Origin of the sequence: Parasedimentitalea huanghaiensis, assembly GCF_009753675.1 — a bacterium.
GTDB lineage: Bacteria > Pseudomonadota > Alphaproteobacteria > Rhodobacterales > Rhodobacteraceae > Parasedimentitalea > Parasedimentitalea huanghaiensis.
Genome location: NZ_WQLV01000020.1, coordinates 1 through 56,299, shown reverse-complemented (window position 1 = coordinate 56,299; position 56,299 = coordinate 1). Strand labels below are relative to the sequence as shown.

Sequence of the window (56,299 nt, the reverse complement as noted above, 5' to 3'; positions counted from 1 at the left end):
TCGGGCGGCAGCAAGGGCTCCGGTTCGGGCGGCAGCAAGGGCTCCGGTTCGGGCGGCAGCAAGGGCTCTGGCTCGGGGACCGGTGGCGAGATGCAGTGGAAAACAACCCCTGCGTTACCAGCCTTTACGGGCGAACCCGATGATGCTGAGGGTGGCGATGATGTTGTCTATGCCAGCGGGTCTGGTGGATCAGGGTCTGGTGGATCCGGTAGTGGATCTGGAGGTGACGGGTGGAAATCGCCCAATGCCAAGGACATCATGGCGCTGATGAACCAAGATCCTGAAGACAACGATCCGGCATCCAATGATCCGGACGATCCAGACGACGATCCGTTTGCCTACACGTAAACAATCGTCTGGTGAGGGGGCATTGGGGGAGGTGCCCTCTCACACAGTCAAATCGTCAGGGACGGCCCAACGCGGGCCGTCCCTTTTTGTGTTCCCAATAGGCCAGAGCGTGTCACGGAAAATGGCGCAGGCGGATGGTCCGCCGAGACCTATTTCCCGTCGGTGAATTTCATCTTGTTACGCTTTATGTTGCCGATTGCAGTTACGAGCGGCGACGTCGCCAAAGCAGAATTGGCCGGGGTTTTCATCCCCCGTGCGTAGATGCATCTCGATAGCGCCCCTTTCCAATGGAGGCCCTGTTCTAAGTGCCGGAATGTCAGCCCGGCAGGTATCGCGCGATTGGGGAAAACTAACCGGCAAAAACACATTTCAGGTGAACTGAGCGTGCGCTACCTGCGCAACACCCATTTGGTCGCGCAAACCCGTCCAGACCGGTTGCATTATGAGTATCCTCAGCAAACATGAGCAGCCAAGGAAAGCACCCTCAGGGAGTGTGCGCCCTTCAGGGTAATGGTGCAGTCTGAAACAGGCGGATTTTTATGCCACCGTGAGCAACAGCAGCGCCCGTTGGCAGGAACGGCAGGCCGGTGGCCTTGGCCAAGCCCGGCTCGCTGGTGATGATACCAACACGCCAGCCAGAAAACCGGGTGCTGAGCGTTTTGCCCAAAGCGCCGTACAGGGCATAGAGCAGTTTCTTATTGCCAATCCGGGCCCCATAAGGTGGGTTCACGATGACCAGACCCGGCTGACCTTCGGGTGGCATCAGATCACTGACGGCTTGATGGGTGAAGACTGTACAGCCATCGACGCCAGCGCGCTCGGCGTTGGTTATGGTGCTGTCGATCACGCCTGCGTTGCGGTCTGAACCGTAGAACCGGAGTTCCGTCTCAGCCCCCTGCCCTGCACTGCGCATCTGTTGCCACGCTGCTTCATCAAAATTGGCCAGTTGTTCAAAGGCAAAACTGCGGCTGCGGCCGGGGATCAGCCCCATGGCAATTTCCGCCGCTTCGATCACAAAGGTGCCGGATCCACACATTGGGTCAACCACCGGTTCTTTGCCATCATAATCGCATTGGCGCAGGAACATCGCCGCCAGATTTTCCCGCATGGGTGCCTTGCCAACAGCGGGCTTGTGGCCGCGCTTGTGCAGGGCCTCACCCGAGGTATCAATACTGATGATGCAGAGATTGTCGTCGATACGGACCTTGATACGGACCTCAGCCTCGTTGGAAATCGGCGCGCCCAACTCTTCGGTGATGGCCTTTTCAAACCGCTGGATGGCGGCCCCTGCATGATAAATCTTGGACTTTTTGTTGGTTGTCACTTCGACCTTAACCGGCACATCCGGGCGCAGCACATCCCCCCAGGGGAATTTGCGGGCACGTTTGTCCAGTTGGGCCAGGTGAAAGGCGCGGATTTCACCGATGCGCGCCAGTACGCGAGCCGCCCCGCGCAGGTGCAGATTAGCACGCCAAACCTCACCCCATGTGCCTTTAACAGTCACACCTCCGGGCAGGATTTGCGGCGATTTGAACCCCTTTTCGCGGGCTTCGTCCCGCAGGGCTGTTTCGGTTCCGGGCGCTGCCACGAGGAAAATATCGAATTCAGTGTCTGTCATCATGGGCCCTGCATAGAGGGAAACCAGAGGGGCAGCGACCTCTTTTTAGGAGGGCAGGACTTGCTTCGTCATCACAGAATCTGTGAATCACGTGTAAGATACCAGCCAAGTACCAATAATTGCTTTCGAAATTTTTCAAACAAAATCAAAGAAATACAACTTACTAAAAAATTAGTTTGACAAAAACGAAGATCAAATGAAAGCTATGTAACAGTCAGGTGCCGCAGAGCATTTCTGACATATTATACCTTAGGGAGGTGACAAGATGCGCAAGTATCTTCTCTCCGCTGTTGCAGCGTCTGCTGTAGTTGCGGGATCAATAGGGCATGCCGATGAGGCCGCTGCCAACAAATGGATTGACGAGGAATTCCAGCCCTCGGTTCTGACCAAGGACGAACAGCTGGCGGAAATGCAATGGTTCATCCAAGCCGCTGCGCCTTTTTCCGGCATGGAAATCAACGTGCTGTCCGAAGGCATTCCGACACACAGCTATGAATCCGAAGTTTTGACCAAAGCCTTTGAGGAAATCACTGGCATCAAGGTCAACCACCAGATTCTGGGTGAAGGCGAAGTTGTGCAGGCGGTTCAGACCCAAATGCAAACGCAACGGAACCTCTATGACGCTTACGTCAATGACTCGGATCTGATCGGCACCCACTCGCGTCTGCAACTGGCTTACAACCTGACCGACTTTATGGCAGGCGAAGGCGCTGACGTGACCAACCCCGGTCTGGATCTCGAAGATTTTATGGGCACCCAGTTCACCACTGGCCCCGATGGGGATCTGTACCAGCTGCCCGATCAGCAGTTCGCCAACCTGTACTGGTTCCGCAAGGACTGGTTCGACCGCGCCGATCTGCAGGAAGCGTTCAAAGCCAAGTACGGCTATGATCTGGGCGTTCCCGTCAACTGGTCAGCCTATGAGGACATCGCTGAGTTCTTCTCCAAGGACGTCAAGGAAATCGACGGCACAGCCATCTATGGTCACATGGACTATGGTAAGCGCGCGCCTGACCTTGGCTGGCGTATGACCGATGCCTGGCTTTCAATGGCCGGTGCTGGCTCAAAAGGTGAGCCAAACGGTGTGCCAATCGACGAATGGGGCATCCGCATGGAAGCCGGTTCCTGTAACCCATCGGGCGCAAGTGTCACCCGTGGTGGTGCTGCAAACGGTCCGGCTGCGGTTTATGCGATCCGCAAATGGGACGAATGGCTGCGGGCCTATGCGCCTCCAGGTGCGGCCTCCTTTGACTTCTACCAGTCCCTGCCAGCCCTGTCGCAAGGCAACGTTGCTCAGCAGATCTTCTGGTACACAGCATTCACCGCCGACATGGTGAAGCCACAGTCCGAAGGCAACAACACAGTTGACGCCGAAGGCACGCCACTATGGCGGATGGCCCCAAGCCCACACGGCCCATACTGGGAAGAAGGCCAGAAGGTTGGGTATCAGGACGTTGGTTCCTGGACAATCCTCAAGTCTACGCCTCTGGATCGTGCCAAGGCCGCATGGCTCTACTCGCAGTTCGTCGTGTCCAAGACTGTGGACGTGAAGAAAAGCCACGTTGGCCTGACCTTCATCCGCGACAGCTCGATCAACCACGAGAGCTTCTCGGAGCGGGCTGGTAAACTGGGTGGTCTGGTAGAATTCTACCGTTCGCCTGATCGTGTTGCCTGGTCGCCGACTGGTATCAACGTTCCTGACTATCCAAAGCTGGCCCAGATCTGGTGGCAGCAGATTGGTGACGTCAACTCGGGTGCGTTCACACCACAGGAAGCCATGGATCGTCTGGCCGAAGAAATGGACATCACCATGGGCCGCATGCAGCGCGCCGATGAGGCTGCCAATGTCTACGGTGGTTGTGGTCCACGTCTGAATGACGAAAAAGACGCAGACTGGTGGATGGCCAATGGTGGCGCCAAGCCAATGTTGGACAACGAAAAACCAGCTGGTCAGACAGTCAACTATGACGATCTGGTCGCGCGTTGGGCCACTAAGTAACAGGACCTCCCTGATGGGCTGAACCCAGCAATTGTTCAGCCCTGTTGCCCCAGAGATCCCCTCGGTCTCTGGGGCACATTATCCCAAGAACGCGCAACATCGCGCGCAACAGGCCACCTGCCGGAAAGCCCCACCAAGATGGCTCTCGAATTAAAATCCGTGACCAAGCGCGTCGGCGCCAATTTGCACGTCAAGGAAACTTCCCTGATCCTGCACCCCGGTCACTTCAATGTCCTGTTGGGCGCAACTGGATCTGGTAAGACCTCTCTGATCAAACTGATGGCAGGGCTTGACCCATTGGCCAGCGGTGAGATCTGGATGGATGGTCAGAACGTATCCAAGCTCAACACTCAGAAACGCAACATCTCTTTGGTGCACCAGTTTTTCATCAACTACCCGCACATGACTGTGTATGAAAACATCGCCTCGCCGCTCAAGGTTGCGGGCATGGCCAAGTCTGAAATCCAGGGCCGCGTCGAAGAGGCTGCCGATATTCTGCAGTTGCGGCCAATGCTGCAGCGGATGCCACATGAATTGTCCGGTGGCCAGCAGCAGCGCACCGCGCTGGCCCGTGCCATCGCCAAAGAAAGCAAGGCCGTCTTCCTCGACGAGCCGCTGGCCAACCTTGACTACAAGTTGCGCGAAGAGCTGCGCGATCAGTTGCCCGAGCTGTTTGCTGGCCGTGGCGCCGTGGTAGTCTATGCCACATCAGAGCCGGAAGAGGCTCTATTGCTGGGCGGTCAAACCGCATTGATGGAAGATGGCCATGTAACCCAGTTTGGCGTCACCGCCGACATTTACCGCAATCCGGCGAATGTGTCTGCCGCCGCCGTCTTCTCGGACCCGCCAATCAATACGGCCGCTATTGTCAAACAAGGTTCAACAGCCACCCTGAACGCAGGGGTAAGCTGGGAACTGACCGGTGAGGCAGCAGGCCTGTCGGATGGTGATTACACCATTGCAATTCGTCCGCACCACATTGTGCCAATTGCAAACGACAAAGCCAAAGTTCGCATGTCTGGTCGCGTCCAGGTGACGGAATTGTCTGGCTCCGAAAGCAGCGCCCACTTTGAGATGGGCACTGGCAGCTGGGTGTCGCTGGCCCCCGGTGTTCACCCCTATCAGGTGGGCGAAATGCATGAATTCTTTATGGACCCCACGGCGGCATATGTCTTTGCCCCCGATGGCTCCCGCGTGGCGTGAGGCGCAATAATGGCTAAAATTACACTCTCCAAGCTGCGTCACAGCTACTACCCCACCCCCAAACAACCGTCGGACTATGCGCTGAAGGAAATCGATCTCGACTGGAACGATGGCGGGGCCTATGCACTGCTGGGGCCTTCTGGCTGTGGCAAATCCACCCTGCTCAACATCATTTCCGGCTTGCTTGTCCCCTCCGAAGGACAAATCCTGTTTGATGGTAAGGACGTAACAGAACTCGCACCGGACAAACGCAACATCGCGCAGGTGTTCCAGTTCCCGGTAATCTACGACACCATGACGGTTTACGATAACCTCGCCTTCCCGCTGCGTAACCGTGGCCGTGACGAAGAAACGGTCAACAAGCGTGTTATGGCAATTGCCGAGATGCTGGAAGTCACCGACATGCTGGACACCAAGGCCGCAGGCCTAAGTCCGGACAACAAGCAGAAAATCTCGATGGGGCGCGGTTTGGTCCGCGAAGACGTCAACGTTGTGATGTTCGATGAGCCGCTCACAGTGATCGACCCACATCTAAAGTGGAAATTGCGATCCAAGTTGAAAGAACTGCATCAGCGCATCAAAGCGACGATGATCTACGTCACCCACGACCAGACCGAGGCACTGACCTTTGCCGATCAGGTGGTGGTGATGCAGGACGGCGAAGTTGTTCAGATCGGCACCCCGGTTGAACTGTTCGAGCGCCCCGCACATACCTTTGTTGGTCATTTCATCGGCTCGCCCGGTATGAACGTGCTGCCCTGTACATTGTCAGACGGGCAGGCCTATTTCGGTGATCAACTGGTTGCTCTGGAAGGCGCCATTATCGGCGAGCCCAGCGGCCGCACAGAAATCGGCATTCGCCCCGAATTTGTGACGCTCGCCGCCAGCGGCTTGGCCGCCACGGTCAGCAAGGTTTCAGACGTTGGCCGCCATACAGTGGTGGAATGTGACGCAAACGGCAGCAAGATCAGCGCCATCATTGACGGTGCAGGCCCCGAAAAAGGTTCGCCTGTGTTTCTCAGTTTCCAACAAAACCAGACCCGACTGTATGTCGACGGCTGGATTGCCACCCAATCGCAAGAGGCACAGTCATGAAAACCGTAAACCAGAAGGCCTGGTTCTTTGTGCTGCCGGTGTTGGTGCTGGTCGCCTTTAACGCACTGATCCCGATGATGACGGTGGTCAACTATTCGGTGCAGGAAACTTTTGGCAACAACGTGTTCCTGTGGCAGGGGCTGGACTGGTTCCAGCAATTGCTGACCGAAGAGCGGTTCTATAAGGCGCTGGGGCGTCAGTTCATGTTCACTGGCTTGATCCTGATAATCGAAATTCCACTGGGTATTGCCATTGCCCTGGCGATGCCACGGCAAGGCATCTGGGTGCCGGTCTGTCTGGTGCTGATGGCGCTGCCGATGTTGATCCCATGGAACGTGGTTGGGGCAATGTGGAACATCTTCACCCTGCCCGACATTGGCTTGCTGGGGTATTTCCTGAACAATGTGCTGGGTATTCAGTACGATATGACACAGGATCCGATTGCCGCCTGGATCACCATCATTACGATGGATGTCTGGCACTGGACCTCGCTTGTGGTGCTGCTGGCCTACGCCGGTCTGGTCTCGATCCCGGATGCCTACTATCAGGCTGCCAAGATCGACGGAGCCTCCAACTGGTCCGTGTTCCGGTTCATCCAACTGCCCAAGATGAAACCGGTGCTGACCATCGCTATCCTGCTGCGGTTCATGGACAGTTTCAACATCTACACCGAGCCCTTTGTGCTGACCGGTGGCGGCCCTGGCAACTCGACCACGCTGCTGTCCATCGACTTGGTCAAACGCGCCCTTGGCCAGTTTGACCTCGGCCCGGCGGCGGCGATGTCGCTGATCTACTTTGCAATCACTCTCTTGGTTTCTTGGCTGTTCTACACGCTGATGACCAAAGACGACCTGAACTAAAGGAGACCGTGGAGATGAAAAAACGATCCATCGTCCCAATCATTTACATCTTGTTCCTGCTGCTGCCGATCTACTGGCTGGTCGCGATGAGCTTTAAGACCACAAACGAGATCCTGGGTGGGTTCTCTCTGTTCCCACAGACTTTCACGCTGGAAAACTACAAGGTGATTTTCACCGATCCGACCTGGTATTGGGGCTATATCAATTCGATCTCTTATGTGACCCTGAACACGGTCATTTCGATCACCGTGGCGCTGCCAGCTGCCTATGCGTTCAGCCGCTACCGCTTCTTAGGCGACAAGCAGCTGTTCTTCTGGCTGCTGACCAACCGCATGGCGCCGGCGGCGGTGTTCGCCCTGCCCTTCTTCCAGCTCTACTCGGCGTTTGAAATGTTCGACACCTATCTGGCGGTTGCACTGGCCCACTGCCTGTTCAACATCCCACTGTCAGTCTGGATCCTCGAAGGGTTTATGGGCGGCGTCCCAAAAGAGCTGGACGAAACGGCCTATGTGGACGGCTATTCCTTTCCACGCTTCTTTGCCACCATCTTCATCCCCTCGATCAAGGCCGGCGTCGGCGTTGCCGCCTTTTTCTGCTTCATGTTCTCCTGGGTGGAATTGCTACTGGCCAAGACGTTGACCGCAGTCGCAGCCAAGCCCATCGCGGCCATTATGACCAAGACCGCGTCAAGTGCGGGCTATGAGCTGGGCCTGCTGGCGGCGGCGGGTACACTGACAATCATTCCGGGCGCGATCGTGATCTACTTTGTCCGTAACTATATCGCGAAGGGTTTCGCGATGGGGAGAGTATAATGCTTTCATGGATGGCCTGGACCTGGCCCACAGCACTGGTCTTTATCGGTATATTCTCTGCGATCGGCGTGCTGATCCTTCTTGAAATCCGCAATCCCGGCGGCGACGAACGCAAAGGTGTGCTGGGGCTCACCACCACCCGCGGCGACCGGCTATTCATCAGTCTGCTCGGCACCAGCTATATATTCCTGGCCTGGCTGGGACTGTTCGGAATGCCATTGTGGGGACCCTTGGTTCTGTCCATTGGGTGGGGGGTCTTCTGCTTTCGCAAGGTATAACCCAACCTGTACGCAACGCTGGATCAGAGGGCAAAACTGCCCTCTGATCCAGCTCAACAAACTATCCTCTAATAATTTAGTTTTCAAACACCCCTCCCCTGCCTAAGATGGCGAAACCACAAAAAAACGGACCGGACACCAGACCCAATGCGAAAAAAGCAGGACAATTCGCTACTGACCGAGGTTGAACTCGAATTCATGACCGTGGTCTGGGCAACAGGTGGTGGTACTGTGCGTGACATCTTGGCTGAACTGAACAAAGTCCAGGAGCGCGCCTATACCTCTGTGGCGACAGTGCTCAAAATCATGGAGCAAAAAGGGTTTCTGGCCAGTGAACGCCTTGACCGCTCGCTGATCTACCGAGCTGCGGTCCCCAAGGCAGACTATCAAAAAACAACACTCAAAAACCTTTCGAGCAAACTCTTCAATGACACCCCTGCTGCGCTGGTGGCGCGTCTGGTCGACGATGAAGAGGTGACCGACGATATGCTCGTGGAGATGCGGGCGCTCTTGAATGAAAGGTTGGGGGACAATGCTAGCTGAGGCTCTTTTAAACGCCTATATCGACCTGAATTTACTTCTGCTTGGCGGTGCAGCGATCTGGCTTGGATTGCGGCGATTGCTGATGCGCAGAGGGCTGGGCAATGCGTTTCTTCCTCAGTTAAAACTGCTCAATCGCCTGACGGTGTTGCTAATCGCCTCCCCTTTGCTGGCATTGGCTTTCACCACTTGGGTTGTACCGCATCCGCCAAATATTTCCGATCTGTTGGTATCGCAATATTTGCAGGGCCATGTCAGCATGAGCGCCAGCCATTTTGAAGCCATCCTGGGCCTGCGTGAAGATCTGGTGCGTAACCTGCTCACCCAGCAGCTCCCTTGGAGCCAAGCACTGGCCCTGGTCTTTTTCTTTGGTGCCGGGCTTTGTACTTTGCATGTCATTACCTCCGTTTGGCGTCTGCAGCGCAGCCTGCGTAGGGCTTTCTTATGGAAACAGATCGGGCGGGTTCAGCTTTGCTTCAGTGACACCGCCTCGGTGGCCTATTCCACACGCGGGGTGTTCAATCTGTATGTGGTCTTGCCTTCCTCTCTATTGAACGACAGCCGCGACTTGCGGCTGACCGTGGCCCACGAACTCCAACATTTCCGCCAACGCGACATTGAATGTGAGTTTCTACTGGAAACCCTGCGGCCCATCCTGTTTTGGAACCCCGCCTTTTACCTGTGGCGCAGTGAAGTGCGTACCCTGCGTGAACACGCCTGTGACCAAGCGCTGATGGCGCGGCCTCATTTTGACGCCCGCGCTTACTGTGAATGTCTGATCCGCGCCTGTGCAATGGCCGCCCAAGATCGCGTCTTTTTCACACGGCAAAGCCCAGCCGTAGCACTCGTGGATCGTCGTGAAACCCGCCGCAGCGCCACTCTGGAGCAGCGCATTTTGGCGGTGACGGCAAAGCAGTTTCAAGGTGAACACAGCAACAGCTGGGCGATGCTTTCAGTGCTTCTGGTCGGTGCTGTGCTGGCGACAACCCTGCTAATGCAGCGCCCCCGTGACTGGAGCCATGACCGTTTGATGTTGTCGACCATCGTTAACCTTGAACGCATGAACAGTCGCAGTTCTAATGGCATTAGCGCCTTTCAGGGTGGGTTTGTGGTAACCCTCGATTGATCAGCTCTTAGCTGGCCAATTCGACTTCATTGAGACCCGGCGTCCACACCCACGACAGCAACTGACTGGCCACAGGTGGTAAGGCCACGGCAGCGCCGCCCGTAAACTCTTCGAACGCTGCCCTGTTCATCGCGTTGGTCCCCACCAGCACAGGAATACCCAAGGCCAGTGCCTCGGCAATCAAATCGCGAAACCCGCGCCCTTCAGCTTCATGTTTGCCAAATTTATTGACGATCAGAACCTCAGCGCCGTTGTCCAGCCCGGTGCTTGCCATAGCGATGGCGGTTTCCAGTGCGCTTGGGTCCAGACGACACCCGCGCGCCTCTTTGCCCAGCGACTGCGAAATGCGGATTATCGGACCATCCGGTAGTACCTGCACATCCATGTCGCAGCGGTGGCTGTCGGCGCGGTCTGTGTTGATCTGCACAGTGCCACAGGTTTTGATCCCCTGCGCCTGCAGGTCTTTCGCCACCTCAGCCAGCAGTAAATCAGTGTCACCGCGCCCCGAGGCCATAGTATAGGCGATCTTCATCATCAGGTTTTCCTTAGTACTTGAAGGGCATAAATTCGACCAACCCGCCCTCTGGGATGGTGTCAGTGTCAGCAGGAATAAAAACCAGCCCATCTGCCCCAGTTAGGCGCGACACACGGGCCGATTGGGTATCCGCCGGACAACTCACCACTTCACGTCCCAAACCGTCAAAGCCAGATAGGGTGGCTAATCGCAACTCGCAACGCCCGGTTCGGTGGTTAAGTGGAGCAGCGGTTACCACATGGCGTCGTTTCGATTGTCCTGTCGTGCGCTTGCTCAATCCGTTCATCAACCGGCTGCCAAACAGCGTCCAGGTCACAAATGCCGAGACCGGATTGCCCGGCAACCCCAACCAATAGGCGGACCCGATTTTGCCAAAAGACACGGGCTTACCGGGTTTGACCGCTACGCCGGAAAACGCCATCTTGCCACTCAGCTGTTCAATTGCTGGCTTCACGAAATCTGCAGCGCCAACAGAGATGCCACCGGTCGTGACAATCATATCCACCTGGTGTGCCAGCGTGGCCAGTGTATCGCGCAGCGCAAATAAGCTATCCCCAGCTTGAACAACCTGCATAACCTCCCCGCCAGAAGAACGGATGGCGGCGGTCAACATCGGCGCGTTTACATCCCAGATTGCGGATACGTCCAGATCAGTACCCGGTGCGCGCACCTCGTCTCCGGTCGTCAGGATCGCCACCCGTGGTCGCCGCTGGACCACAACGGTACTGCACCCAGCAGCCGCCAACACCGCAATTTCAGCTGCGCCCAACCTTTGACCGGATGTTATGATTTGTTGGCCCGGCGCCATATCTTCACCGGCATACCGAATGTTGGCCTTGGGTTTAGGACGGTTGGTGAGGGTGATGTGATCCCCAATGCGGGTCACATGTTCCTGCATCACCACCGCATCTACGCCCAGCGGCAGTGGCGCACCGGTGAACAGCTGAACTGCCTCTCCCGGTATCACAGACGTCACCATCGGACTGCCAGCCCGGACACAGGTTGTAACCTTAAGCCGCCAAGGTGCTGGCCCGCTAAAATCAGTCGATCTCACTGCGTAGCCATCCATCGCTGAATTGTCGAAGGGGGGTGTCAGCGTCTGTGCCGTAACAGCCTGCGCAAGAATGCGCCCCTGCGCCTGATCCAGAGCAACACAATCCATATCTGGAAGAGGCGCAACCCAGTCCGAAATCAGGTCAAGAGCTTCGGCGATAGAAGTCAGACCCTGCGGTAAATCAAGTGCATCACAGCCGCATCCAGCGGTCTCTAAGGGTTGCATGACGGTCATTGGCTTTGATGTTCCTTTGCTGTCGGGTTGATGTCAGCTGGCCGCTAAAGCGTCCAATATGATGAAACTGGCACGACCCTCTTTGCCAGTATTTAACCGGCGCACTGCTTCAGCCTGCATGTCGTCAGACTGTTTCACTGCCCATGCAAGGGTATCTACGCGCCCAGCAGCAAAGACCTGAGCAATGGCCTGTGCCGACAGTTTTTTATCGCCACTGTCCAAGGCTGCGGACAAGGCTGCGTGGCGCACGGAGACCGCCGTATCTGATATGAATGGGAGCAAGCGTTCATCGCTGAGCTGTGCCACCGCATCCGCCCGCACCAAAGCATCTTGATCGTCCAGCGCCTGAAGCAAGTACCTATCCAACTGATCGGTCAAAATCAGTACCTTCAAGGCCTCGCGACGCACCTCGGGCGAAGCATCACACAATGCCATCGGAGCAGCCTGCGCCGCCTCGAAACAACTTGGGAAGCTCGTGGCCAATGCCCGCCACGAGGCTATGCGAATACGATCTGATGATGCAGTGATCTGTGTCGCCACCGCCGCGGCAACCCGCACAGATCCCAACGTTCGCGCGGCCTCGATTGCAGCGCAGCTCAGGTCTTCACCAACAGCATCTGGTCCTTCAATTGCGACTCTATTTTTCTTTCCCTTAGGCTTGGATTTTGCGGCCTGCGCCTCTGCCTCGGGGGTAACAAGTTGTAATGCGGCCAGAGTTGATCCGGTAGCAGGAACATCACTCTCAGAAGGATCCTCTTGCAGGATCTCACCCTCTTCGCTGATACGAAGGTTTGAGGGTGCGTCCTCTTTAGGCATGCCAACATCCGGTGCCGCCCCGAGATTCAGAACCTGCACTTTGTCCTCTTCATCCAATTGGGTGCCACCGATTGCGTGCAGCAGAATGTCCAGAGCGGTGCGGTCACCGGCTTGTGCCAGCGCTTTGATCTCGTGCAGAGCCACCAGCCGCACCTGCTGACTGCGATCTGCAAGCAATGCGCCCAAAATCTCGGACATTGCTGGACCACCTATGCCGCCAAGACCACGAATAGCCGCCAATCGAGCTTCGATCGGACGGTCCGCATCACTCGCCAGCGCATTTAACGGGCCCGCCGCGCGCTGGGGAGCGACTTTGGGGAGCAAGGTTGCCGCCGCTGGGGTCAAAATCGCACCACCATTCAGCAGCCAAGCCAGAATATTATCCACCAGCATATCGTGCAGGTAGTCGGGCAGTGGCAATTCCAACTGTTCCAACGCCGTCGCCTGTACCTTCTCGGACGGGTCCGCCAGAGCAGCGATCACCCATTCAGGGCGAGATTTGGAAAATTTGACCAGCCCTGCAAGACGCAAATCTTGTGAAGCATCTTGCAGCGTTAGTTGTTCGGCCTTTGGATCGTCTGCAGTTAACAGCGACAAGCCCAACAACCGCAGTGCCACATCGTCGGCTCCGGTCAATCGATCAAGATAGGGGCGCAACAGATCCGGGTCCACATCAGCCAATGCGTCCGCCGCACGTTTTCGCGCCAAACCTTTGCCAGCCTCAACCGTGGCCAGCAGCCAGACCAGACCTTGTTGCCCCAGCTGCGCCAATGCCCGGAACACCGGGATGTCCAGCGTCTGGCCCATTTCGTCATTCAACGCCGCCAGCAAATCATCAATGCTATCGCTTGCCCCCAATGAACCCAGAGCGTTGATCGCAGCGATCTGGATATCCATCCAGTCGTCCCAATCAGCGATCTCATCCTCCCAGACCACACTGTCTTCACATTTACTAAGCGCCAGCGCCCGCAATTGCGGGACACATTTGGTGTCCTTCAGTGCCACCAAAATCTGGATCGCAACCAGCTTGACCTCGCGCACGGGATCAGCTTGCAGCGACTCCAGGATCATGTCGACATCTTCGGCCTGTGCCAACGGGGCCAGCGCCTCGATAGCGTCACTGCGAATGTCCGGATCCCCATCGCGGATCAGTTCCAAAAGCACTTCGCGGCTGCGTGGGTCATCTTGACCATTGCGCCCCAAAGCCCGCACTGCGGCACATCGGATCACCTCATTTTCGCTGTGAACATGAGGCAGGATTGCGGACGTGATTTCTGTGGTTCGGATCGGATCGGCCAGCATGGGGTGCCTCATATCTTTCGTCAGGAATTAGGGATCTCCGGCGACGGGGTGTCGCCGGAGATCAGCTATTTAGGCGATGTCGCGCCGGGCAAAAGACATGGATCGGAACTGGTGCTTGTAGGGGCTTTCACCCATTTTACGCACTTTGCCGACACCCATCTTGAAGTTGTAGTTGCCGCTGATCCAATCCACGACCCGCCCCGACAGCGCGTTGGCTGGCTGAGAGGTGTGCAGGAAGTCCATATAGCCAAGGTTTTCCTTAACCGCAGGGGTGACAATCGCCACCGCAGTGATCGAGGCATTTGTCAGCTCGATATGACCATTCTTAAGCAGGGAGGCAAAATCGAAATCATCCCCTTCGACCCCCACGATGGTATCAGTCTGCACTGGGATCCGGTCTGAGTAGACCTGCACATAGTCGCCATTTTCAATGCCTCGTGCTTCGGCCACTTTTGGGTGGATCTCGATCCAGTTTTCAGGCCAACGCTGTACAATGTACGGACGCCGACGGTCATCATATCCAGACTGCCAACGCTCGTTGATACGGCCAGAAGAAATCCAGATTTCACCTTCACGCGGTTTCAGCCATTCCCAATAAGACGAGAATAGATCCCATGGAGCTTTCTGGATGTTGCACTTGCCGGTCTGGCTGTTGAAGTGGGTCAACTTCTTGTTGAAGACATTGCTGCCCACCGGTCCCTCGGCCGGAAGCTCACGGTTCACATCGTGCAGACGTTTGGTGCCTTCCAGAGTGCCATCGGCCCGCATGAGCACTGGCCCCTGAATACCATTGGTTCCAAATTCGCCCAGCTTCTGATGCAGAGTTTTGCCTTCACGATGAGCCGCAACTTTGACCATGTTAAAGTCTTTGCGCGATCCACGGCTGTGGCGGGCCCCTTCTTCCAGAACGTCATTGGAGTTTTTCCAGTCGAAACCTTCAAAGCCCATTTTCTGCGACAGTTGCGCAATGATCCACCAGTCTGGCTTGGCCTCACCCGGTGCATCGTAGAATTTGGGATACAGACGGATCCGGCGTTCACCATTGGCACGGGTAAAGTCCTCTTCACCCCAACCAGAGGCCGGGAAGACAATATCCGCATACCGGGCACCAATTGGATCAACCAGATAGATATCCTGGTTCACCACCACGGTGCCGCCACTGTCGGCGCGCTTGATCAGCGTGTCGATGATGTCCTGCTTGTCAAAGCTGGTCACCTGATGCGGATTACGAACTGTCAGCTCTTCGAACTTGGCTTGCAGCGACTGGGTTCCGCACATCGCCTGCACCCAGGTGGTGCCGATGACATGGGCAAACCGGGTGTGACCCGACATGAAATACCGGTCGGTGTCCATCGCGCGACGGCGACGACCCGGCAATTTTTCGGGCGACTTGTTGCGGGGATAGCCACCGCCACGCAGACCACCACGCTGGTGACCACCTGCCCGGCCGATCACCTGACCCGGACGACCGCCACAGCCACAGGCAATGCCCAGCGCAGAAATCGCTTGGGTGTTGCCGGTGTTGTTAGACCAATAGAATCCCTTTTCGATCATGATCGAAGTCTTTGGACGGGAACCATCAGCTTTGGGTTTGGCCATCCATTCGGCGGCAGTATAGATTTTCTGCACGTCGATCTGGGCAATCTCAGCAGCTTTTTCAGGCACTGAATAGTCCTGTGCCAGCAGCCATTCTTTCCAGTCGTCAAAGCCCTTGGTCTGGAACTTGCCCCAAGTTGTGCGCCACTGCCACGGGGTATTCCGTGTTCCCTGGCCAAACCCCGAGGAGCTTTCCCATTTGTTGTTGACCCAGTTCTTGATCCACTCGTCATCCTGCCAGCCGTTTTCGACGATGACACGAGCAATCGCCAGAACCACCGGCAAATCGGTACCGGGCTGAATGTCCAACAACATACCGCCGTGCTTTTCAGCAAAAGCAACACCACCAGTGCTGCGTGGCAGCATAAAGATGGCCTTTTGACCGTTCTGAATGGCCGGCATGATGTAGTCGGTATACAGGATAGTTTTCGACTCGTAGGGGTCGGTGCCACACATCAGCAGAGTGTCGGCCTCGGCCCAGTCATCGTAGCTGGGGCCAAAGTTATCAAACCCAGCATCCCGGAAACCAGGGGTCGAAGACACATCCGACGGGGTATCGTGGAAGGTGAAGTTTGCGGTCCGGATATTGCCCAGCGCATATTTGGTGATCGCGTAGGTGTTCTCCATGAACCCATACGAGAAGGTTTTGACGCCGTAAGCATTGGTACCGTGTTTCTTTTGAACATCCAACCCAACAGCAGCCGCGATATCCAGCGCAAAATCCCAGGTTACCGGCATCAGGACGCCAAACATCCGAACCATTGGTGACTTTAACCGGTCACGGGTTGGGGTCTGCGGATTATAGACTTTTTTCGCCAGCGCACCGCCACGGATGGACGAGTTACCGCTGTAATTGACGAACTCGGTGTCTTTATCCGGGATAATCACGACGTGGTGCGGCTCGCCGTTGTGCAACACAATGTTGTGCTGGTTCGGGGCGACCCAAGGACCCAGAGGGGCCACCGGGAAATCCTCGCCAAAGGCGTTCTGGTCTGCCAGCGGGCCACCCATGTGGCCGCCACGAACGGGCCAGCGATAGACTTTGTAGCCACAAGCAACCACGCAATAATCACACGCAGTCGAAATGACTTCGGCGTCTGGCGGCGGCAGTGGGATGGATTCTTCTGGTACATAATATGGTGTGGACATTGGTGTACCTCCTTACGCCTGAAGATTGTCAAAGCGGCCATAGATCAGGCCAAACATGCCGACGGCGTAAATGTCGTCGCCATCCACTTCCAAAAGCACCTGCGGCAGCGATTGATAGGCTTGGCCGGAGATAAAGATCCCGTGCCGTGTCAGATCAAAGGTTGTCAGGTGAAGTGGGCATGGCCCCAGCGCCTTGTCGGCCGCTTTATAGGTGCCCTGCAGGGGCCCACCCTGGTGGGTGCAAGTATAGTTGAAGGCCACGACATCTTTGTCCGAACCGATACCGCCTCCGGCTTCTTTGCCCAGTTTGACAAGGATGGACTCTGCGTATTGCCCTTCGTCCGGGTATTCAAAGTCGAAAGGTTCATCGGTCTTCAACTCGCTCAGCTTTGCGATGAACTTGCGGGGGTAAGTCGAGATCACCGCCGGGGTCTGGGCCTCTGGGGCTCCAGGAATACCAACCATAACCATAGAGGTTGCAATGCCACCGGACAGCAGGACCTGACGCCGGTTCATCAGACATTTACGGGTGCCTGCCTTGGCAGCTTCACCGTTTTCACCGTTGATTGCGGCAGCGATTTTGGGATCGAGTACAGTCATTCTCAGATCTCCTTTCAGTTCGAGGCCGCAGGAAGCGGCTGCATCTCAGGGATTTCGGGCTCTGGCGGCAGAAGTTCTTCGCCCGACAGGCTCTCGAGGAAGGCTACGAGGTCGTCCATTTCACCGTTTGACAGGCCCAAGGGCTGGATCAGTTCGGATTTGTTTTTGGAAAACTCGTTCTCGCCACCACCATCGTTGTAGAACTCCACAACATCGCGCAGCGTCTCCAGCATCCCATTGTGCATGTAGGGATAGGTGTATTGCGTGTAACGCAGCGACGGCACACGGAACTTACCCTTGTCGGTGCTTTGCTTGGTACGGAAATACAGACCCGGATCATCCTTGGTGGTCCGGTACATGTCTTCAGTCGAGCCTTTGGCATAGAGCTCAAAGCGGTAAGTGATCTGCGCGATTGGATCGTCTTCCCAACCGTCGAATGGCGGCACGCCAAGGTTATAATAGGCCTCGTTGGTCAGCATTGGACCGCTGTGACACGAGACACAATTTCCTTTACCGGTGAAGACATCCAAACCGCGCAACTGCTGCTCGGTCAGCGCCGTATCGTCACCGCGCATATAGTTGTCGAACGGTGTGTCGGTCTGCACGATAGTCCGCTGATAAGCGGCAATCGCATCATAGGCGTGACGGATGTTGGGCCAATCATCACCAAACACCTCGGCAAAGGCTTCGCGATATTCTGGCACAAAGGCCAAGCGGGCCTCCATCATGTCGTCTTCGCCGTTGCCAGCAACGCCACCACGGGCAGCCGAGCGGGCCTGATGTTCCAGCGAGCCGGAGGCTCCGGCCCAAAACAGTTTGCCATAATAGGCCGAGTTGACGATGGTCTGGCTGTTACGCCAGTGTGTGGTGCCCGGATATCCAAAGCTGATTTTGTCCTGAATGGCCCAACCTGCGTCTGGCAGGTGGCATGCCGAACAGGGCATCGAATAATTACCCGACAGGATCGGGTCAAAGAACAGCTTTTCGCCCAGCGCGATCTTTTCCGGGGTCATGGGGTTATCTGCTGGGATTGGTGGTGGACCCAGTGCTTCGAGTTCTGCGGGGCGGTCACTTGCCAGCGCAGTGGACGCGCTCAGCACGGCAAGGCCTGCAATAAGTGGGGTAATGCGTTTCATATCCTTGCCTCCTTAGTTGTTAACGTTGCGCCAGTCACGGATCAGCTGGTACCCATAGTCGTCGGCTGACCAGACATAGGCATCGACATCAAAGCTCTCGCCGCTCAGCGATTGGAGGAAGGCAAGCAGATCCGCCTTTTCGCTGGGCTTCAGCCCCAGCGGTTTCAGGATTGGGTCCTTGTTGACGTCATCGCCGCCACCGGCGTCGTAGAAATCCACCACCTCTTCCAATGTCGTGATCATGCCGTTGTGCATGTAGGGCGCGGTATAGGTCAGCTCGCGCAGGCTCGGTGTCAGGAAGGTCCGTTTGGTGCTTTCTTCGTGGGTCCGAACATAGGCACCCAGATCTTCGCGGATGTTCATGTAGTTTTCGACACCCATGAACTTGGCATAAGAGACAAAAACCGAATGCCGTGCTGGGTCATTCCAGATGTCAGGATTGTTAGGCACACCAGTGTTATGTGGCTGATCGTCTGTGAACCGCTCGCCCGCGTGGCAGGTTGAACATTGACCTTTGCCCTCAAAGATACCCTGCCCCCTTTGTGCGGCAGCGGACATCTCGCCGGTATCCACGGGTGCGTTACGCGACACGATGGTTTTCAGAAATGCCTGCAGAGCATTCCGCGCCCCACCGTTGGAGGGTTCTCCGTAACCGGCTGCCTCGAACATTTCGACATAGACTACATCTTGCTTCAACCGCTCCTGCATGATGCGCATATCCATGTTCATCATGTGGGTTTCAGTGATCATCTCACGGGCAACATCGTTCAGGTTGGTGCCCAGCTTTCCGTCATGCAGCCAAGCCGCGCGATAGCCGGTGTTGGCCAGAGTAGGCGCATTCCTGAAATGGGCACCACCGGTATAGGCCTGTGATAGGGCCTCGCCATCGGTAAAGGCCTTATCGGCCTGGTGACAGCTGGAACAGGACAGGCTGGTATCGCCAGACAGGCGGGTATCATAGAACAGCCGTTTGCCCAGCTCCGCCTGCGCCGGGTTCACATCCAGTGGATCTAGGGGGGTTACGGCCTCTTGTGCCGTTGCGGCGCTACCCATGACAAGCGCGCCTGCAAGAAGGGATCGTAGGAACATCGGCATCTCCTCTCCTGTTGTATCGCTAGCAAAGGTCTGCGGTCCCTCTGCCGGCATCTGCAGTTGGTCAACAGGGATAGAGAAACGCCTCAGCCCTGCCGTTGAGACAGATCAATGCACTAGAGAAACGTCAGGATCAGGAGTGGCTATTGGGCTGCTCGCGCAAAGGATAGCGAGCGAGAAACCACCATTTGTTGTGGTCTGTGTTACGAGATGTTCGGAGTTGTGACGAAATGTGACGAGGCTATTTTGTTTGCCGGTTTTCAAGTTGTTGGCGCAAGCCGTTGGCCAGATCTACCGGGTCAACAGGTTTATCCAACACGACCGGCTGCTCACCGGGCACCACAATCGAGTCTGGCTTGTATCCCGAACAAAACAGCACAGGTATTTCGGGGCGTAGCTCACGGATGGCGGTGATCAACCCTTCGCCACTTAACTCGGGCATCATTAGATCGGATAAGATAATGTCAAAGCGGTCCGGCTGTTTTCGAAACCTTTCCAAAGCTACCACAGACGACGTAAAGGCCTCGACCCGGTAGCCCAGCCGCAACAACAACCGGCGGAATGTACCTGAGATTTCAATATCATCGTCCACCAGCATAATCGTTTCGGTACCGCGTGGCATGTCCTGCCTTTGCCGCCCCTCGCTCAGGGCCTGCTCAGAGCTGGCAGGCAGGTAGATCGAAAAACAGGTTCCTTCGCCAAGCGCACTGTCGACCGTGATCAGCCCGCCCATTTCCTCGACCAGTCCATAGACAACCGCCAGCCCAAGGCCTGCGCCCTTGCCCATTGGTTTGGTGGTGAAAAAGGGTTCGAACAGTCGGGTCCGGGTGTCTTCGCTCATCCCCGGACCATTGTCTCGAACAGTCAACAAGACCCAACCGTCGGCGCGTTGTATCAAACCTTGGGGCGGCTTGACCGGGGCAAAGCCCACCGAAATCAGACCTTCATCAGAGCCAATCGCCTCACCTGCATTTTTGCACAGGTTCATGACGATCTGGTGCAGGTGGGTTGGGTCGCCCAGTACCACCATTGGCCCGGAACTGTCACAGTTGGACTGCACCGTTGGCGGCATCGAGGCCCGCAGCAATCGCGTTACCTCATCAGTGATTTCGCTAAGATCCACCGGCTGTGGTTGGCCAGGTTCGCGACGGGCAAAACTCAGCAACTCACGCACCAAATCCTGCGCACGGTGCGCTGCGATGTCAATTTGCTCGATTTCACCCGCCAAATCGCTCCCCTCGTCGGCATCAAGCGAGGCAAGGTGTGAAGCGCCGATGATTGTGGTCAGGATGTTGTTGAAATCATGTGCGATACCGCCGGATAGTTGCCCCACTGCCTCGAGTTTTTGAGCCCGCACCACCTGATCGCGGGCATGACGTTTTTCGGTAATGTCTTCGCCCACTGCTATAAAATTCTGGATGCTGCCATTATCGGCAATCAAAGGCAGGATGGTGGTTTCAACCCAGTACTCTGAACCATCTTTCTTGCGGTTTAGAAACACCCCGGTCCAGCTTTGACCATCCATCAGCTTCTGGCGCAAAAGAGTGTAGGTTTCATTTGAAGTTCGCCCCGACTGCAAAAACGATGGGGTCTCTCCGATCACCTCATCTCTGCTCCACCCAGACAAGGCCTCGAACTTCTTGTTCACGTATTGAATGCGGGCATCGGTTCCAGTGATGGCGATTGTCGCCGGGCTTTGTTCGACCGCAGCAGCAAGCCGGGCCTCGGACCGTTGCAACCTGCGCCGCTTGGTCAGTTCCAGAGCCAATTCGGACACGGCCCCGCGCAAGTGTTGCACCAGGAAATAGATCATCCCGGCAATGATAAGCGCGGCAAGGCTGAGCGCGGCAACAGACATGAACCCGATCAGGATCAGCTGCTGCCCCTGATCAACCGCCGATACGATGCGGCGGCTTGAGACGGCTTGGATGTCATTCCAAATCTGTTCCAGCGTGAGCAAGGCACCAATAGCAGCGGTGTCATCGACACGCACCAATCCGTCAATATGTTCTACGCTTGCGCCCTCGGCTATGGCGGTTTCAACCATATCCAATCGGGACTGATACAACCGGATGGTCCCCAACACAGTCGCCAGTGCTGCACGTTCCTGATTGCTGAGCTCTAGTTGTTTAAACTCTTCCACCACCGCAATCGTTTGAGAGATCTGTACCCGTGTTTCTGTCAGGTAAGCCGGATCACGGCGCAGGACGTAGTTTTTGAAATTGTGAATGATCCCACCAAAGCCGAGATGTTCACGAAGAGAACTTATGAGGATACCTTTATGTTCAGCCCCACCGGAATAAGCCTCCCAACTGGAATCAATTTCGCGGAACTGCTGGCGGGTTTTGACACCCAGCACCACACCCAAAGAAACGGTAACCACCAGCAGGATCAGGGCTGCAGCAGCAATCAGGCGCGGCCACAACAGCCGCTCGGAAAAGGTCGAAGTGTCCATGTTGTAGTCATGATCCTCATTGTCAGCGGGCACAAGTCCCGCTATCAAACAGTGCAGATTTGGAGGCGAACGTGACAGAACATGTTCTGGTCGTAGATGACGATAGTCAGCTGACCGCGTTCTTGGAACGCTTTTTCAAGAAGCACGGGTATCGTGCGTCCACCGCCAGCACCGCCGAGCGCGTTTTTCGTGAATTCCAAAAACATACATTTGATTTGATTGTTTTGGACCTTAACCTGCCCGATGATGACGGGCTGGAAGTCGCGCGCAAGATCCGCAAAACCTCGGACGTTCCCATTATTATGCTGACTGGTCGGGATGATGTCTTTGACAAGATCATCGGGCTGGAAATTGGCGCTGATGACTATATGACCAAACCCTATGAACCGCGGGAGTTACTGGCGCGTGTCCGTTCGGTTCTACGTCGTAAGGTCGACCCAACCACAGAAACTGACACCAGCGAAGCAGCAGTCCGTTGGTTACGGTTTGATGACATTGAACTGGACACCCTGAAGTCCACAGCACGGCGGATGTCAGATAGCACAGATCTGGGCCTGACCAGCACCGAGTTTGCCCTGGCCAAAGCCTTGGCTGAAGCCGCCGGAGATGTCCTGACACGAGATCGGATCATGGATTTGGTCTATGGCAACGCGGTGACTGCGACAGACCGGGCTATTGATGCTCACATTGCACGCCTTCGACGCAAGTTGTTAGCACAGAACAACGAGACCAGTGTTATTCTGACGGTTCACGGGGCTGGCTATAAGCTGGCCGAAGCCGTCGTCAAAATTGCACCATAGTTGCTTTGGTGCGTTTCTTCGCCCAATCAGATTAATCCAACTGCAAGTCTTTCAACAGGCCTCTGACAAGTTGAATGTCGGCCTTTCGTGACAATGTAGGCGCATGGCCACAACCTGCGAACTCCGTTGCGCCGGGTTTGGGGCCTTCTTGCTGCATTCTGGCAAGAATGTCTGGGGTCAGCAGGTCCGAGTTCTCGCCTCGAATAACATGGCATGGCAGTTTGATTTTCTTGTAGTTGTCCCAAGTGGACAGGTCGTCCAAATACGCAGCAAACTGCTGGATAATTTCAGGGTCATAGTGCAGCGTAAACCTGCCCTGACCAGTACGTCGCACAGACGACCGGGTCATCCGCCGCCAGAATGCATCATCTGCAGGCCCAAACGGTGCGTAGGTATTACGCAGCCATGCCTCCGCCTCAGAAAGTTGATCGAACTCAGGCAAATCAGCGGCATAGCGAATAATCCGGTCAACGGCCGCTTGGGGAACTTCAGGACCGATGTCATTGATGACAAGGCAAGACAATCGGTCTGCAGAGGCCCCCGCAGCCAGATGCATTCCAATCAAACCGCCCATTGATGTCCCAACCCATGCGGCACGGTCCATTTGATAGTGGTCCAATAAAGCCACCGCATGATCTGCATAGGTATTTATGCGATAGGCCGTTTCAGACTTCGGCGCCCAGCTGGACAACCCACGGCCAATCGTATCCGGGCAAATTACAAAATACTCATCAGACAGGGCTGCGGCCAGCTCGTCAAAATCGCGCCCCGTCCGTGCCAGGCCATGCCACATCACCAAAGGTGAGTTTTCAGGATCGCCCCATTCGGTAACATGCAGTTCATGGTTCGCAGTTTTGACCAGGGAAAATAGTGGGGCCGTCATTTGGCAATCCCTTTCTGCATGATCGTTCCGGCAATTCCACGTGGAAAGAAGTAAACCAACAGAATGAAAATAATCCCCAGCCAGAGCAGCCAGCGATCTGGGTTCAGCAGCTCCGGTAGGATGGGAAGGTTAGATGTGGCTTCAGCCGCCGCGCCCATCAGGTCACGCAGATAGTACTGAGCAAGCACCATCAAAACCGCCCCAATCACCGCCCCCCACATGGTGCCCATGCCACCAATCACCACCATCAGCAGGATATCGATCATGATCGAAAAGCTGAGCATGGTATCCGGCCCGGTATATTTCAGCCAAATGGCGTAGATTGTGCCCGCCAGCGACGCCGCAAGAGCTGCGATGCAGAACACAAAGGTCCGGTATGATACGACCCGATACCCGATGGCTTCGGCGCGCGCTTCATTTTCCCGGATCGCTTTGAGCACAGTCCCCAGTGGCGATCCAACCAGTCGGAACATCAGTACAAACAACGCCAAAGACGTTGCGAAGACAAAGTAATAGGCCGCCAGCTTGCCGTTCAGTTTGACCCCAAACAACCGCAACACCTTGCCATCCTCATCCACTGCCAGCTTGGTGGCGGTCTTGAACAGCTGTGGGGCGCGATAGGTAATGCCATCTTCCCCGCCCGTGAAGTCAGAGAGCTGCGAGGCCAGGACCAACACTACCGAGGCAACAGCCAGCGTGATCATCGCGAAAAAGATTGCTTTGACCCGCAAGGATAACAAACCGATAGCGACAGCTACGATGAGCGAGACCAGCATTCCAGCCAGACCACCAACCATCACCGCATCCCAGCCCGGTCCCATCTGTTTCAACGCAATTGCAGCGCCATAAGCCCCAAAGCCAAAGAACATCGTATGAGCAAATGACACGATGCCGGTATAGCCGATCAACAGATCATAGCTGGCAACCAGCACCACAAACACGCAGATCCGCGCTGCAACTTCTAGCGAGCGCACGTCCTGAAACAGGAACGGAGCAAACAACAATGCAGCGCCAATGGTCAGTACAGTGATCTTCACAATCAGGGCACCGGTGGAGTTTTGTTCAGTCATAGCACTCTCACTTCACAGCAGGGCGCAGACCACTGGGGCGCCACATAAGAATTGCCATCATCAGGATCATGTTCGAGGCCAGCGCCATTTTGGGCATCAGAAACCCGACATAGTTTCCCACCAGCCCAACCATGATGGCGCCCAGCAAAGTGCCTTCGATTGACCCTAGCCCGCCGATGATCACCACGATGAACACCACGATCATCATCTCGGCCCCAAGGGACGGCGAGATCAGTGTTTCGTAGCCAGCCCACATGGCGCCACCGAGAGTTGCCAATGCCGATCCCAGCATAAAAACGCCAATGAACAGTCGGTCGATGCGAAAGCCCAATGCTTCAACCATCTCGCGATTTTCGACTCCAGCGCGGATCAACAGCCCTATGCGGGTGCGGTTCAGGGTGAGGTAAAGCGCGACATAAACTGCCAGTCCCAACAGGAAGGCAAAGATCCGGTAAATCTCAATCGACACGTCACCAAGGATGATTGCGCTTTCAAGGAATTGAGGACGAGGTACGGCCATTGGAGTGCCGCCCCAGACCGCAAGGATCAACTGCTCAGCCACGATTAGCGCACCCATGGTAATCAGGATTTGCCGTAAGTGATCCTTGTAAACCGGGCGGATGATGACTGTTTCAAAAAACCACCCCCCGGCCAGCCCGACGATCAGTGCGGCAGTGAGAGCCAAAAACAGCGCCATAACATTCAGGAATATACTATCGGCGCCCAGCCAACCGGCCAGCCATGTCAAAACGCTGGCAGCAACAAAAGCACCAAGACTAACAAAAGCCGAATGACCAAAGTTCAGCACATCCATCAGGCCAAACACCAGCGACAAGCCAGAGGCCATCAAGAAGATCATCATCCCCATGGCCAATCCAGCAACGGTCAGCGTCACCCAGGATGATGGGACGCCAATCAAAACAAAAGCCACGGCTGCGACAGCTACCGGCAACAGGTTGACCCCGCCCATCCTGGCTAAAATCTGTGTCAGGTTTTTCATTTTAAGTCCTTATGCCGACAGGCTCAGCAGTTGATCCTGCAGCGCCTTGTCTGCTGCAAAATCAGCCATGGATCCGGTATGCGCGATACGTCCGTCATCGATGACGGCCATGTCCCGGCCCAGGGATTTGGCAAAGTGAAAGTTTTGCTCGACCAGCAGAATTGTTGTGGTTTCGGAGATCTCGCGAAAGGCATCCGCCATAGCGTCAATTATGGAAGGGGCCAGCCCCTTGGTTGGCTCGTCGATCAAAATCAGATCGCGGGGTTCAATGATGGCACGGGCCACGGCCAGCATCTGCTTTTGCCCACCGGACAAGGACCAGGCTTGTTTGCCCCAGAATGTTTTCAGGGCAGGGAAAAGGCCGTAAATGCGATTTAGCCGGGCTGTGTCGAATTTGCCGGTTTTGGTGGCCAGTATCAGATTTTCTTCGATCGTCAGGCCGCCAAAAACCCCCATGTTTTCCGGTACGTAGGCGATCCCTTTGCGGGCAACCTCGGCGGTGTGCAAGGCGGATATATCTTCGCCACGAAACGTGACTGAACCGGGGGATGGCCTCCACAGCCCCATGATTGAGCGCAGCGTGGTGGTCTTGCCTGCGCCGTTGCGCCCCAACAGCACAAACACGCCCCCTTCGGGTACGGTTAAGGTGACATCATGCAAAACAGCATATTGTTCGATATTGGTTTGCATCGCGTTCAAAGTCAGAAGGGTCACGCTGCGGCCTCCCCTGATTTGCCCAAATAGACATCACGAACAATCTGGCTGCTCATGACCTCATCCGGTGCACCGTCGGCCAGCAGCTCGCCATTGTGAAGCACGATAATTCGATCTGCCAAGGCACGCACAACGTCCATTTTGTGTTCAACCAGCAGAACGGTTTTGCTCTTGTCGTGCTTGATCTCGGCAATCAGTTCCAGCACATCAGGCGTGTGATCCAGTGACATGCCCGCAGTGGGTTCATCAAACATATAGATGTCCGGCTCCATCGCCATCAGCAAGGCGACCTCCAGCTTTCGTTGATCACCGTGCGGCAGTGCTGAAGCCGGTAATAAGGCGACGTCGGTTAGCTTGGTGGCTTCGAGGTAGCGTTCAGCCTTGGCCGCCAGCTCTTTGTAACTGGAGACAGGTTTGAACAGTCGCCACCCATCCCCCGAATGCGCCTGCACCGCCAATCGGATGTTTTCCAGCACACTAAGCTGAGGAAAAAGATTGGTCAGCTGAAAAGCCCGGCCTATGCCGTGACGGGCACGGGTCGAAGGCGACATCTTTGTTATCTCAACCCCATCTTTCACAACCTTCCCGCTGCTGGCTGCCAGCTGGCCTGAGATAAGGTTGAAAAAGGTGGTCTTGCCAGCGCCGTTTGGCCCGACAATGACGGTCAATTCACCGGGGCGAAATTCACAGTTCACCTGATTTACCGCTACGTGGCCGCCAAATCGGATGGTCAGGTCTTTTGTGACAAGCGAAGGCTGAGTCATGAAAATAGTCCAAGCAGGAAACGTCCCCGGCACATTTTAAGGGCCGGGGAAAATGGTGGATTAATTGGTGCGACCCAATGGGATTTTCAATTCGTCTGCGCTGATTTCGCGGACGAGATCAGGGATTGCCCAGTCTACCTCGTCATCCACGCGGATTTTGAAGTGGTACATGTCCTGCAGGGCCTGGTGATCTTCGGGACGGAAGGTCATCGTTCCCTTGGGCGTTTCCCAAGACATACCTTCCATCGCCGCAATCAGGCTTTCGGTGTCGATGCTTTCAGCTGTTTCCAACCCTTTCACGATAGCCAAAGCCGCTGTCATACCGCCCGCAGTGAAGAAATCGGGGGGGCTGTCAAAACGGGCTTGGTGCTCTTTGACCAACCAATCATTGATCTCGTTGCGGGGAATTTCATAGTAGTAATAAATCGCGCCTTCCATACCAGGCACCCGCTTGTAGGTCGGTAGGACCGGCAGGATGTGACCACCAGTGGAAATGCTGATGTCATAGCGCGCAGGCTCCATTGCCTGAATTTTGCCCATCGGATCACCACCACCGGCAACATAAATCAGAATGACTTTGCGGCCTGGCTTGTCCTTGAGCGCATTAAACATCCGCTCGGTTGCTGCGGTGAAGTCCGTGGTTTTCTGCGGCACATATTCTTCGGTGACAATTGTGGCACCAGAGCCATCAAGTGCTGCTTTGAATGCACTGATCCCGTCACGGCCAAAGGCGTAATCTTCTGCCAGAGTTGCAACAAACAGGTTCTCATCCGGCGCCAAGGCCAGCGCCTGTGCCTGCATGTCCATCGAGCTGTTGCGCGAGGTTTTAAACACATACCGGTTGCTGTCTTCGCCGGTCAGACTGTCTGCAACCGCGGGTTCAATGAGCAAGATACGCTCATATTCCTCAGCAATGGGCAACATGCCCTTGGTAACGCCAGAAGACGTGCCACCAACCGCAATCAGGACCTCATCATCACCGTAAGCCTCGGCCAACGCTGCGCGGGCCACGTCGGGTTTGAACTGCGTGTCCTTGATGATGATCTCTAGCGGACGACCGGCAACTTCCATCGTTCCACCGGTGGCGTATTCCAACCCCATTTGAAACCCGGTGTGTGTCTGCTTCGAGAACACCTCGTAGGTCGAGCCTGAGATGCCGTGTACGAGGGCAATTTTGATCGGGTCCTCTGCATAAGCCGCGCCGCTGATGGCAATAGCTGCAATGGTCGATCCGATCATTCGGAACACCGGTTTCATGATGGTTTCTCCCTAAATGAACAGGCTGTTAGGGCATTGCGCCTGTCAGTCCTGCCGTCATATTGTTCTCTAATATTGCTGACTGCATGGTTCAGTGTCTTGGGGGACAAATCAACATCGTGGAACTACGTATAGATGATTGCTTTGGCAGCGGAGACCTTGCCGAGCTGGCCTTTCAGTTTGCGCCAGTTGGTCTTGTTGTGACTGAAAACCGTACGATCCGAACTTATAACAACGCCTTCGCCGAGATGTTTGACTACGACACAGATGAACTGAAAAACAAATTATTTTCAGTCCTTTACCCAAGCGAAACCGAGTTCCTGAACATTCGCGACCGTGGTGTCGAGGAACTGCAGGCATCAAATACTTATTGGGATGAACGGGTCATGGCCCGAAAGGACGGCACCCTGTTCTGGTGTCGTGTTCGTGGTCACTCCTTTACCCCGGATGAACCTTTAATGCGTGCAGTCTGGAGCTTTGCCGACCTATCAGACGTCCGCCCCTATGTGGCGCTGACACGCCGTGAGCGGGAAATTGTTTCTTTTCTGATGGACGGCATGACCAGCAAGGAAATTGCCCGGAAACTCGAGCTGTCATATCGGACAGTTGAAGTCTACCGGGCCAACTTGCTGAAGAAGTTTGGTGTCGGCAATACCAGCGCCTTATTTCAGGCGCTGGGTGGGCTTAGCGGTAGTGACGTGGTCACGCGAAGTAACATCAAATAACGGCTTGTGATCTAGCCAAGCATTGCCAGCAGCTCGCGCGATGGTGCACCCGTTACCGGGAGGCCACGGCTGGTCTGATAGGACCGGATTGCAGCTTCGCTTTTAGGGCCAATAACCCCATCGGTGCCCCCAGTATCAAATCCTGCAGCGGTCAACTGTTTCTGCAATCGGCGGCGGTCGTCAATCGTCAACCCGTAGCGATCTGGAGGGAAACTGGCGGACAATGGTCCCGCCCCGGCAATACGATCCGACAAATAGCCAACGCCGATGCCGTAGTTCTCGGAATTGTTATAACGCAAAATGACATTGAAGTTGCGAAAGGCCAGAAATGCCGGGCCACTGGGGCCAGAGGGCAGCAACAAGGCCGCAGCACCATGATCTGGCACAGATCCACCGGTGACAGTTTTGATGCCCAGCGCTGACCATTCTGAAATGGCACGACGTTTGTCGCGCCCTGCTAGGGCGGTATTAAATCCTGATGGCAGGCGCACCTCCTGGCCCCAGGGCTTGCCACGTTGCCATCCTGACGCCTTCAGGTATGCAGCAGCCGATGCCAGCCCATCAGTAGGATCGTCAGACCAGATATCCCGGCGTCCGTCACCACGAAAATCAACAGCATAGGCCGCATAGGTTGTGGGGATGAACTGGGTATGCCCCATCGCGCCAGCCCAGCTGCCAACCAATCCAGACGCAGCAACATCACCCTTCTGCAAGATCCGCAGCGATTCAATCAGTTGCTTTTCAAAGAAGGCGCCGCGCCGACCGTCATAGGCTAAGGTTGACGTTGCTGAGATTACCGAAATGTCACCGCGACGGGTTCCGTAATTGCTTTCCATTCCCCAGATCGCAGCAATCACCGATGTTGGTACACCATAGCGCGTTTCGATCTCCCCCAGCAGCGCCGCGCGTTGGCGGTAATTTGACCGCCCTGCAGCCACCTTTTCCGGCGATGCGACAATGGCAAGATAATCCTCAAGCGTACGCGAGAATTCAGTCTGGTTGCGATCGCGCTTGACCACTCCGGGCAGAAATCCGGCATTGCGAAACGCTGCATTCAGGGTCGCCTGCGAAATGCCCTGTTGCATGGCCCGGTTGCGAAAGGAGGCAACCCATGTGTCATAGCCAGAATTTGGCTGTGGGCGTAGATCAGGATCGGTTGTGCGAGCGTTGCTTGGCCCGGTTACAGATCCTGCCGTGCACCCGGCCATTACTGCTGCCAGCCCTGTGGCGGCAACCCATCTCCGTGTGACGCGCATACCAAAATTCCTTTCTGCAAATCCTAGTGTTCAAGATGTTCATTTCGCCCACAGGGTGCAAGGGCTCGATATCAAATGAACTGGAACAATCCCAATGTAGAGACGGACCAGACCCAGAGGCTACTTGTCGTAGTGCACACGTACGGTGACTTTGCCCGGCAACACCGAGGCCTGGCTAAAGTTCGGGTCATCCTCGCGGTTTGGCGCACCTGACCCACCTACCCCCTCTAACAAATGGCTGCCACGTATGTTCAGATCCTCATCCTCGTTTTCATCATGAAACAGAAAAACAGCATAGGGACCTTCATTCAACGCAGAGAAATTGTGACGCACTATACCCGTCTGCGCCGATATTTCAGCATAGTCCACGACATTCCAATAGTTGAGTGTCTCGTAGTCTTTGGCGTTATCGAACACGAGGATCAAAACGTTTCCAGCGCTGTTGCGCACGCCTTCGATGGTCAATTGGATGCCCTCAGAAAACGCTGGTGCAGATAAAGTCAAAAAGGCCGCTAAAGGAAATGGGAGCAAACGAGTTTTCATATTGATTGCCTTCCAACCTTTGAGGAGGAAGTGTTGGGGCGAAACAAGGCAAACAGGTCTTCGGTTATTGCAATCAACACCGGTACAAGGATCAACATCAACGCGGTTCCGAACAACTCGCCGAAGACCAGCGAAACTGCTGCTGGAATAAGGTATTGCGCCTGTTCAGAGGTTTCCATGAGCAATGGCATTAGTCCGATCACGGTTGTGGCTGTGGTCAGAAAAATGGCCTGAAACCGCCCCAAGCCGGCATCTTTCAATGCATCGGGCACGGTTTTCCCGTCTTCGCGCGCCTGATTGTAACGGGTAATCATGACCAGACTGTCGTTCACCACAACACCTGTCAGCGCCAGCATCCCAAAGAAGGAAAACAAGGATAAAGTCACACCTGTGATCAAGTGCCCAACCGCAGCCGCAATAAAACCAAAGGGCACGATCGCCAGAATAATAATGGGCTGCCAATAGCTCTTTAATGGGACTGCCATAAGAATATAGATCAGAACTGCGGCCAAGATCAGCGCATCAATCAGATTGCCCTTTATTTCCCCGATTTCCTCCAGCTCCCCCGCTCCCACAACTTTGACGCTTGGGTATTTTGAGGAAAGCTGCGGCAGCAGCTGTTCAAATACGGCCTGTCCAACTTCTTCCGGGGCCACCACCCCACGGTCAACGGAGGCGGCCACAGTGTTCACACGCTGCCCGTCACGGCGAAAGATCATCCCAGCGACATAACTGCCTTCAATGTCCGCAACGGTCTGCAACGGCACCCATGCACCGGTTGAGCTTCGCAGATGGGTTTGCATCAGGTCGTCAATTGTATCGCGCGCAACGCGCGCGTTCTGCACAACAACACGCACCTCGGCCCCATCACGATGGACCCGGGTCACTTCAGCACCGCCAAAGCCATAGCCAATCTGGTTTGCCAGGGTTTCTGCTGTGAAGCCAAGATTGCGGGCATCCGGGCGCAGGTGCAGTTTCAACTCTGGCTGCCCCCCCACCAAGCCATCCCGAATATTCGTTACACCGTCAATTTCATCCAAAAACCTGCGCATCTCGATGCTCGCTTGGGCAAGTAAATCCGGATCTTTCGACATCAGACGGATCTGGAACCCACCGGCCAGCTCATCCGACCCGGAAAATTCGAGTTCTGTTGCACCTTCGACCTGTCCCACCCGTTTCCTCCAGGCAGCCACCACGTCCAAAATCGCCACCTCGGGTCGTTCAGCCACCGGCAGCATCTCGGCGTAAAGCTGGGCACTGCCTGCACTGCTGATCAGGGTGAAAAAGGTCTTGATCGGTGGCTTTTCCATACCTTCGCCTTCTGCAATCTCTGTATTCAGCTCCCGGCCCAGTTTTTCGATCCTATCCACATTGGCCTTTGTCAGGGCAAACGGCGCGCGCGCATCCATTTCAAGGTTCACCGTGATAATCTGTCCCGGAACATCAGGGAAAAACACTGTTTTAACCTTGCCTATTCCCATCAGACCCAACCCCAATGTGCCCGCAGCAACGAACACGATCAGCACCGCGTACCGATGCGCGATAGAAACAACAAGAATTGGCTGATAAACACGATCGCGGAACCAGAACAGACCGCCACGGGCTGCATCCTGAACCCGCCCCCAAAGGCGGGTCACCATGTAGCGGCGTTTCCCGTCCATCGGCAATTGGGCCAGATGTGCCGGTAAAATGAGTTTGCTTTCAATCAATGAGAAAATGAGCGCTAAGATCACAATGCCTGCAAAGCTGGCCATGACTTTGCCCAGAGGATTATCCATCAACAGCATCGGGAAGAATGCGGCGATCGTTGTCAGCACACCAAACACCGTAGCCACTGCAACGCGCTCCACCCCGCGTTCAGTTCCCGCAACGGGGTCTTTTACCTTCATTCGCTCTTCGAATACGCTTTCGCCGACGACAACTGCGTCGTCCACCAAGATGCCCAAAGCGATGATCAGCCCAAACGTTGTGACATCATTGAGCGAATAATCCACCCATTTTGAACCTGCGACAGCCATCGCCCCCATGACCGAAATCGGGATTCCCATCGCCACCCAAAAGGCAAGCCGCAGATTTAGAAACACCGCCAATATGAAGGTGACCAACAGCAGTCCCTGCACCCCGTTAGACTTAAGCAATGCCAAGCGATCCGAAATGTAACCGGCACTATCGCCCCAAACCTCTGCTTCGATAGATGGCGGCAGCTGTGCCTTGAAGTCCTCGATGACCTCTCGCACCACTTGGCTGATTTCCAGCAAATTTTCCTTTTGCCCAATCAAGATCTCCATGCCAATGGTCGGGTTTCCGTTTAACCGAAACAGAAAATCACCATCTAGAAAGCCATCTTCAATCGTTGCTAGGTCTGCCAACGAAACATAAGAACCGTCGGCCCGTTCGATGATCGGCAGCGCCGCGTATTCGGGGGCATAACGCGCCCTGTCATCTGCGCGCAGAAAAACGGTGCCACCTTCGGTGCGCAATTGGCCAGCCTGAAATGTCAGTGAATTCGCCTGAATTGCGGTGGAAACATCAGCGATGGTTAGCCCGTATTGGCGTAGCTTTTGTGGATCCACCTCAATTCGCAACTCGCGCGGGATCAAACCCCAGATATTCAGCCGAGACAATTCAGGTTGCGCCAACAGTTCTTCTTTTAGCCGTTGAGCCAATGTCTGCAGGGTCGCCGGATCGGCGTCCCCATGCAGGTTCACATAGAGGGCCGGAAAGTCATATCCTGAAGCCTCGATCACAGGTCGGCGCGCCGTCGCTGGCAGATCGGTCATCCCATCAATCCGGATGCGAACGCGATCCAAAACCGTTTGCAGTTTTACCCCACCTGCGCGGCGCACGGAAATCGAACTCACTCCATTGCTCGACTGTGCGGAAATGCTGCGGACACCTTCCACCCCCTCGAGCGCCTGTTCGACTTTCCGGGTCACCAACTCATCAACCTGTTCGACGGTGGCATCCGGATAGACGATGGAAATTTCTACACTTTCCGGGGGAATACGTGGAAACCCTTCGATACGGATTGAGAACATCGTCTGCACACCAAGAAACAATATCAATGCCATCAGCAAGTTTGCGGCAACGGGGTTGCGGATGAACCAAGAGGCAAGTGACTTCATAGCTCAACCCTCACCCTTTGTGGGGTCACCCGTTGGCCGGGCAGGAACGAAGCAAGAGGTGTTTTGACGATGTTCCAGGGGCCTGATCCCTGCGGAGCAAATACAGAAATTGCATTTTCAGTGCGAAACAGGATGTCAGGTCTGAAACGGCGCAGTTGGTTCTTTCTGTCCACCATCCAGACATAACCGGCCCTTGAAAGAGCGGCTTCGGGTATGGCCAATGTGTTCGAAATGCTCCGCCCGTGGAATACAACTTTCAAAAAGTCACCTGCCAACATTGCTTCGCTCGGATTGCGGACTTCCAGAAACACGCGCACCTGGCGGGTAGCTTTATCCAAAAACCCTCCCCCTTGCCGGATGCGTGCCTGCCCAAGTAGGCGCCCATCGCGATGAAAAACCTCAGCCGTTTTTCCTGCTATAGGATGATCAAGTAATTCCCAGTCGGCCTGGCTCAATTCCACCATCAACTCGAACTGGCGGTCATCCGATAAGTGTACCAGAGTTTCACCCGCATTGACCGTTTGCCCAAGGCTGGCCGAACGCTTTGTGACAAAGCCAGAAAACGGGGCGGTAATCTCGGTATTTTCAAGCTCTCGCTGCGCCGCCTGCAATTGGGCCTTTGCAGAGGCCACGGTACGTTCTGCAATACGCACCTGGGGCAAATGAATGGCAAGGTCGGTTGGCGGCTTGGTGCCATCTCTCTCAAACTGGCGTAGGGCTACAGCCATGCTGTTTTGAGCGCGCAATAACGCCAACCTGGCATCTTCAAGGCTCAGTTCAGCAGATGCCACTGTGGTTTGAAACTGAGTTTTTTCGATCGAAAACAAACGCGCGCCCTTTTGAACACGCGCACCTGCTAGGGCTTCGTCGTATACTTCCAGGATCCGCCCGGATACGGCACTCCGGATGTCCGCATCCCAGTGCGGACGTAACTCTGCGTAAGCCGAAATCGTAGCATTGACCTCTTTGAAACCGATCTCATGAACGGTCACAACCGGAGCAGCTCGCGGAGGCTCAGTTCTAGATACATCTGCTGTGTTTTCTGCTTCGGACAATATGACCAGAACAGTGGCCAGAAATGTCAAAGACACAAAAAACCAAACCCACCGCCACGTTTTCGAAGCTCTAACTTGTGTGGGTTTGTCGGCCATTTCAATTCCTTCCAGCGATCATTCGAACCAAAGCACCACTTGCGGCAGTGCGTGAATTGCTATATATACAGTGAACGATCGTTCGTTCAAGTATGAGGCTGAAAAATGTCCAACCAAGAAGTCGCGCCTGAGAGCAAACGAGACAAGGCACTTGCTAAAAGGCGGCGCAAAATTCTTGAAGCGGCCGTGATGTGTTTTCTGGAAAACGGCTATCACCAGACCGGAGTTCGTGACATTGCCACCCGCGCGGGTGTGAGCTTGGGAAATCTCTACAATCACTTCCCCAGCAAGCATGATGTTCTTGTGGAGATCGCTGGACTTGAACGCGACGAACTAGCCCCATTTCTGAAAATCCTGGCGAAGACCTCCCCTGCCCCAAAAGTCTTGGACAAGTTTGTCACGGCTTATGCAAAATATCTCGCGGCGCCAGAGAATGTGATACTGAGTATCGAAATAACTAGCGAAGCAATCCGCAAGCCGGATATCGCTGATTTATTCTTGGAAAACAGAGACCTGCTGACTTCGAGCCTGACAAGTGTTCTGAGCCGTGGCGCCGCAGACGGCGATCTGCGCCCCCTATCAGATCCCTCTGATACTGCTCAGCTAATACTTGAGCTAATCGAAGGAAGTGCCGCCCGAAGCATGTTGAGTGGCGTTCCAATGCGCAAGATTTTGGGTGGTGTAAGGGACTTTATCTCTGCCGCAGTGTCGCCACCAGATACAGCAGTTTAACCAAGAAATTCCTCGCAGCAGACAACGACGGGTGTTTAGGTGCGACCTGTCTGTACGAGCGGGCCGCAACAGCCCGCTCGGTTGATATGGTTACTCGGCAGGTGCGGCAGCTGTTTCACTGTGTTTATCACGCAACCCATCGCGATACAGCGCCTTAGCCAGCGACACACACATCAGCCCCATCACCATCGTAAAAGGTAGAGCCCCGATGATCATGGCGCTTTTCAACGCCTTCATAGCATCTTCTCCGCCATTGATCTTGCCTGCAATCAACAGAGTGCCAATCACCAGTGTCAGGATGACGCCCCAGACGATGCGATGTTTGACACCCGTTTCCTGCTCTCCGCCCGACATGATGGTGTTCATCACCAGAATGCCCGAGTCAGCCGACGTCACCAGAAACGTCAGGATCAGGACCACACACATGATGGTGATAATCGACAGGAAGCTGCCTGATAACATCTCGCTCAAGGTCACAAACAGCTTGGCGGTGCTAGACGCCCCGATGATGACCCCATCTGCGCCACCGGTCAGTTCCAGATCAATAGCCGTACCGCCCAGAATTGCCATCCATGCAAAGCAAACCAACGTTGGCGCAAAGACGCAGCCGACAATGAATTCCCGAACGGAACGACCCTTGGAAATGCGGGCAAGGAACAGGCCAACGAAAGGTGAGAACGCGATCCACCAGGCCCAGTAGAACGTGGTCCACCCAGATTGCCAACCGAACTGACGTCCCGCGTTACCTGCTTCGTATACTGCGGCCAAAGTTGCCTCTGGCAGTTCCGCAGCTGCGCCTTCAAGCCCAGACTTAAACCCGTCAAACGATCCCCATGCGTTGGTTGCGCCTGCCATCAGATCCCCCGACAGAGGCTTGGCTGCTTCGGGCAATGCTGCGGCAAAGGCATCCGCAGATTGCGGACCATAAGCACCAAAGCTCAGCGCGACAAAATTCAGGATGTAGTCCACCAAAGCCGTGGCATAGGTGGTCATTGCAAACAGGAAGGATCCAAACACGACAAAAGTCAGCAATAGGATGATCGACAGCACCAGATTCAGGTTCGACAGGTATTTCACCCCACGCCCCACCCCGGAAACCGCCGAAATGATCGACAGTCCCATGATGACAACCAAACCAGTAACAAGTCCTACAGTGCCAGGTGCTGGTGCGTCGCCGGTCATATCCATCATCCAGTCCATACCAGTGATGGCATAAAGCCCATCAATGAACTGGCTGACGCCAAATCCAATGGTTACCGATACGCCCAAGATTGTCGCAACAACACCCAAAACATCAACGATATGACCAAAGATGCCATTCACATATTTGCCAAACAGTGGCGTCAGAGCAGATCTGATGGTCAGTGGCATATCACGCGTATAGGCGTAGTAGGCCAGCGCCAGACCAGTGACGACATAGATCGCCCAGGCATGGATGCCGTAGTGAAGAAAGGTGTAGCGATACCCCGATTGCAAAGCCTCTACGGAGTTGCCTGCGACCTCACCTGAAACGACCACTGGGTTTGACCCCCAAAGCCCCATTGGTTCAGCGGTGGCGAAAACCATCAACCCAACACCCAAACCAGCCCCGAACATCATCGAAAACCATGAAAAGTTAGAGAACTCCGGCGCTTCGCCTTCGCGTCCCATGACGCGTTTCCCCGTTTGCGGCAGGGCTGCTACAACAAACAGAAAGAAGGCAAATGCCCCAACGATCACGATATAAAACGTATTGAAATCGTTCAGGATGCGCCCGTTTAACGACCCCAGAGTGTTGTTTGCATTGGCTGGCCATACGAGAGCCCAGATAACCAGCAAGGCCATTGTGATCTTGCTGATAAGTGCGATCGGCAGACTGTATCCTTCATAGAATCCAGCCCCCGCTTTCTTAATTTCCAGCTCCGTAAATGGAGGCTTGATTGACATTGGAACTCTCCCTTCCACTGTTGGCTCATTCGAGCATTTGGAACAGGCCTTATGCTGGCCTGCCCAATTTACCTGCCTCCCCCGGCAGGCATTCCCTTAACCGAGCAGTTGCTCGATCCGGGCAAGGGTTGCGGTGTTGACCGCAACGCCCTGTGTCTGCGCCAAAGCGCGTTTTTTGCTGCGCCCGTCGCCCGGCAAATGCGCACCCTCCTGTTCATGAACAGAGTTGGCCAACTCTGCGATGCGAGCCGCAAACAGATCTCGGGACGTTGCAGCGGGATCAATTGCCAAAAAGAACTGTCCTGTTTTGGGTGGTCCACCAGCGGTCCCTGAAAATGGCGAGGCATTGATGCCCAAAGTGGCGCCGCTGAGTGCGGCAGCCATCAATTCAACCAACACTGCAACTCCGACCCCCTTGTATCCGCCGGAAGGTGCCATCGAGCCCTTTAAGCCAACATTCGGGTCTGTGGTCGGGTTGCCGTCACCATCTAAGGCCCAGCCAACTGGTATGGGTTTCCCTTCGCGCGCATGTTTCATCACCTCACTCTTGGCGATAGTGCTGGCGCTCTGGTCGATCAATATCGCCGGTTTTCCATCAATTCCCGGCGCGGCGATCGAAAATGGATTGGTCCCAACAACCGGCTTGTATCCCCCAGATGGCGCAATAGAGGCCGGAGCATTGGTGAACCCAAGTCCAACAAGACCCGCCTCGGCCAGCCGATGGGTGTGGTATCCCAGTACGCCGCAATTATAGGAATTATGGATCGACAGTGCTGCGACGCCCTGTTGACGAGCAAGCGGGATCAGCTGTTCAAACCCTTTGTCGATCGCAGAGTGTGCAAACCCCGTTGCCGCATCTACAGTGATCACGCCTGGTCTGGGAACCTCAAGCTTGGGAACAGCCTGACCATCGACTTTTCCACACTGCACATGTTCTGCATAGATCGGGATATAGGCCAACCCGTGGCTGGCGACGCCATCGGCTTCTGTTGCCGCCGTAGCGACAGCCAAGGGCCGGGCATTCTCAGGAGAGGTTCCAGCAGCCACAAGCGCAGCAAAGGACAGGTCTTCGATGTCAGCAAGGCTGAGTGTTCGGGTCTCAATCATAGGTTCTCCAAATCAGTCATTGTCGGATTGTCCAGCCCCTGCCCCCAGTCGCCGTGATGTTTCAGTTGCCGGGGCATAGGTCAGAGCGGCAAATGAATTGAGTTTCTCCCAGTCCCGGTTGCTGGGTCTGGCACGGCCAATCTGGTTCGCGTCTTTAGTAAGCGGCGGTGCCACAATGATTTCCACCTGCTCAACCTGTTCGATATAGAAGGCAGCCTCCGTTGAAGTTGCTAGATCAACGGTCTTTCCATTTGTCGTCATCGTTGCGCCTGGCCAGTGTACCTGCAGATTGGTTTTAGCCCTGCGCGCCGCCGCAGCCACAAACGGAAGAATGAACAGTGGGTGAGACAGAGCACGGATCCTGACCCCATTTGAACCAACCAGTGTTGCACAGTCCGACAACGAAGCACCGACGTGTAGTGGACACAGCCTGCCAGCTTCAGCGAGCCACTCTCCGACCAGGGATATTGGCGTCTGTAGATTGCAAGCAGGATCTTGGTGCGCTTCAAGAACACCTGTTAGTACACGACAGCCATCAATATTCTGGGCACACAGCCAGCGCGTTGCCTTGGCAGCCTCTTCGGCTAGCCCCCAGCCCAGCCCAGCGCCACGGGCGGCCCGTTTACTATGGGCTTCAACTTCGTTCAGAGAGTAGCTCATTCAGCGCCCTCCAGGTTGGGGTAAACCCAGTGGTCCGCGTTGTCGTGGGTCAGTTCATTGGGGTATGGTGCCCCCTGGAACATACAAATCCGAACCCACCGGTCCGAGCGTGGATCAAAGTGGGTAGCCCCAAAGAAAGAGAGTTTGGCACGCAGCATATCAATCGGCAGGATATCTTCGCCGATGGTATTGTCCTGGATTTCGCTATAGGGCGCGCTGGCGCTGATCTGGCTGCGTCTGACCGTGTGGCGATGTTCTGGGTGACGTAGTAGGAAATCTGAGATCTTTTTATCGTGCTCCCATTTTCTCAGCTCCTCATAGGCTTGCACCGCGTCCCTTGCTGGGGCCAGCGGTTGTTCATACTCCGCGATGGATTCCTTAAACCGGGAACCAATGCGCGGCTCCAGTTTTTCAGCCGAAACATACCAGGCCTGTGCGCAGTTCTCAGAGGCGGTCCAATCCAGTTCCAACGCCCAGCCAAAGCAGTTCTGGATCAGCTCTTTCAGGGCGCCAACGGTCATATCGCCGTCGATCAGGAACGCATCTGAGTTGCAATCAGACAGACTATTCGACAATCCATCTACAAGGTGGTCATAGGGTTCCATCACAACGGAGTTCACCAATTCCTGACCCTCTTCGCTCAGGTGGGCCTCGGACCAGCGAACAAGCTGATCCCAGGGGAGATCTGTTGACAGATCGTGTTTTGCGACATGGCTGAACACTGCATCCAGATCGGCGCGAAGGGTGTTGAGTTTTTTGACTTGCAGCGGGTGTTCAGATTGCCACTGCGATACGGACTGAGAACACCGTTTCAACATCTCTTTGAATTGGGCAATCTCTGCGTCTGTCGCACGTTGAACTTGTCGGACACGTAACAGGGCTTCTTCGCGCGCCATGATCCAATTGTTGAACAACATCGGATGGTTCACGATAAACGGTGCCATACCAAGTCCCGTTGAATTGCCAATACCAAGCTGCCGCGCGACCCTGTTATCCAACCGTACTGCGGTCTCGCCGCCTTTGGTTTGGGCAGCATCTTCGATCAGATCACGCACAAAGGCTCTGGTCAGAAAAACCGAGAGCATTTCGGCCTGGAATGGTGCGGAAAACTCAGGTCGATCTGCAATCATCTCTCGGTCTGCAGCGCCGAATTTTCCTGAACCGTACACGGCGGTGGTCCGCATCAAGTAGCCGACGTTGGCCAGTTGCTCGGCCTCGGGCTGGTGCCCACTGGCAAGCACTTCGACCACATGGTTCCAGAGGCGGACCGACCGATTGGCGCGAGACAGCGACAGCTCGCTTTCACGAATGCGTCCTGCTTCCTGCAGCGGAACATTCTTTGACAGTCGCTCTATATCATCGGCCGTCGGAATACCGTCGAAAAGCGTAAACGTTGCGTCCCATGCCTCTGCTATGACCCTGTCAGAACGCATTTCCGACGGTAGATCGTGGGCAAAGGCAACAAGGGAGTAAGTGCGATCCGGCCCTTTGGCGCAATAAACCGCGTGTCCTGTGCCATCCGCTGCTATGTTGAATATTGGGCGGGAAAACTCCCAGGCCTCATCAGCCATGCGCCGGGTCAGGATTCGCATAAAGCTAAGACGGCATTGATGAAGCGATCCCAGCCGCGATAGCCGCATGACCTGTCTTGGATCACGGAGCGAAGGGCGCAGGGAACCCGTCATCCGTTCAAACCTGCGGCGTGAAATTGGTGGCAAAGAAACGATGCCAGTTGTCGCCAAGAACCGCCGAAACTTCAGCGCCAGACATCCCGACATCGCGCAACCCATTTTTTAGGTTGCTAAAATCGCGGTTGTTGCGAAACCAATTGGGCATATCGGGGAACCCAGGCTTATCGGCCGACCCCTCGCCATAGTCGATGTCTTTGGTCCATCGGCCAACGCGCATCCACTCCACGACTGTATCAGGCTGGTCCTGACACAGGTCACTGCCAATGCCCAAATGCTCGACGCCGAACCGATCAGCGCAACGCGCAATCATTTCGCAGAAATCTTGCAGGGTGCAGTCTGATTTATGTTTCAAATGATGCGGGTAAATCGAAAACCCAAACATGCCGCCGTTTTCCGTCACAGCGCGGATCACATCGTCTTTTTTGTTGCGCAAGGCCGGCGCCCAATCATACGGGTTCGCGTGAGTGATGGCGATTGGGCGCCCGGATAGATCGGCCGCTTGGATAGTCGACCGATCGGCGGAGTGGCTCATGTCGATCACAAGACCCACACGGTTCATCTCTTTGATGACCTGCCGCCCCATACGGGTAATGCCGGTGTCTTCGTTCTCGTAGCATCCAGACGCCAGCAGTGATTGATTGTTATAAGTCAGCTGCATAAAGCGGGCACCCAGTGAGTGCAGAATTTCGATCAACCCAATGTCATCTTCCATTGGGCTGGGATTCTGAAACCCAAAGAAAATAGCTGTGCGCCCGGTTTCACGAGCCTTGTCGACGTCACTGGCCCACAGGCCCTTCATGATCAGGTCTGGATATTGTTCAAACCAGCGGTTCCACTTTTCAAAATTCAGCACCGTTTCCCGGAAGTTCTCGTGGTAAGCGATGGTGACATGCACCGCATCCACATTGCCCTCCCGCAATTGCCGAAAGATCTTTTCGGACCAGTTGGCATATTGCAGGCCGTCTATCCGCATCAGCTTGGTGTCCCTGCGCTGATATAGGCAGTTTTGACGGTGGTGTAGAATTCAGCAGCTGACTTACCTTGTTCACGCGGTCCGTACGAACTGTCACCGCGCCCGCCAAATGGTACGTGATAATCAGTGCCAGCAGTTGGCAGGTTGACTGTCACAACGCCAGTCCGTGCATTGCGGCGAAAATGTGTGGAACGGGCAAGGCTTTGCGTCACTATCCCCGATGTCAGGCCGAATTTGGTATCGTTGACCACGCTCAGGGCCTCGTCGTAGCTGCCCACTTTGATCACCGAGGTTAGAGGCGCAAACATTTCCTCACGGTTGATGCGCATGTCGTTGGTGGTGTTCAGGAACACTCCAGGTGACATGTAAAACCCATCATGTGGCATCTCCAGCCGGGCGCCGCCACAAGCCAGCTCAGCTCCCTCGGAAAGCCCCAAGTCAACGTAGGCCAGGTTTTCATCAAGTTGCTGTTGGCTAACAACCGGCCCCATCTGGGTTCCAGCCTCCAGCGCGTGGCCTACCTTCATCGCCTTGGTGCCAGCAACCAGTTTTTCTACAAAACTATCATGCACCGCATGGTGGACCACAAGCCGGGAGGAAGCGGTGCATTTCTGACCGGTGCCGCCAAACGCACCGCCAAGGGCAAGTGAGACAGCCAGGTCCAAGTCCGCATCATCCATCACCGCCAAGGCGTTTTTGGATCCCATTTCCATCTGTACCTTGGTCAGGTTCTGGATTGCTGCAGTGGCTATGCCCTTGCCCACAGGAACCGATCCAGTAAACGAAATCGCGTTTACCTTGGGGCTTTCGACCAACTGTTGACCAATCGAGCGGCCAGACCCCATCACGAGGCTGAACAGCCCTTTGGGAATATCCTGTTTGGCGATGATCTCTGCAAGCGCCACAGCCGATGCCGGGGTGATATTGGCGGGTTTCCAAACAACAGCGTTACCATAGCAAAGAGCCGGAGCAATTTTCCACGAAGCGGTGGCGGTGGGAAAGTTCCATGGGGAGATGATGGCCACAACTCCCACCGCTTCTCGGCGCACGTCGATTTCAACACCAGCGCGCACCGAATCTGCATTCTCACCAAGCTGACGCAGGCATTCAGCGGCGTAATATGTAAAGAACTGCCCGGCACGGTAGACTTCTCCTTTGCCCTCAGCCAAAGGTTTACCCTCTTCCCGGCTCAGCAGGGCTCCCAGTTCGTCCGAACGCGCCATCAACTCGTTGCCGATGTTCATCAACACTGATTGCTTGCGCTCTATGCCATAGGCCGCCCATTCCAACTGCGCGACCTGCGCCTGATCCAGAGTATCTTGTAACTGTTGTGTGCTTGCCTGGGCGAACATACCTACTAGATCGCTCAGATCAGACGGATTGCGATTTTCAGCTTCGCTCTCGCCTGTAGCCCAATTTCCAGCAATCAGATTCAGTTTGGTCTCGGACATCAGCTTTCCCACATATTGAATTGGGAAAAGAATGGACCTGCAGGCTGATATCAGTCAAATTTAAATAACTTAATCTAATTTCAGGAAGTCTGAAGTCATGGCAATCAAGATTGAAATGTTGCGTTGTTTCAGTGCAGTAGCTGAGGCTGGAAATCTGGCGGATGCTGCCGTCCGGTTGGGGAGAACCCAGCCTGCAATTTCAATGAAACTCAAACAGCTAGAAGATCACCTAGATCAACGGCTGTTTGTCAGCGACAGGAAAAGCCAACTAACGCCCGTTGGCCTTCAGATCTTCGAACTGGCGCGCACCGAGCTGCGCCAGTTTGATGACACCATCAAGGCCATTCAGACCGCAGCAGTATCCCCCCAAGGGCTTGTTCGCGTGGCATCGGTGCCATCCGTCGCAGGGCTTGTCTTCCCCTCAATGGTCGAGAAATTTCGTGTTGTCTGCCCCGGAACCAGAATTGAGCTGCAAGACACAGACACCCAGCAAGTCATTGATGCGCTTAGCCGAGGAAAAGCGGATATTGGAATTGCCTCCAATGATCACACCTTGAATGGGATTCAGCAAACAAAGCTATTCTCGGATCGTTTCGGGCTCATCTGTTCACCGCGCCATCCGCTTGCTCACAAAAAAGGCCCTATAGAGTTGGTCGATGTGATTTCTGATCAGTTCATCAGGAATGATTTGTGCCTATCAATAACGTCACAAATTTTTCAGGAAATGACGGCTCGCGCCAGTTTATCGGCCCGAAACACCCTGTCTCTCATTTCGATGGTCCGCTCTGATCGCTGGGTTACCATCCTGCCCAAAGCTGTATTGCATATAGCCCCCTCGGACCTGATCTTCAGAGAGATCTCAGACCTTACATCCCGGCGTCAGGTCAACCTTCTATTGCGAGAAAAATCTCCGTTTCAGGAGTATTCTGAGAAGTTGAAGGACGTCATTCTCTCTACAAATTGGGAAACAAATCTGAGTGCTGGTTCGCCGAAAAGGTAATGCAACATGGGTGAGTACTTCCTTCACTGACCGACGAACTTCTATCGCCCGAGGCAGATCCCGGAAACAGGTCCCACAGTCATTCCAAGTCGCGCTCAACTTTTAAACGCCATTTCTCAGCATATGTTGCCATTTTTAAAGTATTCTCTGGCATTGTGACATTCTTGGTTTTCGTGGTCATGGCATCACGCGCGAATAACAACGCTGCCCCAATGCTGGTTCCGGTAGACGACGTACTATAGCAGACAGCGCGACCAGTGGCGGCCTCTAACATCGCAAGGTACTGAGCGTTATGTGCAAAAGGGCCTTCAACAATAGTCGGCCCCTTCGCCCCTGTTAGCCGCAAACAAGTGTCTGTCATCATCGCTAGGTAAAAGGAAAGCGCAGCAGCACGTAGGCCAGACCCCTCAGGTGGCTGCGCCCCGTGCCAGCTCAGGTTCCTGCCTTGGTATGGTCCGGTCAGGGGATCAACTGCGGGCAACAACATGATTTCCTGCATCAGCACCTGTTCGACATCCTCAGGGCTGATCTCAACCGAATGGCCCTTCTGGATCTGCTCGAATTCGCGCCCGCCCATAAAGCGGGCTGACGGTACCGCCTCGCCCAGCGCATTAACATTGATCAGAGTGTCCCGAGATGGATCTAAAACTGGTTTGATCCCACCCATTGCCATCACCACCACCCATGTCCCTGTCGATACCACAGAGCACGGCATTTTCTGGGTCAACACATGGGGGTAGAGAGAAGCATTGGAGTCATGAATACCGCAGATTACAGGCGTTTCCTTAGGAAGCCCGGTGACTTTGGCAATTTCCGGCAAAACCGACCCTAAAACATCCGTCGACTTGCGTACTGGCGCAATCTTGTCTGCGATATCCAGCGTTTCAACCAAGTCGGAAAACGCCCCCCGATGCGGCTGCCACAGATCTGTATGACACCCGATTGAGGTCACATCACTGGCCACCACGCCGGTCAAACGGTAGCTCCAGTATTGCGGGTAGGTCAGAATATGATCGGTGCGGTCGTGCAGTCCTGGATCAGCATGAAACTGCCAATACAACTGCGCACCCACATTCAAACCATTGGCCAGACGTGGCGACCCGGTCTGCTCAAATGTTGGGCGGATCGCATCATATTGCCCTGCTGTCTCTACAGGTCCGTCGTATTCATAATCAAGGATTGGAGCGGCCAATTCGCCGTTTTTGTCCAGCAACGCGATGCTAGCCCCGTGAGTGGTAACCGAAATAGCATCAACGCCATGTTCGCGATGAAACTGCCCCAGCGCATCCAGTAAGAACTTCCAATGCGTATCAACGTCAAAATGTGGCCATGGAGGCCCCGGAAGAACCGCATTGGGGCGCGTCACAACGGCGATTTCTTTCATCGCGCCCAAATCAACCAGCGCCAACTTGGCATTGGTTTTGCCAATATCAATGACCGCGATGTGGCGTGGCGTTTTCATCGCATATGAAACAAACTGGGCAGCGGCAGGACTACAGGCGCATTGTCCGACCAGGTCTCCATGATGTCAGCCATATGCGCCCACCATTTCTGCATCACAGGGTGATCCGGCAGGCTGTCCATTGTGTGGCCCTCGGTACGGATCAGCACGCCAATTAACAATCCAGTCTCTTCGTCCAAATGAATGCTATATTCACTGACACCTGCCTCCCGAAGCAAGCTTACCAGTTCAGGCCAGATCTCGTCATGGCGGCGCTTGTAGACTTCGACCTTGCCTGGATTCAACCGCATCCGAAACACAAACCGTTCGCTCATATCTTCCGCCTTTTCGCTGCAATCATCGCCCAGAGTCGTGGCAGGGCAATCACTCCGATCAGCAGCAAGCCAATGAAAATCGACATCACAATGCCCGGAACGTTGAGCAAACCCAGCCCAAAAGTGACCAGCCCCATGACAACGGCAGCGATCACAACACCTGGGATCGAGCCAGAACCGCCGAGAATGTTAATCCCACCAAGCACCACCATGGTGACCACGCTCAATTCCATACCTGCTGCGATGCTGGGGCGGGTTGAGCCAAGGCGAGAGGTCAGGCAAATAGCTGCCACTCCGGACATCAGGCCGGTCAGTAGGAACAGGATAAACTTAACCCGTTGCACCCGAATACCGCTGAACAGTGCGCCGGTGGGGTTGTTACCAATGGCATAGACCGCTCGGCCGAAATTGGTTTTGTGTAACACCACGCCATAGATCACAGCAATAACGGCAAATATGGCGATCTCAACCGTGAACACCCAGTAGATATAGCCCTGCCCAAACCAAGCAAAGCTGTCCGGATAACCTCCATAAGCGCCATCCCCCAGAACGATGTAACTGATGCCGCGGAACAGGCTCATGGTGCCAATAGTGACCACGATAGAGGGCAGGCCCAGAACTGTGACAAAAAATGCGTTGAAAGCACCGCAGAGCAAACCGACGGTGAGGCCAATCATCACCAGTTCAGTCGTCCCTGCTCCGTATTGCGCCGCCAGCCCCATTGCCGTGCTAGCCAGCGCGATTATCGAAGCAACGGAGAGATCGATCTCTCCCGAGATGATCAACAGTGCCATGGCAAAGGCAATCATTCCCTTTTCGGTAAAGTTGTACGTCGCATCACTCAGGTTCCAGACATTCAGGAAATAGGGCGAGGCAAAACTGTTTAGCACAAAGATCCCAACGGCAACGACCAGCAGCAAGGCCTCCCAACTGCGCAAAATGCGAAAGGCGCGGCTGTTCAGTCGATTGGGAACAAAACGTGCTGCCATAGTGGTATCACTCATACTGAACCCTCGGCTGATTTGAGGATAATTCGGCCCTTTGAGCGGCCGGCGCGGGCGTTAAAGGCCACAGCGATCAGGATCGCGCTGCCGGAAATCGCCAATTGCCAGAAGGGAGAAATATTCACCACAGGAAGTGCATTCTTGACCACGCCGAGGAAGAGAGCCCCCAGTACCGCACCGCCGACTGAGCCGATGCCTCCTGCGATTGAGATGCCGCCAATGACGCAGGCCGCCACCACTTCAAGCTCGAAACCCCTTGCAATATCAACATAGGCCACAGCATAGCGAGCAACCCAAAGATAACCCGTTAGACCCGCAAGGGCACCAGACAAGACAAAGGCCAGAAACTGGGTCTTGCCAACGTCGATGCCAGTATAAACCGCCGCGTGGGGGTTGCCGCCGACAGCAAATACCGACCGTCCCAAAGCGGTGCGTGACATCATCACTCCAAAAACGATCACGGTCGCAATTGCGATCCAGGACAGAACCGGCAACCCTAGAAATGCCGTGCGAGAGAACCCAGTAAAGGCGGTGCTCATTTCGTGGGCATTGATCCATTTGCCCTCGGAAATCAAAAAGATGATGCCTCGAAAGACTGTCATGGTGCCCAGTGTCACCACGATGGGTGGAATTGCCAGTTTCCAAACCAACAGTCCATTGATCGCCCCCATCATTGCGCCGAGCAGGATGGCAATGGCAAGGATGACCGGGATTGGCAGGCCAGGCATGGCCACATTCAACATGGCCACCACCATGCCGGTTAACGCCAGATTTGCCGCCACGGATAGATCAATACAGCGGGTCAGGATAACCACCATTTGCCCGAGTGCCAGAATAATCAATGGCGCCGTGTCGTTGAACACATTGGCAAGGTTAGCCGGAGCGATGAAGCCAGAATACCGGATGGAAACCAGCCCTAACAGTACCAGGATAGCCGCGCCAAGGATCCCTTCGCGTATTGGAATGTGTCGCAATACCATAGCCTAAGCCTCTTCCATCTGGGTGGCTGAAATTCCAGCAGCGTGGCGTACCAGAGTTTCCGGGCTCAACGCATCGCCCTCCAACTCTGCCTCAATCCGACCATCACGCATCACGATGACACGATCCGACATACCGATCACCTCGGGGATTTCTGAGCTGACCATGATCACTGACAACCCCTGCTCTGCCAATTCGGCCATGAACTCATGGACTGCCGCCTTGGAGCCGATGTCGATGCCCTTGGTCGGTTCGTCCAGAATGATCACCTGGGGCTGCGTCGCCAACCACTTGGCAATTACCACCTTTTGTTGGTTGCCGCCCGAAAGATTACCAACATCCTGATCCAGCGAAGCCGCGCGCAGGTCCAGACGCTCGGAATACTCGCGCGCCAGTTTGAACTCTTCAGCCAGTCTCAGAAACCCGGATTTCGAAGTACGTCCCAGAGAGGGCAGAGAAATGTTCTGAAAAATTGGCAGACCGATAATAGTCCCTTGCTTGCCGCGATCTTCGGGCACGTAAACGATGCCATTGGCCACAGCATCCGCAGGCGAACGGATCACGCGAATGCTTCCGTTGATCTTACAGACACCCTTGGATGGTTTGGTGATACCAAACAGCGATTGCATGAATTCTGACCGACCGGCTCCAACCAATCCATAAAACCCCAATATCTCACCACGTTTCAGAGTGAAGTTGATGTCTGCAAATTCGGTCGGATGCGCATAGCCCACCACCTGCAACACGTCTTCGGCAACATTCGGAGTGCGCTCGGGAAAGATGTGTTCAACGGTGCGGCCAACCATCAGCTGAACCAAAGCATCTTCGTCAATCTCAGAGATCAAACCCGCGCCAACAAATCCGCCATCGCGAAAGACAGTATAGCGGTCAGCAATCCGGAAAATCTCATCAAATTTGTGACTGATGAACAGGATCGCTTTACCCTGCTTTTTCAGCGTCTCTACCAGCTCATACAGCTCTTCGATCTCCTTGTGAGACAGGGCTGCTGTTGGTTCATCCATAATCACCACACGCGCATCGACGGACAAGGCACGTGCAACTGCGACCAGGTGCTTGTTCGCAATGCCAAGATCCCGCAACAGAGTACGCGGATCAAACGTCGCGCCGATGTCCTGCAACAGCTTAAACGCTGCACTCTGCATTGCAGCCTTATCGATCAGTCCCCAGCGGGTGCGTGGCGCATGGCCAATAAAGATGTTCTCGGCCACTGTCAGTTCATCAAACAAGACAGTTTCCTGATGAATTGCTGTAATACCCGCGTCTGCCGCCGCATTTGCGTTTGCAAAGGTAACAGGCTCTCCATCAATGCGGATGGTGCCGCCATCGGGAAAATAGATCCCGGTTAGAATTTTGACTGTGGTGGATTTTCCTGCGCCGTTTTCCCCGACCAGCGCCGTCACTTGGCTTGCGTAAAGGTCCAGTTGAACCGCATCCAGCGCTTTGACACCGGGAAAGGTCTTGGTGATCGCGTCCATCGACACAACGGGTGTTGCATGGTCGGTCATTTCGGCTCTTCTCGGCTATGCAATTGGATCATAAAGTGTGTGGCCCAGCACGGGGTAGCGCACCGAGCCACACTTGGGAGCTTAGAAGATCGACTTGAAGGCGTCGATGTTGCTGGCATCATAGATAAACGGATCCGCCATAGCGCCTTCGCTGTTACCGTCTAGCGCAACTTCACCCATGCGGCCCATCGGAATGGACTTTCCAGCTTCCGCTGTTGCAGTGCCTTTGGCCAAATTGTAGGCGATCATCGTTGCCGCATAGCCCAGATCAATCGGGTTCCAAATCGCAAAAGACTTGGACGCACCACTATCGATATGACCGGCCATTTCTGATGGCAGGGCCAGACCAGTCACATTGATCTCACCGATTTTACCGGCGTCAGTTACGGCTTGTGCCGCCGCAACGATGCCCACTGTTGTCGGTGCAATGATTGCTTTCAGGTCAGGATAGCTGGCCATGAGGCCTTGTGCTTCACGGTAGGATTTGTCTGCCAAATCATCACCATATACCGTCGCGACGACGTTGATCCCTGAGTATTCACCTGTCACTTTATTCATTTCGTCGATCCAGATGTTCTGGTTCGTCGCAGTAGCCGTGGCGGACAGGACTGCAACTTCTCCACCATCTGGCAAGTGATCAGCAGCAAGTTTGATGATCATGTTACCGATCAGCGGGTTGGATGATGGGTTCAGATGCATCTGGCGACCTTCTGCAGCCACACCACTGTCCCAACTGATGACAGTAATGCCGCGGCTCATCGCTTTCTTCAGTGCCGGCACCAGGGCGTCGGTGTCGTTAGCCGAGATCGCAATTGCGTCCACATTTTGCGCGATCAGGGCATTGATCACCTCAATCTGCCCTTCAGCAGTTGTATCCGTTGGACCGGTATAGATGATTTCAACACCTCCCAGTTCAGTTGCTGCTTCCTCAGCCCCCTTAGCGGCAGCTTCGAAGAAGCCAATACCCAGAGCTTTGACCACCAGCGCAATGCGCATGTTGTCTTCCGCCATAGCTGGCGCTGCGAACATGGTTGCTGCAATGGCCGCAGATGCCATCGCTTTCTTGAATACACTCATGGTTTCCTCCCTGGAGTGGTTGCATTGTGGACACCGCCTAAGACACTGCCCCTTCTTTTTGCGCCCCCTTGGTCGGCGCGACGATCAGGTTCACATCCGCGGCTTCAAGCATCGCCGCCGTTCGGTCATCGATGCCATCATCCGTGATGATCGTGGTAATTCGGCTCAATGGGCACAGGATAAGGCTAGATCGGTTGGCGAATTTGGAGCTATCGACAAGCACCACCAACTCCTCGGCCTGGCCAATCAGTTTTTGCTCGGCCTGGATGAGCAGCGGGTCCTGCTCCATCAAGCCCAACGGGCCAATTCCCTGCGCGCCCATGAACATGCGCTTGGCATAGAAATTGCGTGTTACGTCATTGTCGAAGGGCGACAAGATGATGTTTTGCTCGCGGTAAATCACCCCACCGGACAGCAGCACCGTGTTACGGGTATTCTTCAACAGGTGCTCGGCAATCGGGAAGGAGTTGGTAAAGACCTGCATTTGCAGAGACGCCAGAGGATGTACCATCTGAAATGTCGTTGTCCCGCCGTTGACGATGATCGGATCCCCATCAGTGCACAGTTCAACAGCAGCTTTGGCAATCGCCCGTTTTTCAACACTGTTGATTGTCTCATTGTAAGAAAATGGCCGTCCAGCCAACCCAACAAATGGCGTTGTCATGAGCGCCTCAGCCCCGCCGCGCACACGGCGCAACTTACCCTGTCCATCCAGCGTCCCGACATCACGGCGTACCGTTGCCTCAGACGCGCCCGTCAGCACACACAGCTCGGCAACCGTCACCACTGACCGGTCTTGCACTGCCGACAAAATAACTCTGTGTCTGTCTTTCTCGTGCATCCGTCGTTCTCCGTTTTGGCTCTCATAAGGTGGAGCGAGTCGTCTCCATCTGTCAATCACTAAATGTCAATATCAATCACTATCAACCTTTTCATGATCGATATTGATCGTTTGTGATTGACTTCATCAAGTCTCCAAGCCAGCCTAGTCACAAACAAATGCAGATAAAATGCTGTTGATGGAGACGAAGATGCCCGACGCCACCCAAAGCCAACGCCTTGAAAACAAGTGGGATGCGACCTGTGCCGAAGGGATGAGTGAACCTAAGAAACTACTCTATCGATCAAATCTACTGGGGTCGGACAAACGAATCACAAACTATGGTGGCGGCAATACATCAGCCAAGGTGATGCAGGCTGATCCGCTGACAGGGCAAGCCGTCGAAGTGCTTTGGGTCAAAGGATCTGGAGGCGATGTTGGGTCGATCAAGATGGACGGGTTCTCCAGCCTGTACATGGACAAACTGAACGCTTTGCGTGACATCTATCGAGGCGTTGAGTTTGAAGACGAAATGGTTGCCTACCTGCCTCACTGCACCTTCAACCTGAACCCACGCGCGGCCTCCATCGACACCCCCCTACACGCCTATGTGCCAAAGAAACATGTCGACCATATGCATCCGGACGCGATCATTGCAATTGCAGCCGCCAAAGACAGCAAGGCACTGACCAAGCAGATCTTCGGCGATAGCATCGGCTGGTTGCCTTGGAAGAAACCCGGCTATGAATTGGGTCTTTGGTTGTCTGACTTTTGCGCTGAAAACCCCGATGCCAAGGGCGTAGTACTCGAAAGTCACGGCTTATTCACTTGGGCCAATGATGCACAGGACTGTTATGATCTGACCCTGGAAATCATCCAAACGGCGATGGATTGGTTCGCAATTCAGACCGAAGGCAAGGAGGCTTTTGGTGGCGCGGTTCATTCCAGTTTGCCAGCAGATGACCGTCGTTCCGCAGCAGCACGGTTAATGCCAGCCATCCGCGGTATGGTGTCTGGCGACCAACATATGGTCGGTCACTTCACCGACAGCGACACAGTGCTGGAATTCGTAAACGCACAGGATATGAACCGGTTGGCTGCACTTGGCACCTCTTGCCCTGACCATTTCCTGCGCACCAAGATCTGTCCATTGGTGGTCGATTTCGACCCCGAGAACCCAGATGTAGATGCCACATTGGCAGGTCTGACCGATGCCGTCGCCGAATACCGCGAAGGCTACAAAGCCTATTACGAGCGCTGCAAGAAGGACAACAGCCCCACCATCCGCGACTCCAATGCCGTGGTCTACCTGATCCCCGGTGTTGGCATGATCACCTTTGCCAAAGACAAAGCCACGGCACGGATCTCGGGCGAGTTCTATGTCAACGCCATCAACGTCATGCGTGGCGCAGATGCAGTGTCTGAATACCAGGGCCTACCTGAACAGGAAGCCTTTGATATCGAATACTGGTTATTGGAAGAGGCCAAACTTCAACGCTTACCCAAGCCAAAATCACTGGCCGGTCGCGTGGCGTTTGTCACCGGCGGTGCGGGCGGCATTGGTTCTGCCACCGCAGAGCGTTATTTACGCGAAGGGGCCTGCGTGATGTTGGCAGACATCGATGATGCCGCACTAGCGGACACCGCAGAAAATCTCACCAACCGTTACTCGGCCGACGTGGTCCGTACAGTAAATATGAACGTCACAGACGAAACCGCCGTGATCGCCGCCTTTGACTATACCGCCGCAGAATTCGGCGGTGTCGATATCCTTGTGTCCAACGCCGGCATCGCCAGCTCTGCCCCAATCGAAGACACCAGTTTGGATCTGTGGAACAAGAACATGGACATCCTGTCCACCGGCTATTTCCTTGTCAGCCGCGAGGCGTTTAAAGTGATGAAGACTCAGGACATCGGAGGCGCAGTTGTCTTTGTCGTCTCGAAAAATGGCCTCGCCGCCTCGCCCAATGCAGCCGCCTACTGCACCGCGAAAGCATCCGAGATCCACTTGGCCCGCTGTTTGGCATTAGAAGGCGCCCCCAAAGGCATCCGCGTCAATGTGGTGAACCCCGACGCAGTGCTGAAAGGCTCAAAAATATGGTCCGGTGACTGGCTCAAGGAACGCGCCTCGACCTATGGTAAAGACAAGGAAGGACTGGAGGAGCATTACCGCCAGCGATCGCTGCTCAAACGTTCAGTCCTGCCCGAAGACATCGCCGAAGCCGCGTATTTTTTGGCCTCAGACCAATCTGCAAAATCCACCGGTAATATCATCAACGTGGACGCCGGTAACGTCCAGTCCTTTACCCGCTAAGGAGACGGTTCATGATCAACGATACAATCCTTGCCCAAGACAACGACCGTGCCCACGCGACCCTCAAGGCTGACTATAATGCTTTGGGTGAACACCTAGACCGTCGCGGCATCGACATTGCCCAGATCAAAGATAAGGTCGCCAACTACGGCGTTGCTGTGCCCAGTTGGGGCGTCGGCACCGGCGGCACCCGCTTTGCGCGTTTTCCCGGTGGCGGTGAACCCCGCGACATCTTTGATAAGCTCGACGATTGCGGTGTGATCCAACAGCTTACCAAGGCAACACCCTGTGTGTCACTACACATCCCCTGGGACAACGCCCCTGCCTGCGATCTTTTGGCCAAGGCCGAAGAGCTTGGGCTCACTTTCGACTCGATGAACTCGAACACCTTCCAGGACCAGCCCGATCAGGCGCATAGCTACAAATATGGCTCTCTGTCGCATACCGACGCAGCCACCCGTCAGCAGGCCGTTGACCACAATATCGAATGTATCGAACTGGGCGCGCAACTCGGCTCTACGGCGTTGACCATCTGGGTGGGGGACGGGTCGAACTTCCCCGGTCAGACCAACTTCACCCGCCAGCTTGAACGCTATTTAGACGCCACCAAACAGGTCTATAACGCCCTGCCCGACGACTGGACCCTGCTAACCGAACACAAGATGTACGAACCCGCCTTCTATTCCACCGTGGTGCAGGATTGGGGCACCAACCTGCTGATCGCGCAGCAGATGGGCGACAAGGCAAAATGCCTAGTCGATCTGGGCCACCACGCGCCTAATGTGAACATTGAAATGATCGTTGCCCGCCTGACCCAGTTCGGCAAATTGGGCGGCTTTCATTTCAACGACAGTAAGTACGGCGATGACGATCTGGATACAGGCAGCATCGATCCCTACCGCCTATTTTTGGTCTTTAACGAGCTGGTTGAGGCCGAGGCAGACCCCGGTTTCAACCCCAGGCATATGCTGGACCAGAGCCACAATGTGACCGACCCGATCGAGAGCTTGATGGTCTCGGCTATGGAAGTGCAGCGCGCCTATGCGCAGGCGCTGCTGGTGGATCGTGTGGCCCTGATGGGCTATCAGGACAGCAACGATGCCTTGATGGCAACAAGCATGCTGAAACAAGGATTTCGCACTGATGTTGAGCCGATACTTGCCATGGCGCGACTTGAGGCAGGTGGCGCAATTGATCCTGTCATGGCTTATCGCGCCTCGCGGTATCGGGTAAAAGTGGCACAAGAACGGCCAAAAATCCTGGGCGCTGGCGGCGGTATTGTCTAACTAGAATTCAATATTTCATAAGCCCCTCAAGGATTCCGAGGCTTTCCAAACAAGTCTTCTGCTGTGCCGTATCAATTGGCTGAGCTGAGCCTCCCCCACAAAGATGGTCCGCTCCTACGATTATGGAACCAGAGGACCATAGACGACGATCAACGGCCCATACAGCCCTTTGCTCGGATGAACGGTATGAAAGTGGTACCAAAGTGTACACTCGTCTAGCGTGCGAAAGCAGGGGTGGTCCCTTATGCTTCGATTGGTATCTACCACTATTTCAACTTGCTAACTCCAACAGCAAACCCGCCAATTGAAACGGGTGGCCGGCCAGTGGGCGATTATAAACTAATTTTCACTTCAGCCATTAGTTTCCATCTCAATCCTAAAAATGGAATATCCAACAGGGAGATTTTTGTTTTTTTCGGTTATTTTCGGCACCGGATCATTAACGATTACCAGCAACTCATTCAGAAACCTTATGGCGGTTATTCGAATTTGATTTCTTTCTGCAAAAGGCAGAAGTGTGTCTTTTCGAAACATCAACCCAGAAAAGATACCAACTTCATTAGCTAACATCAATTCCAGCTTACCTTCCTTGATCAACGTATCCATAAGCTCACAAGAAGAACTCTCGTCGCATTGATCAACAGCGTTCAGCAGCAAAACCACATCAGAATGTACTGCGGTCAAAACCAATTCTCCAGTATAGTTCTGACCTCCTTTTCCGTAACTATCTGTTCTCCAGACTTCTAGGTTTCCTCCACTAGCCAGATTGGACCTGTCGCGCTTTCGTGCCGCCCCAAGTGCTCGTTTAAGCCACCATCCGTTCGAAGGCGACTGGGCTTTTC

General features: G+C 54.8%; 47 protein-coding genes and 1 pseudogene. 15 read left to right on the top strand and 33 right to left on the bottom strand.

The annotated features are described in order from the left end of the window. A pseudogene (locus GO984_RS23430) lies at window positions 1-348 on the top strand (hypothetical protein); the annotation flags it as partial. Window positions 349-850: 502 nt separating this feature from the next. On the opposite strand, the gene GO984_RS21645 reads toward GO984_RS23430, so the two are convergent. After that, window positions 851-1,969, bottom strand: a complete 1,119-nt coding sequence (locus GO984_RS21645) for a THUMP domain-containing class I SAM-dependent RNA methyltransferase (protein ID WP_157024636.1) — start codon at window positions 1,967-1,969, stop codon at window positions 851-853. Window positions 1,970-2,231: 262 nt separating this feature from the next. On the opposite strand from GO984_RS21645, the gene GO984_RS21640 reads away from it, so the two are divergent. From GO984_RS21640 to GO984_RS21605, 8 genes are all read left to right on the top strand, one after another. Next, window positions 2,232-3,965 (top strand): ABC transporter substrate-binding protein, encoded by a 1,734-nt coding sequence (locus GO984_RS21640; protein WP_157024635.1) that lies wholly within the window; start codon window positions 2,232-2,234, stop codon window positions 3,963-3,965. A gap of 138 nt (window positions 3,966-4,103) precedes the next feature. Beyond that, the gene (locus GO984_RS21635; protein ID WP_157024634.1) at window positions 4,104-5,168 is read left to right on the top strand and encodes an ABC transporter ATP-binding protein; all 1,065 of its coding nucleotides are present in this window, start codon (window positions 4,104-4,106) and stop codon (window positions 5,166-5,168) included. Window positions 5,169-5,177: 9 nt separating this feature from the next. Beyond that, window positions 5,178-6,263, top strand: coding sequence for an ABC transporter ATP-binding protein (locus GO984_RS21630; protein WP_157024633.1), 1,086 nt, complete (start codon window positions 5,178-5,180; stop codon window positions 6,261-6,263). Beyond that, window positions 6,260-7,123: a carbohydrate ABC transporter permease gene (locus tag GO984_RS21625; protein ID WP_157024632.1), complete on the top strand. Its 864-nt coding sequence runs from the start codon at window positions 6,260-6,262 to the stop codon at window positions 7,121-7,123. Before GO984_RS21630 ends, GO984_RS21625 begins: the two co-directional genes overlap by 4 nt. Before the next feature lie 14 nt (window positions 7,124-7,137). Beyond that, window positions 7,138-7,935, top strand: coding sequence for a carbohydrate ABC transporter permease (locus tag GO984_RS21620; RefSeq protein ID WP_138162564.1), 798 nt, complete (start codon window positions 7,138-7,140; stop codon window positions 7,933-7,935). Beyond that, window positions 7,935-8,213, top strand: coding sequence for a DUF2160 domain-containing protein (locus tag GO984_RS21615; RefSeq protein WP_157024631.1), 279 nt, complete (start codon window positions 7,935-7,937; stop codon window positions 8,211-8,213). The genes GO984_RS21620 and GO984_RS21615 overlap by 1 nt, the downstream gene beginning before the upstream one ends. A gap of 147 nt (window positions 8,214-8,360) precedes the next feature. Further along, window positions 8,361-8,756 (top strand): BlaI/MecI/CopY family transcriptional regulator, encoded by a 396-nt coding sequence (locus GO984_RS21610; RefSeq protein WP_138162566.1) that lies wholly within the window; start codon window positions 8,361-8,363, stop codon window positions 8,754-8,756. Then, entirely contained in the window at window positions 8,746-9,879 is a 1,134-nt protein-coding gene (locus GO984_RS21605; RefSeq protein WP_157024630.1) for a M56 family metallopeptidase, read from the top strand. Before GO984_RS21610 ends, GO984_RS21605 begins: the two co-directional genes overlap by 11 nt. 7 nt (window positions 9,880-9,886) lie before the next feature. On the opposite strand, the gene GO984_RS21600 is transcribed toward GO984_RS21605, so the two are convergent. The 8 genes from GO984_RS21600 to GO984_RS21565 all read right to left on the bottom strand — a co-directional run bounded on the left by GO984_RS21600 (window position 9,887) and on the right by GO984_RS21565 (window position 21,848). Continuing rightward, the gene (locus tag GO984_RS21600) at window positions 9,887-10,411 is read right to left on the bottom strand and encodes a DUF2478 domain-containing protein (RefSeq protein WP_157024638.1); all 525 of its coding nucleotides are present in this window, start codon (window positions 10,409-10,411) and stop codon (window positions 9,887-9,889) included. A gap of 13 nt (window positions 10,412-10,424) precedes the next feature. Further along, a complete protein-coding gene (locus tag GO984_RS21595; RefSeq protein ID WP_157024629.1) occupies window positions 10,425-11,702 on the bottom strand; it encodes a molybdopterin molybdotransferase MoeA in 1,278 nt (425 codons plus the stop codon). 33 nt (window positions 11,703-11,735) lie between these two features. After that, window positions 11,736-13,832, bottom strand: a complete 2,097-nt coding sequence (locus tag GO984_RS21590; RefSeq protein ID WP_157024628.1) for a HEAT repeat domain-containing protein — start codon at window positions 13,830-13,832, stop codon at window positions 11,736-11,738. A 57-nt stretch (window positions 13,833-13,889) separates the two neighbouring features. Continuing rightward, complete coding sequence (locus GO984_RS21585) at window positions 13,890-16,565, bottom strand: arsenate reductase (azurin) large subunit (RefSeq protein ID WP_157024627.1); 2,676 nt, start codon at window positions 16,563-16,565, stop codon at window positions 13,890-13,892. A gap of 12 nt (window positions 16,566-16,577) precedes the next feature. Then, window positions 16,578-17,165: an arsenate reductase (azurin) small subunit gene (locus tag GO984_RS21580; RefSeq protein ID WP_138162570.1), complete on the bottom strand. Its 588-nt coding sequence runs from the start codon at window positions 17,163-17,165 to the stop codon at window positions 16,578-16,580. A gap of 14 nt (window positions 17,166-17,179) precedes the next feature. Then, entirely contained in the window at window positions 17,180-18,301 is a 1,122-nt protein-coding gene (locus GO984_RS21575) for a cytochrome-c peroxidase (RefSeq protein ID WP_157024626.1), read from the bottom strand. A 12-nt stretch (window positions 18,302-18,313) separates the two neighbouring features. Beyond that, window positions 18,314-19,390: a cytochrome-c peroxidase gene (locus tag GO984_RS21570; RefSeq protein WP_209279457.1), complete on the bottom strand. Its 1,077-nt coding sequence runs from the start codon at window positions 19,388-19,390 to the stop codon at window positions 18,314-18,316. Between the two features lie 244 nt (window positions 19,391-19,634). After that, window positions 19,635-21,848, bottom strand: coding sequence for a hybrid sensor histidine kinase/response regulator (locus GO984_RS21565; protein WP_157024624.1), 2,214 nt, complete (start codon window positions 21,846-21,848; stop codon window positions 19,635-19,637). Window positions 21,849-21,919: 71 nt separating this feature from the next. Between GO984_RS21565 and GO984_RS21560 the strand changes: the two genes are divergently transcribed. After that, a complete protein-coding gene (locus tag GO984_RS21560) occupies window positions 21,920-22,648 on the top strand; it encodes a response regulator (protein WP_157024623.1) in 729 nt (242 codons plus the stop codon). A 31-nt stretch (window positions 22,649-22,679) separates the two neighbouring features. Here the strand turns inward: GO984_RS21560 and GO984_RS21555 are convergent, their stop codons facing one another. Genes GO984_RS21555 through GO984_RS21530 form a run of 6 tightly spaced genes read right to left on the bottom strand, consistent with a single transcriptional unit; the run spans window position 22,680 to window position 28,336 of the window. Further along, window positions 22,680-23,531: an alpha/beta fold hydrolase gene (locus tag GO984_RS21555; protein WP_157024622.1), complete on the bottom strand. Its 852-nt coding sequence runs from the start codon at window positions 23,529-23,531 to the stop codon at window positions 22,680-22,682. Continuing rightward, window positions 23,528-24,601, bottom strand: coding sequence for a branched-chain amino acid ABC transporter permease (locus tag GO984_RS21550; RefSeq protein ID WP_157024621.1), 1,074 nt, complete (start codon window positions 24,599-24,601; stop codon window positions 23,528-23,530). Before GO984_RS21550 ends, GO984_RS21555 begins: the two co-directional genes overlap by 4 nt. A gap of 7 nt (window positions 24,602-24,608) precedes the next feature. Beyond that, window positions 24,609-25,601 (bottom strand): branched-chain amino acid ABC transporter permease, encoded by a 993-nt coding sequence (locus GO984_RS21545; RefSeq protein ID WP_157024620.1) that lies wholly within the window; start codon window positions 25,599-25,601, stop codon window positions 24,609-24,611. A 9-nt stretch (window positions 25,602-25,610) separates the two neighbouring features. Continuing rightward, the gene (locus GO984_RS21540) at window positions 25,611-26,315 is read right to left on the bottom strand and encodes an ATP-binding cassette domain-containing protein (RefSeq protein WP_167740464.1); all 705 of its coding nucleotides are present in this window, start codon (window positions 26,313-26,315) and stop codon (window positions 25,611-25,613) included. Then, complete coding sequence (locus GO984_RS21535) at window positions 26,312-27,079, bottom strand: ABC transporter ATP-binding protein (RefSeq protein ID WP_157024619.1); 768 nt, start codon at window positions 27,077-27,079, stop codon at window positions 26,312-26,314. The genes GO984_RS21540 and GO984_RS21535 overlap by 4 nt, the downstream gene beginning before the upstream one ends. 60 nt (window positions 27,080-27,139) lie before the next feature. Then, on the bottom strand, window positions 27,140-28,336 hold the full coding sequence (locus GO984_RS21530; protein WP_157024618.1) for a substrate-binding domain-containing protein: 1,197 nt from the start codon (window positions 28,334-28,336) through the stop codon (window positions 27,140-27,142). A gap of 119 nt (window positions 28,337-28,455) precedes the next feature. On the opposite strand from GO984_RS21530, the gene GO984_RS21525 reads away from it, so the two are divergent. Next, on the top strand, window positions 28,456-29,061 hold the full coding sequence (locus GO984_RS21525; protein WP_342448121.1) for a LuxR C-terminal-related transcriptional regulator: 606 nt from the start codon (window positions 28,456-28,458) through the stop codon (window positions 29,059-29,061). 11 nt (window positions 29,062-29,072) lie between these two features. On the opposite strand, the gene GO984_RS21520 is transcribed toward GO984_RS21525, so the two are convergent. From GO984_RS21520 to GO984_RS21505, 4 genes are all read right to left on the bottom strand, one after another. Next, window positions 29,073-30,317, bottom strand: a complete 1,245-nt coding sequence (locus GO984_RS21520; protein ID WP_157024616.1) for a lytic murein transglycosylase — start codon at window positions 30,315-30,317, stop codon at window positions 29,073-29,075. A gap of 120 nt (window positions 30,318-30,437) precedes the next feature. After that, window positions 30,438-30,860, bottom strand: coding sequence for a DUF2141 domain-containing protein (locus tag GO984_RS21515; protein WP_157024615.1), 423 nt, complete (start codon window positions 30,858-30,860; stop codon window positions 30,438-30,440). Further along, window positions 30,857-33,985: an efflux RND transporter permease subunit gene (locus GO984_RS21510; RefSeq protein ID WP_157024614.1), complete on the bottom strand. Its 3,129-nt coding sequence runs from the start codon at window positions 33,983-33,985 to the stop codon at window positions 30,857-30,859. Before GO984_RS21510 ends, GO984_RS21515 begins: the two co-directional genes overlap by 4 nt. Next, window positions 33,982-35,076, bottom strand: a complete 1,095-nt coding sequence (locus tag GO984_RS21505; RefSeq protein ID WP_342448120.1) for an efflux RND transporter periplasmic adaptor subunit — start codon at window positions 35,074-35,076, stop codon at window positions 33,982-33,984. Before GO984_RS21505 ends, GO984_RS21510 begins: the two co-directional genes overlap by 4 nt. A 165-nt stretch (window positions 35,077-35,241) precedes the next feature. On the opposite strand from GO984_RS21505, the gene GO984_RS21500 reads away from it, so the two are divergent. Next, a complete protein-coding gene (locus tag GO984_RS21500) occupies window positions 35,242-35,868 on the top strand; it encodes a TetR/AcrR family transcriptional regulator (RefSeq protein ID WP_157024612.1) in 627 nt (208 codons plus the stop codon). Between the two features lie 90 nt (window positions 35,869-35,958). Here the strand turns inward: GO984_RS21500 and GO984_RS21495 are convergent, their stop codons facing one another. From GO984_RS21495 to GO984_RS21470, 6 genes are all read right to left on the bottom strand, one after another. Beyond that, window positions 35,959-37,794, bottom strand: coding sequence for a BCCT family transporter (locus GO984_RS21495; RefSeq protein WP_157024611.1), 1,836 nt, complete (start codon window positions 37,792-37,794; stop codon window positions 35,959-35,961). Between the two features lie 96 nt (window positions 37,795-37,890). Further along, window positions 37,891-38,901 (bottom strand): Ldh family oxidoreductase, encoded by a 1,011-nt coding sequence (locus tag GO984_RS21490; RefSeq protein WP_157024610.1) that lies wholly within the window; start codon window positions 38,899-38,901, stop codon window positions 37,891-37,893. 12 nt (window positions 38,902-38,913) lie between these two features. Then, window positions 38,914-39,561, bottom strand: coding sequence for a DUF3726 domain-containing protein (locus GO984_RS21485; protein ID WP_157024609.1), 648 nt, complete (start codon window positions 39,559-39,561; stop codon window positions 38,914-38,916). Further along, window positions 39,558-41,246 carry a hypothetical protein gene (locus tag GO984_RS21480; RefSeq protein WP_157024608.1) on the bottom strand — a complete coding sequence of 563 codons (1,689 nt, stop codon included), beginning with the start codon at window positions 41,244-41,246 and terminating at the stop codon, window positions 39,558-39,560. The genes GO984_RS21485 and GO984_RS21480 overlap by 4 nt, the downstream gene beginning before the upstream one ends. 4 nt (window positions 41,247-41,250) lie before the next feature. Beyond that, window positions 41,251-42,225, bottom strand: coding sequence for a membrane dipeptidase (locus GO984_RS21475; RefSeq protein ID WP_157024607.1), 975 nt, complete (start codon window positions 42,223-42,225; stop codon window positions 41,251-41,253). After that, window positions 42,225-43,676, bottom strand: coding sequence for an aldehyde dehydrogenase family protein (locus tag GO984_RS21470; RefSeq protein ID WP_157024606.1), 1,452 nt, complete (start codon window positions 43,674-43,676; stop codon window positions 42,225-42,227). Before GO984_RS21470 ends, GO984_RS21475 begins: the two co-directional genes overlap by 1 nt. A gap of 97 nt (window positions 43,677-43,773) precedes the next feature. Between GO984_RS21470 and GO984_RS21465 the strand changes: the two genes are divergently transcribed. Beyond that, window positions 43,774-44,676 carry a LysR family transcriptional regulator gene (locus tag GO984_RS21465; RefSeq protein WP_157024605.1) on the top strand — a complete coding sequence of 301 codons (903 nt, stop codon included), beginning with the start codon at window positions 43,774-43,776 and terminating at the stop codon, window positions 44,674-44,676. Between the two features lie 79 nt (window positions 44,677-44,755). Here the strand turns inward: GO984_RS21465 and GO984_RS21460 are convergent, their stop codons facing one another. The 7 genes from GO984_RS21460 to GO984_RS21430 all read right to left on the bottom strand — a co-directional run bounded on the left by GO984_RS21460 (window position 44,756) and on the right by GO984_RS21430 (window position 51,878). Further along, complete coding sequence (locus tag GO984_RS21460; protein ID WP_157024604.1) at window positions 44,756-46,138, bottom strand: FGGY-family carbohydrate kinase; 1,383 nt, start codon at window positions 46,136-46,138, stop codon at window positions 44,756-44,758. Then, window positions 46,135-46,452 (bottom strand): L-rhamnose mutarotase, encoded by a 318-nt coding sequence (locus tag GO984_RS21455; RefSeq protein WP_157024603.1) that lies wholly within the window; start codon window positions 46,450-46,452, stop codon window positions 46,135-46,137. Before GO984_RS21455 ends, GO984_RS21460 begins: the two co-directional genes overlap by 4 nt. Further along, window positions 46,449-47,456, bottom strand: a complete 1,008-nt coding sequence (locus tag GO984_RS21450; RefSeq protein WP_157024602.1) for an ABC transporter permease — start codon at window positions 47,454-47,456, stop codon at window positions 46,449-46,451. Before GO984_RS21450 ends, GO984_RS21455 begins: the two co-directional genes overlap by 4 nt. After that, a complete protein-coding gene (locus GO984_RS21445; protein WP_157024601.1) occupies window positions 47,453-48,436 on the bottom strand; it encodes an ABC transporter permease in 984 nt (327 codons plus the stop codon). Before GO984_RS21445 ends, GO984_RS21450 begins: the two co-directional genes overlap by 4 nt. Before the next feature lie 3 nt (window positions 48,437-48,439). Beyond that, window positions 48,440-49,960, bottom strand: a complete 1,521-nt coding sequence (locus GO984_RS21440; protein WP_157024600.1) for a sugar ABC transporter ATP-binding protein — start codon at window positions 49,958-49,960, stop codon at window positions 48,440-48,442. An 81-nt stretch (window positions 49,961-50,041) separates the two neighbouring features. Next, the gene (gene rhaS / locus GO984_RS21435) at window positions 50,042-51,037 is read right to left on the bottom strand and encodes a rhamnose ABC transporter substrate-binding protein (protein ID WP_157024599.1); all 996 of its coding nucleotides are present in this window, start codon (window positions 51,035-51,037) and stop codon (window positions 50,042-50,044) included. Window positions 51,038-51,074: 37 nt separating this feature from the next. Then, complete coding sequence (locus tag GO984_RS21430; RefSeq protein WP_157024598.1) at window positions 51,075-51,878, bottom strand: DeoR/GlpR family DNA-binding transcription regulator; 804 nt, start codon at window positions 51,876-51,878, stop codon at window positions 51,075-51,077. Between the two features lie 190 nt (window positions 51,879-52,068). Between GO984_RS21430 and GO984_RS21425 the strand changes: the two genes are divergently transcribed. Together GO984_RS21425 and rhaI are read left to right on the top strand one after the other, a co-directional pair. Next, window positions 52,069-54,171: a bifunctional rhamnulose-1-phosphate aldolase/short-chain dehydrogenase gene (locus tag GO984_RS21425; RefSeq protein ID WP_157024597.1), complete on the top strand. Its 2,103-nt coding sequence runs from the start codon at window positions 52,069-52,071 to the stop codon at window positions 54,169-54,171. Between the two features lie 11 nt (window positions 54,172-54,182). Then, window positions 54,183-55,457, top strand: a complete 1,275-nt coding sequence (rhaI, locus tag GO984_RS21420) for an L-rhamnose catabolism isomerase (protein ID WP_157024596.1) — start codon at window positions 54,183-54,185, stop codon at window positions 55,455-55,457. Window positions 55,458-55,808: 351 nt separating this feature from the next. On the opposite strand, the gene GO984_RS21415 is transcribed toward rhaI, so the two are convergent. Further along, window positions 55,809-56,299 (bottom strand): hypothetical protein (locus GO984_RS21415; RefSeq protein ID WP_209279456.1); only part of this gene is annotated, 491 nt, incomplete at its 5' end.

Excerpts from the sequence above, each read along its gene's own strand:
- GO984_RS21550 (WP_157024621.1), bottom strand. The coding sequence starts at position 24,601 with ATGACTGAACAAAACTCCACCGGTGCCCTGATTGTGAAGATCACTGTA.
- rhaI (WP_157024596.1), top strand. The coding sequence starts at position 54,183 with ATGATCAACGATACAATCCTTGCCCAAGACAACGACCGTGCCCACGCG.
- GO984_RS21490 (WP_157024610.1), bottom strand. The coding sequence starts at position 38,901 with ATGATTGAGACCCGAACACTCAGCCTTGCTGACATCGAAGACCTGTCC.
- GO984_RS21480 (WP_157024608.1), bottom strand. The coding sequence starts at position 41,246 with ATGACGGGTTCCCTGCGCCCTTCGCTCCGTGATCCAAGACAGGTCATG.
- GO984_RS21450 (WP_157024602.1), bottom strand. The coding sequence starts at position 47,456 with ATGAGTGATACCACTATGGCAGCACGTTTTGTTCCCAATCGACTGAAC.
- GO984_RS21455 (WP_157024603.1), bottom strand. The coding sequence starts at position 46,452 with ATGAGCGAACGGTTTGTGTTTCGGATGCGGTTGAATCCAGGCAAGGTC.
- GO984_RS21600 (WP_157024638.1), bottom strand. The coding sequence starts at position 10,411 with ATGAAGATCGCCTATACTATGGCCTCGGGGCGCGGTGACACTGATTTA.
- GO984_RS21500 (WP_157024612.1), top strand. The coding sequence starts at position 35,242 with ATGTCCAACCAAGAAGTCGCGCCTGAGAGCAAACGAGACAAGGCACTT.
- GO984_RS21515 (WP_157024615.1), bottom strand. The coding sequence starts at position 30,860 with ATGAAAACTCGTTTGCTCCCATTTCCTTTAGCGGCCTTTTTGACTTTA.
- GO984_RS21445 (WP_157024601.1), bottom strand. The coding sequence starts at position 48,436 with ATGGTATTGCGACACATTCCAATACGCGAAGGGATCCTTGGCGCGGCT.
- GO984_RS21475 (WP_157024607.1), bottom strand. The coding sequence starts at position 42,225 with ATGCGGATAGACGGCCTGCAATATGCCAACTGGTCCGAAAAGATCTTT.
- GO984_RS21590 (WP_157024628.1), bottom strand. The coding sequence starts at position 13,832 with ATGAGGCACCCCATGCTGGCCGATCCGATCCGAACCACAGAAATCACG.
- GO984_RS21430 (WP_157024598.1), bottom strand. The coding sequence starts at position 51,878 with ATGCACGAGAAAGACAGACACAGAGTTATTTTGTCGGCAGTGCAAGAC.
- GO984_RS21485 (WP_157024609.1), bottom strand. The coding sequence starts at position 39,561 with ATGAGCTACTCTCTGAACGAAGTTGAAGCCCATAGTAAACGGGCCGCC.
- GO984_RS21460 (WP_157024604.1), bottom strand. The coding sequence starts at position 46,138 with ATGAAAACGCCACGCCACATCGCGGTCATTGATATTGGCAAAACCAAT.
- rhaS (WP_157024599.1), bottom strand. The coding sequence starts at position 51,037 with ATGAGTGTATTCAAGAAAGCGATGGCATCTGCGGCCATTGCAGCAACC.
- GO984_RS21545 (WP_157024620.1), bottom strand. The coding sequence starts at position 25,601 with ATGAAAAACCTGACACAGATTTTAGCCAGGATGGGCGGGGTCAACCTG.
- GO984_RS21530 (WP_157024618.1), bottom strand. The coding sequence starts at position 28,336 with ATGAAACCGGTGTTCCGAATGATCGGATCGACCATTGCAGCTATTGCC.
- GO984_RS21510 (WP_157024614.1), bottom strand. The coding sequence starts at position 33,985 with ATGAAGTCACTTGCCTCTTGGTTCATCCGCAACCCCGTTGCCGCAAAC.
- GO984_RS21535 (WP_157024619.1), bottom strand. The coding sequence starts at position 27,079 with ATGACTCAGCCTTCGCTTGTCACAAAAGACCTGACCATCCGATTTGGC.
- GO984_RS21610 (WP_138162566.1), top strand. The coding sequence starts at position 8,361 with ATGCGAAAAAAGCAGGACAATTCGCTACTGACCGAGGTTGAACTCGAA.
- GO984_RS21625 (WP_157024632.1), top strand. The coding sequence starts at position 6,260 with ATGAAAACCGTAAACCAGAAGGCCTGGTTCTTTGTGCTGCCGGTGTTG.
- GO984_RS21645 (WP_157024636.1), bottom strand. The coding sequence starts at position 1,969 with ATGATGACAGACACTGAATTCGATATTTTCCTCGTGGCAGCGCCCGGA.
- GO984_RS21470 (WP_157024606.1), bottom strand. The coding sequence starts at position 43,676 with ATGTCCGAGACCAAACTGAATCTGATTGCTGGAAATTGGGCTACAGGC.
- GO984_RS21595 (WP_157024629.1), bottom strand. The coding sequence starts at position 11,702 with ATGACCGTCATGCAACCCTTAGAGACCGCTGGATGCGGCTGTGATGCA.
- GO984_RS21635 (WP_157024634.1), top strand. The coding sequence starts at position 4,104 with ATGGCTCTCGAATTAAAATCCGTGACCAAGCGCGTCGGCGCCAATTTG.
- GO984_RS21520 (WP_157024616.1), bottom strand. The coding sequence starts at position 30,317 with ATGCGCGTCACACGGAGATGGGTTGCCGCCACAGGGCTGGCAGCAGTA.
- GO984_RS21440 (WP_157024600.1), bottom strand. The coding sequence starts at position 49,960 with ATGACCGACCATGCAACACCCGTTGTGTCGATGGACGCGATCACCAAG.
- GO984_RS21565 (WP_157024624.1), bottom strand. The coding sequence starts at position 21,848 with ATGGACACTTCGACCTTTTCCGAGCGGCTGTTGTGGCCGCGCCTGATT.
- GO984_RS21615 (WP_157024631.1), top strand. The coding sequence starts at position 7,935 with ATGCTTTCATGGATGGCCTGGACCTGGCCCACAGCACTGGTCTTTATC.
- GO984_RS21585 (WP_157024627.1), bottom strand. The coding sequence starts at position 16,565 with ATGTCCACACCATATTATGTACCAGAAGAATCCATCCCACTGCCGCCG.
- GO984_RS21425 (WP_157024597.1), top strand. The coding sequence starts at position 52,069 with ATGCCCGACGCCACCCAAAGCCAACGCCTTGAAAACAAGTGGGATGCG.
- GO984_RS21465 (WP_157024605.1), top strand. The coding sequence starts at position 43,774 with ATGGCAATCAAGATTGAAATGTTGCGTTGTTTCAGTGCAGTAGCTGAG.
- GO984_RS21570 (WP_209279457.1), bottom strand. The coding sequence starts at position 19,390 with ATGTTCCTACGATCCCTTCTTGCAGGCGCGCTTGTCATGGGTAGCGCC.
- GO984_RS21640 (WP_157024635.1), top strand. The coding sequence starts at position 2,232 with ATGCGCAAGTATCTTCTCTCCGCTGTTGCAGCGTCTGCTGTAGTTGCG.
- GO984_RS21575 (WP_157024626.1), bottom strand. The coding sequence starts at position 18,301 with ATGAAACGCATTACCCCACTTATTGCAGGCCTTGCCGTGCTGAGCGCG.
- GO984_RS21495 (WP_157024611.1), bottom strand. The coding sequence starts at position 37,794 with ATGTCAATCAAGCCTCCATTTACGGAGCTGGAAATTAAGAAAGCGGGG.
- GO984_RS21620 (WP_138162564.1), top strand. The coding sequence starts at position 7,138 with ATGAAAAAACGATCCATCGTCCCAATCATTTACATCTTGTTCCTGCTG.
- GO984_RS21555 (WP_157024622.1), bottom strand. The coding sequence starts at position 23,531 with ATGACGGCCCCACTATTTTCCCTGGTCAAAACTGCGAACCATGAACTG.
- GO984_RS21605 (WP_157024630.1), top strand. The coding sequence starts at position 8,746 with ATGCTAGCTGAGGCTCTTTTAAACGCCTATATCGACCTGAATTTACTT.
- GO984_RS21580 (WP_138162570.1), bottom strand. The coding sequence starts at position 17,165 with ATGACTGTACTCGATCCCAAAATCGCTGCCGCAATCAACGGTGAAAAC.
- GO984_RS21630 (WP_157024633.1), top strand. The coding sequence starts at position 5,178 with ATGGCTAAAATTACACTCTCCAAGCTGCGTCACAGCTACTACCCCACC.